54 protein-coding genes, 1 other RNA gene and 1 pseudogene (2 of these 56 running past the window's edge) are annotated in these 57,459 nt (G+C 55.1%); 24 read left to right on the top strand and 32 right to left on the bottom strand.

Annotated features, from left to right (window positions below):
• Positions 1 to 539, bottom strand: partial view of an adenine phosphoribosyltransferase gene (gene apt, locus L370_RS10005; protein ID WP_000127359.1) — the 5' portion only. It extends 13 nt beyond the left edge of the window; 539 of the gene's 552 nt are visible here — the first part of the coding sequence; its start codon is at positions 537 to 539; its stop codon lies beyond the left edge, outside the window.
• Positions 540 to 689: 150 nt separating this feature from the next.
• Positions 690 to 1,067, bottom strand: a complete 378-nt coding sequence (locus L370_RS10010; protein ID WP_023334738.1) for a DUF454 family protein — start codon at positions 1,065 to 1,067, stop codon at positions 690 to 692.
• A 50-nt stretch (positions 1,068 to 1,117) separates the two neighbouring features.
• Between L370_RS10010 and priC the strand changes: the two genes are divergently transcribed.
• Positions 1,118 to 1,645, top strand: coding sequence for a primosomal replication protein N'' (gene priC / locus L370_RS10015; protein ID WP_023334737.1), 528 nt, complete (start codon positions 1,118 to 1,120; stop codon positions 1,643 to 1,645).
• 14 nt (positions 1,646 to 1,659) lie between these two features.
• Complete coding sequence (gene rsmS, locus L370_RS10020; protein WP_023334736.1) at positions 1,660 to 1,833, top strand: pleiotropic regulatory protein RsmS; 174 nt, start codon at positions 1,660 to 1,662, stop codon at positions 1,831 to 1,833.
• 32 nt (positions 1,834 to 1,865) lie between these two features.
• Here rsmS and mscK read toward each other — a convergent pair whose 3' ends face one another.
• On the bottom strand, positions 1,866 to 5,222 hold the full coding sequence (mscK, locus tag L370_RS10025; RefSeq protein WP_023334735.1) for a mechanosensitive channel MscK: 3,357 nt from the start codon (positions 5,220 to 5,222) through the stop codon (positions 1,866 to 1,868).
• Between the two features lie 113 nt (positions 5,223 to 5,335).
• On the bottom strand, positions 5,336 to 5,989 hold the full coding sequence (gene acrR / locus L370_RS10030) for a multidrug efflux transporter transcriptional repressor AcrR (protein WP_023334734.1): 654 nt from the start codon (positions 5,987 to 5,989) through the stop codon (positions 5,336 to 5,338).
• A 140-nt stretch (positions 5,990 to 6,129) separates the two neighbouring features.
• Between acrR and acrA the strand changes: the two genes are divergently transcribed.
• From acrA to L370_RS10060, 6 genes are all read left to right on the top strand, one after another.
• Complete coding sequence (gene acrA, locus L370_RS10035) at positions 6,130 to 7,323, top strand: multidrug efflux RND transporter periplasmic adaptor subunit AcrA (RefSeq protein ID WP_023310601.1); 1,194 nt, start codon at positions 6,130 to 6,132, stop codon at positions 7,321 to 7,323.
• A gap of 22 nt (positions 7,324 to 7,345) precedes the next feature.
• Positions 7,346 to 10,492, top strand: a complete 3,147-nt coding sequence (gene acrB, locus L370_RS10040; protein WP_023334733.1) for a multidrug efflux RND transporter permease subunit AcrB — start codon at positions 7,346 to 7,348, stop codon at positions 10,490 to 10,492.
• A 510-nt stretch (positions 10,493 to 11,002) separates the two neighbouring features.
• On the top strand, positions 11,003 to 11,377 hold the full coding sequence (tomB, locus tag L370_RS10045; RefSeq protein ID WP_008499288.1) for an Hha toxicity modulator TomB: 375 nt from the start codon (positions 11,003 to 11,005) through the stop codon (positions 11,375 to 11,377).
• Positions 11,378 to 11,404: 27 nt separating this feature from the next.
• Positions 11,405 to 11,623 (top strand): HHA domain-containing protein, encoded by a 219-nt coding sequence (locus L370_RS10050; protein ID WP_010428174.1) that lies wholly within the window; start codon positions 11,405 to 11,407, stop codon positions 11,621 to 11,623.
• Positions 11,624 to 11,830: 207 nt separating this feature from the next.
• Positions 11,831 to 12,382: a maltose O-acetyltransferase gene (gene maa / locus L370_RS10055; RefSeq protein ID WP_023334732.1), complete on the top strand. Its 552-nt coding sequence runs from the start codon at positions 11,831 to 11,833 to the stop codon at positions 12,380 to 12,382.
• Between the two features lie 117 nt (positions 12,383 to 12,499).
• The gene (locus L370_RS10060) at positions 12,500 to 12,967 is read left to right on the top strand and encodes a YlaC family protein (RefSeq protein WP_023334731.1); all 468 of its coding nucleotides are present in this window, start codon (positions 12,500 to 12,502) and stop codon (positions 12,965 to 12,967) included.
• Here the strand turns inward: L370_RS10060 and L370_RS10065 are convergent.
• Positions 12,939 to 14,399 carry a MocR-like pyridoxine biosynthesis transcription factor PdxR gene (locus L370_RS10065; protein ID WP_023334730.1) on the bottom strand — a complete coding sequence of 487 codons (1,461 nt, stop codon included), beginning with the start codon at positions 14,397 to 14,399 and terminating at the stop codon, positions 12,939 to 12,941. The genes L370_RS10060 and L370_RS10065 overlap by 29 nt on opposite strands.
• 101 nt (positions 14,400 to 14,500) lie before the next feature.
• On the opposite strand from L370_RS10065, the gene L370_RS10070 reads away from it, so the two are divergent.
• A complete protein-coding gene (locus tag L370_RS10070) occupies positions 14,501 to 15,211 on the top strand; it encodes a GNAT family N-acetyltransferase (protein ID WP_023334729.1) in 711 nt (236 codons plus the stop codon).
• Here the strand turns inward: L370_RS10070 and ykgO are convergent.
• Positions 15,208 to 15,348, bottom strand: a complete 141-nt coding sequence (ykgO, locus tag L370_RS0121955) for a type B 50S ribosomal protein L36 (protein WP_005125190.1) — start codon at positions 15,346 to 15,348, stop codon at positions 15,208 to 15,210. The genes L370_RS10070 and ykgO overlap by 4 nt on opposite strands.
• Before the next feature lie 2 nt (positions 15,349 to 15,350).
• Complete coding sequence (locus L370_RS10075; protein WP_010428154.1) at positions 15,351 to 15,611, bottom strand: type B 50S ribosomal protein L31; 261 nt, start codon at positions 15,609 to 15,611, stop codon at positions 15,351 to 15,353.
• A 219-nt stretch (positions 15,612 to 15,830) separates the two neighbouring features.
• Between L370_RS10075 and L370_RS10080 the strand changes: the two genes are divergently transcribed.
• Positions 15,831 to 17,396 carry an EAL domain-containing protein gene (locus tag L370_RS10080; protein ID WP_023334728.1) on the top strand — a complete coding sequence of 522 codons (1,566 nt, stop codon included), beginning with the start codon at positions 15,831 to 15,833 and terminating at the stop codon, positions 17,394 to 17,396.
• On the opposite strand, the gene L370_RS10085 is transcribed toward L370_RS10080, so the two are convergent.
• Positions 17,389 to 17,661 (bottom strand): metal-sensing transcriptional repressor, encoded by a 273-nt coding sequence (locus tag L370_RS10085; RefSeq protein WP_023310594.1) that lies wholly within the window; start codon positions 17,659 to 17,661, stop codon positions 17,389 to 17,391. The genes L370_RS10080 and L370_RS10085 overlap by 8 nt on opposite strands.
• A 134-nt stretch (positions 17,662 to 17,795) precedes the next feature.
• On the opposite strand from L370_RS10085, the gene L370_RS10090 reads away from it, so the two are divergent.
• A complete protein-coding gene (locus tag L370_RS10090; protein WP_023334727.1) occupies positions 17,796 to 18,611 on the top strand; it encodes a nickel/cobalt efflux protein RcnA in 816 nt (271 codons plus the stop codon).
• A 38-nt stretch (positions 18,612 to 18,649) separates the two neighbouring features.
• Here the strand turns inward: L370_RS10090 and L370_RS10095 are convergent, their stop codons facing one another.
• The 3 genes from L370_RS10095 to L370_RS10105 form a co-directional block, all read right to left on the bottom strand.
• A complete protein-coding gene (locus tag L370_RS10095) occupies positions 18,650 to 21,739 on the bottom strand; it encodes a beta-galactosidase (RefSeq protein WP_023334726.1) in 3,090 nt (1,029 codons plus the stop codon).
• 102 nt (positions 21,740 to 21,841) lie between these two features.
• Positions 21,842 to 22,912 (bottom strand): LacI family DNA-binding transcriptional regulator, encoded by a 1,071-nt coding sequence (locus L370_RS10100; RefSeq protein WP_032666574.1) that lies wholly within the window; start codon positions 22,910 to 22,912, stop codon positions 21,842 to 21,844.
• A gap of 76 nt (positions 22,913 to 22,988) precedes the next feature.
• A complete protein-coding gene (locus L370_RS10105; protein WP_023334724.1) occupies positions 22,989 to 23,600 on the bottom strand; it encodes a membrane protein YczE in 612 nt (203 codons plus the stop codon).
• Between the two features lie 86 nt (positions 23,601 to 23,686).
• Here L370_RS10105 and L370_RS10110 point away from each other — a divergent pair, with 86 nt between their 5' ends.
• The gene (locus tag L370_RS10110; RefSeq protein ID WP_023334723.1) at positions 23,687 to 25,108 is read left to right on the top strand and encodes a MocR-like transcription factor YczR; all 1,422 of its coding nucleotides are present in this window, start codon (positions 23,687 to 23,689) and stop codon (positions 25,106 to 25,108) included.
• Between the two features lie 83 nt (positions 25,109 to 25,191).
• Here L370_RS10110 and L370_RS10115 read toward each other — a convergent pair whose 3' ends face one another.
• The 3 genes from L370_RS10115 to ffs form a co-directional block, all read right to left on the bottom strand.
• Positions 25,192 to 25,407 (bottom strand): hypothetical protein, encoded by a 216-nt coding sequence (locus L370_RS10115; protein WP_023334722.1) that lies wholly within the window; start codon positions 25,405 to 25,407, stop codon positions 25,192 to 25,194.
• Positions 25,404 to 25,655, bottom strand: a complete 252-nt coding sequence (locus L370_RS10120; protein WP_023310587.1) for a hypothetical protein — start codon at positions 25,653 to 25,655, stop codon at positions 25,404 to 25,406. The genes L370_RS10115 and L370_RS10120 overlap by 4 nt, the downstream gene beginning before the upstream one ends.
• Before the next feature lie 261 nt (positions 25,656 to 25,916).
• An RNA gene (gene ffs / locus L370_RS22780) (signal recognition particle sRNA small type) lies at positions 25,917 to 26,013 on the bottom strand.
• A gap of 84 nt (positions 26,014 to 26,097) precedes the next feature.
• Between ffs and L370_RS10125 the strand changes: the two are divergent.
• Positions 26,098 to 26,495: pseudogene (locus L370_RS10125) on the top strand (MGMT family protein).
• A 33-nt stretch (positions 26,496 to 26,528) separates the two neighbouring features.
• On the opposite strand, the gene L370_RS10130 reads toward L370_RS10125, so the two are convergent.
• Positions 26,529 to 27,056, bottom strand: a complete 528-nt coding sequence (locus L370_RS10130) for a YbaY family lipoprotein (RefSeq protein WP_023334720.1) — start codon at positions 27,054 to 27,056, stop codon at positions 26,529 to 26,531.
• A gap of 200 nt (positions 27,057 to 27,256) precedes the next feature.
• On the opposite strand from L370_RS10130, the gene tesB reads away from it, so the two are divergent.
• On the top strand, positions 27,257 to 28,117 hold the full coding sequence (gene tesB / locus L370_RS10135; RefSeq protein WP_023334719.1) for an acyl-CoA thioesterase II: 861 nt from the start codon (positions 27,257 to 27,259) through the stop codon (positions 28,115 to 28,117).
• Between the two features lie 95 nt (positions 28,118 to 28,212).
• Here the strand turns inward: tesB and amtB are convergent, their stop codons facing one another.
• The 5 genes from amtB to L370_RS10160 form a co-directional block, all read right to left on the bottom strand.
• Entirely contained in the window at positions 28,213 to 29,499 is a 1,287-nt protein-coding gene (gene amtB, locus L370_RS10140) for an ammonium transporter AmtB (RefSeq protein ID WP_023334718.1), read from the bottom strand.
• A gap of 35 nt (positions 29,500 to 29,534) precedes the next feature.
• The gene (gene glnK, locus L370_RS10145; protein WP_008503304.1) at positions 29,535 to 29,873 is read right to left on the bottom strand and encodes a P-II family nitrogen regulator; all 339 of its coding nucleotides are present in this window, start codon (positions 29,871 to 29,873) and stop codon (positions 29,535 to 29,537) included.
• Positions 29,874 to 30,094: 221 nt separating this feature from the next.
• Positions 30,095 to 31,876: a SmdB family multidrug efflux ABC transporter permease/ATP-binding protein gene (locus tag L370_RS10150; protein WP_023334717.1), complete on the bottom strand. Its 1,782-nt coding sequence runs from the start codon at positions 31,874 to 31,876 to the stop codon at positions 30,095 to 30,097.
• Positions 31,869 to 33,641 (bottom strand): SmdA family multidrug ABC transporter permease/ATP-binding protein, encoded by a 1,773-nt coding sequence (locus tag L370_RS10155; protein ID WP_023334716.1) that lies wholly within the window; start codon positions 33,639 to 33,641, stop codon positions 31,869 to 31,871. Before L370_RS10155 ends, L370_RS10150 begins: the two co-directional genes overlap by 8 nt.
• Positions 33,642 to 33,671: 30 nt before the next feature.
• Positions 33,672 to 34,130, bottom strand: coding sequence for an Lrp/AsnC family transcriptional regulator (locus L370_RS10160; protein ID WP_023310581.1), 459 nt, complete (start codon positions 34,128 to 34,130; stop codon positions 33,672 to 33,674).
• A gap of 115 nt (positions 34,131 to 34,245) precedes the next feature.
• On the opposite strand from L370_RS10160, the gene L370_RS10165 reads away from it, so the two are divergent.
• A complete protein-coding gene (locus L370_RS10165; protein ID WP_023334715.1) occupies positions 34,246 to 35,292 on the top strand; it encodes a PLP-dependent cysteine synthase family protein in 1,047 nt (348 codons plus the stop codon).
• Positions 35,293 to 35,333: 41 nt separating this feature from the next.
• Here the strand turns inward: L370_RS10165 and cof are convergent, their stop codons facing one another.
• On the bottom strand, positions 35,334 to 36,152 hold the full coding sequence (cof, locus tag L370_RS10170) for an HMP-PP phosphatase (RefSeq protein WP_023334714.1): 819 nt from the start codon (positions 36,150 to 36,152) through the stop codon (positions 35,334 to 35,336).
• A 101-nt stretch (positions 36,153 to 36,253) separates the two neighbouring features.
• Here cof and L370_RS10175 point away from each other — a divergent pair, with 101 nt between their 5' ends.
• Both L370_RS10175 and queC read left to right on the top strand, forming a co-directional pair.
• Positions 36,254 to 37,954: an SgrR family transcriptional regulator gene (locus tag L370_RS10175; RefSeq protein WP_023334713.1), complete on the top strand. Its 1,701-nt coding sequence runs from the start codon at positions 36,254 to 36,256 to the stop codon at positions 37,952 to 37,954.
• Between the two features lie 66 nt (positions 37,955 to 38,020).
• Positions 38,021 to 38,716: a 7-cyano-7-deazaguanine synthase QueC gene (queC, locus tag L370_RS10180; protein ID WP_023334712.1), complete on the top strand. Its 696-nt coding sequence runs from the start codon at positions 38,021 to 38,023 to the stop codon at positions 38,714 to 38,716.
• Positions 38,717 to 38,718: 2 nt separating this feature from the next.
• Here the strand turns inward: queC and L370_RS10185 are convergent, their stop codons facing one another.
• The 11 genes from L370_RS10185 to bolA form a co-directional block, all read right to left on the bottom strand.
• Positions 38,719 to 39,048, bottom strand: coding sequence for a helix-turn-helix domain-containing transcriptional regulator (locus L370_RS10185; protein WP_023334711.1), 330 nt, complete (start codon positions 39,046 to 39,048; stop codon positions 38,719 to 38,721).
• Entirely contained in the window at positions 39,035 to 39,388 is a 354-nt protein-coding gene (locus L370_RS10190; protein ID WP_023334710.1) for a type II toxin-antitoxin system RelE/ParE family toxin, read from the bottom strand. Before L370_RS10190 ends, L370_RS10185 begins: the two co-directional genes overlap by 14 nt.
• Before the next feature lie 48 nt (positions 39,389 to 39,436).
• Positions 39,437 to 39,835 (bottom strand): YbgC/FadM family acyl-CoA thioesterase, encoded by a 399-nt coding sequence (locus tag L370_RS10195; RefSeq protein WP_023334709.1) that lies wholly within the window; start codon positions 39,833 to 39,835, stop codon positions 39,437 to 39,439.
• A 99-nt stretch (positions 39,836 to 39,934) separates the two neighbouring features.
• Positions 39,935 to 40,315 carry a helix-hairpin-helix domain-containing protein gene (locus tag L370_RS10200; RefSeq protein ID WP_023334708.1) on the bottom strand — a complete coding sequence of 127 codons (381 nt, stop codon included), beginning with the start codon at positions 40,313 to 40,315 and terminating at the stop codon, positions 39,935 to 39,937.
• Between the two features lie 148 nt (positions 40,316 to 40,463).
• Complete coding sequence (gene ppiD / locus L370_RS10205; protein ID WP_023334707.1) at positions 40,464 to 42,335, bottom strand: peptidylprolyl isomerase; 1,872 nt, start codon at positions 42,333 to 42,335, stop codon at positions 40,464 to 40,466.
• A 212-nt stretch (positions 42,336 to 42,547) separates the two neighbouring features.
• Positions 42,548 to 42,820, bottom strand: a complete 273-nt coding sequence (gene hupB / locus L370_RS0121950) for a nucleoid-associated protein HU-beta (RefSeq protein ID WP_002444653.1) — start codon at positions 42,818 to 42,820, stop codon at positions 42,548 to 42,550.
• Positions 42,821 to 43,030: 210 nt separating this feature from the next.
• On the bottom strand, positions 43,031 to 45,385 hold the full coding sequence (gene lon / locus L370_RS10210; protein WP_023334706.1) for an endopeptidase La: 2,355 nt from the start codon (positions 45,383 to 45,385) through the stop codon (positions 43,031 to 43,033).
• 182 nt (positions 45,386 to 45,567) lie between these two features.
• Positions 45,568 to 46,842, bottom strand: a complete 1,275-nt coding sequence (clpX, locus tag L370_RS10215; protein WP_023334705.1) for an ATP-dependent protease ATP-binding subunit ClpX — start codon at positions 46,840 to 46,842, stop codon at positions 45,568 to 45,570.
• Positions 46,843 to 46,968: 126 nt separating this feature from the next.
• Entirely contained in the window at positions 46,969 to 47,592 is a 624-nt protein-coding gene (gene clpP / locus L370_RS10220; protein WP_010428105.1) for an ATP-dependent Clp endopeptidase proteolytic subunit ClpP, read from the bottom strand.
• Between the two features lie 260 nt (positions 47,593 to 47,852).
• Complete coding sequence (gene tig / locus L370_RS10225; protein WP_023310569.1) at positions 47,853 to 49,151, bottom strand: trigger factor; 1,299 nt, start codon at positions 49,149 to 49,151, stop codon at positions 47,853 to 47,855.
• A gap of 330 nt (positions 49,152 to 49,481) precedes the next feature.
• Positions 49,482 to 49,799 carry a transcriptional regulator BolA gene (gene bolA, locus L370_RS10230; protein ID WP_021241655.1) on the bottom strand — a complete coding sequence of 106 codons (318 nt, stop codon included), beginning with the start codon at positions 49,797 to 49,799 and terminating at the stop codon, positions 49,482 to 49,484.
• Between the two features lie 305 nt (positions 49,800 to 50,104).
• Here bolA and L370_RS10235 point away from each other — a divergent pair, with 305 nt between their 5' ends.
• From L370_RS10235 to cyoE, 7 genes are all read left to right on the top strand, one after another.
• A complete protein-coding gene (locus tag L370_RS10235) occupies positions 50,105 to 50,683 on the top strand; it encodes a lipoprotein (protein ID WP_014882772.1) in 579 nt (192 codons plus the stop codon).
• Between the two features lie 46 nt (positions 50,684 to 50,729).
• A complete protein-coding gene (ampG, locus tag L370_RS10240; RefSeq protein WP_023334704.1) occupies positions 50,730 to 52,205 on the top strand; it encodes a muropeptide MFS transporter AmpG in 1,476 nt (491 codons plus the stop codon).
• Between the two features lie 477 nt (positions 52,206 to 52,682).
• A complete protein-coding gene (gene cyoA / locus L370_RS10245) occupies positions 52,683 to 53,630 on the top strand; it encodes a cytochrome o ubiquinol oxidase subunit II (protein ID WP_014882770.1) in 948 nt (315 codons plus the stop codon).
• A gap of 16 nt (positions 53,631 to 53,646) precedes the next feature.
• Positions 53,647 to 55,638, top strand: a complete 1,992-nt coding sequence (cyoB, locus tag L370_RS10250; RefSeq protein ID WP_014168864.1) for a cytochrome o ubiquinol oxidase subunit I — start codon at positions 53,647 to 53,649, stop codon at positions 55,636 to 55,638.
• Complete coding sequence (locus L370_RS10255; protein WP_023334703.1) at positions 55,628 to 56,242, top strand: cytochrome o ubiquinol oxidase subunit III; 615 nt, start codon at positions 55,628 to 55,630, stop codon at positions 56,240 to 56,242. The genes cyoB and L370_RS10255 overlap by 11 nt, the downstream gene beginning before the upstream one ends.
• Positions 56,242 to 56,568 carry a cytochrome o ubiquinol oxidase subunit IV gene (locus L370_RS10260; protein WP_006176899.1) on the top strand — a complete coding sequence of 109 codons (327 nt, stop codon included), beginning with the start codon at positions 56,242 to 56,244 and terminating at the stop codon, positions 56,566 to 56,568. The genes L370_RS10255 and L370_RS10260 overlap by 1 nt, the downstream gene beginning before the upstream one ends.
• A gap of 11 nt (positions 56,569 to 56,579) precedes the next feature.
• Positions 56,580 to 57,459: the 5' portion of a heme o synthase gene (gene cyoE, locus L370_RS10265; protein WP_013095848.1), read on the top strand. Its footprint extends 8 nt past the window's final position; only the first 880 of its 888 coding nucleotides appear in the window; it begins with the start codon at positions 56,580 to 56,582; its stop codon lies beyond the right edge, outside the window.

Genomic DNA, 57,459 nt, shown 5'->3' with positions numbered 1-57,459 from the left:
AAAGGCACCAGGCTGTAGCTGGTAATACCCTGTTTTTCGAGGCGCTGTTCGCCGCCGAGATCGAACAGGTTGATGATGAAGGCCGCGTCGGTCACTTCCCCACCCAGACGACGGATCAGCTTCACGGTCGCTTCAATGGTACCGCCGGTTGCCAGCAGGTCGTCGACCACCAGCACCTTGTCGCCAGGCTTGATCGCATCAACGTGGATCTCCAGCTGATCGGTGCCGTACTCCAGCTCGTAGCTCTCAGCGATGGTTTCACGCGGCAGTTTGCGCGGCTTACGCACCGGCACAAAACCCACGCCCATTGCCAGCGCAACCGGTGCGCCAAACAGGAAGCCACGGGCTTCGGTACCTACTACTTTGGTGATCCCGGCGTTTTTATAACGCTCGACCAGCAGTTCAATGCTGAGCGCGTACGCTTTCGGGTCTTCCAGCAAGCTGGTGACATCACGGAAAAGAATGCCAGGCTTTGGATAGTCCTGGATGCTTTTGATGCTGTTTTTCAGATATTCAAGCTGCTGTGCAGTTGCGGTCATCGGTTTTGCCTAAATAAAACAGTGTTACTCACAGCGCGCAACGAGTCGGTCAAGGCAACAATTGTTTAACCTTTGACCAGGCGCACCTGTGCTCGAAAACGGTCGAATTTACTGGCTGTGCGTGATAATTGCAACAGCCATGATGAGGCTTCAGTGCTTTTGTTGCTTTTCATCAACCACGGGGATCCGCCACATAAAGAAAAGCAGGCAGGCCAGGATCGCCAGCAGCAGAATGCGTACCCACATCATTTTCACCAGCCATAATGAAATAGCGAAGGTGATGAGGATCACCGCGATCGCGCGCGGCTTAGCGCCGGGCGGCATGGCCCGGTGTTTTTGCCAGTACCGCAGATAGCCGCCAAACCATGAGCGATAGAGCAGCCAGTGGTGAAAACGCGGCGACGAGCGGGCGAAGCACCAGGCCGCCAGCAGGATAAACGGCGTGGTCGGCAGTAAGGGTAAAAACACACCCAGCGTGCCAAGTACTACCGCGAGCCAGCCAATGATGATTAAAATAGTACGCTTCATAATGCGAATCGTTATCAAACTGAACGGCTACTTTACCACTGGAGAGCGCCTTGAAAACAGCACTGCTTCTTGAGAGGCTGCAAAATCAGCTGATTGCTCTGCGGGAGCAGGCTACACCGCTAATGGGGCACGCCACGCTGAAGCCGCGCTTTGACCGGCAGCTTTTTCGCACCCGCAGCACCGTCATTCAGGATTACCTGGCGGAAGCGCAGACGAACCTCGACGAGCTTCGCCATGCGGTTGAGAATGAACAGCAGGAACAGGTGGCGTGGCTTGCGGAGCATCTCACTGAGCAGATCACCGCTCTGCATCGCGAAATCGCCGCCTGGCCGCTGCGCGCCTGGGACAGCGCCTCTCCGGGGCTCGGAAAATGGCAGCGCAAGCGGCTGGAGAACCAGGAGTTTGAGCGCCGGCTGTTTGAGATGAAGCGCGAACGCGAATTACGGCTGAACAACAGCGAAACGCTGGAAGAGCAGCAGCTATTGATGCGCGAGATTAGCGCACTGGAAGGACGCCTCGCCCGCTGCCGCCAGGCGCGGGATGAGATTGAGCGCGTCATTGAACGTTTGACCCGTTAACAGGAGCCACACCCATGTCACTGGAAAATGCACCCGATGAGGTCAAGCTGGCCGTCGATTTGATTATGCTGCTGGAGAATCATGAGATCCCCGCCGAGACGGTGCTTAAGGCACTGGAGATTGTGCGGCGGGATTTTGAAGGAAAATTACCCCCTCACCCTGCCCTCTCCCCTGAGGGGAGAGGGTAAAAGCAGCCCGCACCAGATTATTCCCTCTCCCTTCAAGGGAGAGGGTTAGGGTGAGGGTCATCACCCTTAATCTCGCGCTTCACTTCCGTATGCTCATCGCCTTTCTCGTTACGCAGGTGAACCTCAAGCTGGTTGAAGGCGATATTAATATCGTTTTCACGACACAGGCGATCGATAGACCGGTTAAGCTCATCCACCGTGTAGCTGCGGTCACGAAGCTCGCGCACGTATAAACGCAGCTCGTGATCCAGCGTACTCGGCCCAAAGGTGGTGAAGAAGACCGCCGGAGCCGGATCGTGCATCACTTTCGGATGTTCTGACGCCGCCTTCAGCAGCACCTCTTTCACCTTCTCCAGATCCGATCCATAGGCTACGCCCAGGCGGATCACCACGCGCGTCACCGTATCGGAAAGCGACCAGTTGATCAGACGCTCGGTCACGAACGCTTTGTTCGGGATGATCACCTCTTTGCGATCGAAGTCGGTGATGGTGGTGGCACGAATACGGATCTTGCTGACCGTACCGGAGAAGGTGCCGATGGTAACGGTATCGCCGATTCGTACCGGACGTTCGAACAGGATGATCAGGCCGGACACAAAGTTACCGAAGATCTCCTGCAGGCCAAAACCAAGACCGACCGAGAGGGCGGCCGCCAGCCACTGCAGTTTATCCCACGAGACGCCGAGCGAGCCAAAGACCGTCATCGCCCCAACAATAATGATGACGTAGTTGAGGATCGTCGTAATGGCGTAGGAAGCCCCCTGACGAAGATTCAGACGTGACAGGAGCAGCACTTCAAGCAGACCCGGCAAGTTGCGAATCAACGCCCAGGCCACCACCGACGACACCAGCGCAAACAGCAGGCTGCCCATGGTCACGCTTTTCATCACCGCAGCGCCCGCTTCGGTACCGTTGTATTGCCAGAGGGTAATACTGTCGAGATAGGCGAAAACGGTAATGAGATCGGACCAGATAGCCCAGAACATCACCGCAAACAGGGCGATCATCACCAGCATGGTGATGCGCAGCGTCTGCTGGTTAACCTGCTCCAGGGCGATGGTCGGCTCTTCCTGTGGCTCCGCGCCTTCGGCCCCCTCTTTCACCTGATGCTGACGACGCGCGATAGCACGACGATAGGCGATGCGGCGGGCCGCCACGCTCAGGCCGCGCAGCACGGTCTGATAGAGCAGATTCCAGACGATCACCAGATAGACCGTTTCAATCCAGCGCCCGGACAGGCGCAGCGTGGTATAGAAATAGCCCGTTGCCGTCAGCACCATCAGCGCCAGCGGAATGATCGCCAGCACCGTCACGGTGGCCAGACGAATATTGTGGGACTCTTTATCACGCCAGCTGTCGCGGCACATCGGCCACATCAGGATCGCAATCAGCAGCAGGTTCAGCAGGATGACCAGCTGACCCAGCACGTCATCCATCAGATGCAGCGGGGAAAGCTCAGAGACAACTGACCAGAAGTGCAGCGGCAGGAGCGCCAGGCTGATGCGCACAATCTGACGACGCCAGTGGCTGGTCAGCTGCGCAGGCATGTTGAAATGACGCACCGCCACGCCGTCTTTTTCCAGCACCTTCCAGCACACGCCAAATACCAGCCAGAACAGCGCCAGTTTTTTACTGAACGCCCACAGCAGATCGCTGACGTTGAGCTGCATGGTGAGCAGAATCAGGCCCACGGCGAGAATAATCAGGCACACCGGCAGGGCGCGAATGAGGTCGATCAGAATCGCTTTTGGCGTATGGAGCTGGCTATCGTTGCGCAGCTGCCCCACTTCGGAGGCCAGCTTCGCCTGGTATTTTTTCAGCCAGCCCAGACGCCAGCGGATCAGGCCGGCAATCAGCAGCAGCGGTAATCCCGCCAGCAAGGCAATCGTCACCGCAGGCCAGGCTTTCTCCCAGTTTACGGTGATCTTCATGCTCTTGATCTGCGTTTTCAGCGTCTCCGGGAAGGATTTAATCCAGTCCCAGTCCATCGGCTTGTTGCTGTTCACCCAGAAAATCTGCTGGGTCAGGATCTCCTGCAGACTTTTCGAGACGCTCACCAGCTGCTGCTGGTTGATCTGCAGGTTAATGGCCATCATCAGCTGGTTGCCCAGCTGTTTGTTGAGCTGGTCCAGCAGCTCGCGACGCATATCAACGACCTGGAGCAGCGCGTCGTGCACTTCCGGGTTCACGTCGCTGGAATGTCCCTCTTCAATTTTGGCGACAAAGGAATCGCTCTGGAAAAGGGCATCACGCTGCTGGTTGACGTCGAACTGTTCCAGACGTAAATCCGCGATGCGGTTGGTCATGTCCTCCAGCTCATCGGCGGAGGGGAGCGTCTGCTGCTGCTGGTAGAGAATACGCGACAGCAGGAGGCTGCCTTTCAGAACCGCGATCTGCTCTTTGATGTTGCGCTCGGCCTGCAGCGCGCGATCCAGCCAGTTCTTCACTTTGATATTTTGCTGAACCAGCGAGTTACCGTTTTCCGTCGCCAGTATCAGGCGCTGGCTAAGCTGGTGGTTGGCCTCGAGCTCCTGTTTCACCAGCGGATTCGCCTGAATGCGGGCGGTTTCGTCCGGTGATACGGCCTCCTGGGCGGTTTTTTCCGTCAGGGTCAGGCGCTTGCTGTTTACCGCCTCCTGTAACAGCTGAAGCTGGTGTTCCAGGCGATTAATATTCGCGGTGACATAATCACGCTGTTTCTGAAGCGTGTCCTGAAGCACCGTATTCCCTTCCAGGCTTTTACGCTGCTGTTCAATCTGTGCGTTGAGCAAGCTCTGCTGAACCAGCAGCAGGGTTTGCTGCGTAGGGCGCAGCGTGCCCTCTCCCACCGTCGTGCCGTTCAGGCGGTTGCGGATCTGCTGCAGCTGCTGAGACGCGGAGTACATCGCATTTTGCACGCGCTCGGGCTGGGTTTGCAGGGAGACAAGCTGGCTGTTATAGGTCGCGAGGTCGGACTGCGCGGTTTGCAGGTCGTCGAGCAGTTGCGCGACGCGCGACTCCAGCTGACGTAAAGAGAGCGTCGAGAGCGTCTTGCGCGTTTCGGTATCGTTATCGACATCGCTCAGGGCGTTCAGCGATTCCGTCGCTTTGCGCATATTTTCAGGAGCCTGCGCCACCTTCTGACGAAGCTGGGCGGTTTCTGCTTTGACGCGTTCAATTTTATCCAGCGTTTCCAGCGTTTCCGTCAGATCCTGCTGGACGAGTTTCTCCTGAGGAGAGAGCTCTTTCTGTTTGTTCAGCGTGTCGAGCTGCGACTGAACATCGCCGCGCGAGGGAATATCATTGCTGTTATCGGCGCGGGCCCAGGTCAGCGGCGCCGTGGCGAAGAAAAACAGCATCGCAAAGAGCAATGCAAATACAGGATGTTGCGAGCGATTGATGGGCAGCATAGTTGTGAATGATGTCAGAAGATGACCGAAAATAGTCCGGCGTGAAGAATATCACGCTCGCCGGGAGCAGAATAGCGCGAACGTTATCCTCTGAGATAAATCCTGGAAAGGGATCAGGCCGTTAGCGAAGGTGCTTCGCTGCGCAGCGTGGGGCAGAGCTGTAGCATTTCCAGTAAAATCGCCACGTAGCTGCGGGCTTCCTCTTTGAGGTCAAAGGATTGCGGCGCAAAAAGCCAGTTTTCCATCAGACCGGAAATGTAGCTGCGCATCAGGATTGCCGCCCGCCGGGTCAAGAGATTGGCCGGTAACAGCTTTGCCTGCATGCACAGGTTCAGGTTCTGTTCAATACGGTCATAGCTTTCCAGGCTAAGGCTGCGTTGCGCCTGCTGCACCACCGCCATTTCGCCCACGAACTCGCATTTATGAAAGATAATTTCCATCATTAATCTGCGACGTTCTTCAACTACCGTCGCTTCAAGGATATATACTAATATTTCTCTCAATACTGAGAGTGGATCGTCGGGGAATTTTGCCCGATACTCACTCTCGAGATCGCTAATGCTGGACTCTGAAAGCTCCCAGATTTCACTGAACAGATCTGACTTATCTTTAAAATGCCAGTAAATCGCTCCCCGCGTCACACCGGCAGCCTGCGCAATTTGTGCCAGCGAGGTGGATGAAACACCCTGCTGAGAGAACAAACGTATTGCCACATCCAGTATGTGTTGTCGGGTTTCCAGCGCTTGTTGTTTAGTTTTTCGTGCCATAGGTGGGTGAATTTACAGGAGTCAGATTTACATACATTTGTGAATGTATGTACCATAGCATGACGATAATATAAACGCAGCAATGGGTTTTAGACTCAGGACCCTTGATCAATTTGAAATCGGACACTCGAGGTTTACATATGAACAAAAACAGAGGGTTAACGCCTCTGGCGGTCGTTCTGATGCTCTCAGGCAGCTTAGCGCTTACAGGATGTGACGACAAACCAGCTCAACAAGGAGCTCAGCAGGCGCCAGAAGTAGGCGTCGTGACGCTCAAATCTGAACCTCTACAAATCACCACCGAATTACCAGGCCGTACAAATGCTTACCGCATTGCGGAAGTGCGTCCTCAGGTTAGCGGCATTATCCTGAAGCGTAACTTCACCGAAGGTGGTGATGTGAAAGCCGGTGAGTCTCTGTATCAGATTGATCCAGCAACCTATCAGGCATCGTATGAAAGCGCGAAAGGCGACCTGGCAAAAGCGCAAGCCGCAGCCAAAATCGCCCAACTGACGCTTAACCGTTACCAAAAACTGCTCGGTACCAAGTACATCAGCCAACAGGATTACGATACCGCCCTGGCAGATGCCCAGCAGGCTAACGCGGCCGTGGTAGCAGCCAAAGCGGCTGTCGAAACCGCGCGCATTAACCTGGCCTATACCAAAGTGACCTCCCCTATCAGCGGTCGTATTGGTAAGTCTTCCGTCACGGAAGGGGCACTGGTGCAGAACGGTCAGACCACTGCGCTGGCGACCGTACAGCAGCTTGATCCGATCTACGTTGACGTGACGCAGTCCAGCAACGATTTCCTGCGCCTGAAACAGGAGCTGGCTAACGGCACCCTGAAACAGGAAAACGGCAAAGCCAAAGTGGAGCTGATTACCAACGACGGTATCAAGTTCCCGCAGGAAGGTACGCTGGAATTCTCTGACGTGACGGTCGACCAGACCACCGGTTCCATTACCTTACGTGCGATTTTCCCGAACCCTGACAAGAATCTGCTGCCAGGGATGTTCGTTCGCGCACGTCTGGAAGAGGGAACGAATCCAACCGCACTTCTGGTTCCACAGCAAGGTGTGACCCGTACGCCACGCGGCGATGCGAGCGCGCTGGTTGTGGGGGCTGATGACAAAGTCGAAACGCGCAATATCACCGCCACCCAGGCGATTGGCGATAAATGGCTGGTGACGGAAGGTCTGAAAGATGGCGATCGCGTGATTGTTACTGGTTTGCAAAAAGTTCGTCCTGGCGCGCAGGTTAAAGCACAGGAAGTGAAATCTGACGATAAACAACAAGCTTCGGCCGCTGGCCAGTCAGAACAAACCAAGTCTTAACTTAAACAGGAGCCGTTAAGACATGCCTAATTTCTTTATCGATCGCCCCATATTTGCGTGGGTGATCGCCATTATCATCATGCTGGCCGGGGGACTTGCGATCCTGAAGCTGCCTGTCGCGCAATATCCAACGATTGCGCCACCGGCGGTGACAATTTCCGCAACCTACCCGGGGGCTGATGCGAAAACGGTGCAGGACACCGTTACCCAGGTTATCGAACAGAACATGAACGGTATCGATAACCTGATGTACATGTCCTCAAACAGTGACTCCACCGGTACAGTGCAGATCACCCTGACCTTCCAGTCAGGTACGGATGCTGACATTGCGCAGGTTCAGGTGCAGAACAAACTGCAGCTGGCTATGCCTTTGCTGCCGCAGGAAGTACAACAGCAGGGTGTGAGCGTCGAGAAATCGTCCAGTAGCTTCCTGATGGTTGTCGGCGTTATCAACACCAACGGCACCATGACGCAGGAGGATATTTCCGACTACGTGGGCGCCAACATGAAGGACGCCATCAGCCGTACTTCCGGTGTGGGTGACGTGCAGCTGTTCGGTTCCCAGTACGCGATGCGTATCTGGATGGATCCGAACAAGCTGAACAACTTCCAGCTGACGCCGGTCGACGTGATCAGCGCGATTAAAGCGCAGAACGCCCAGGTAGCGGCCGGTCAGTTAGGCGGTACACCGCCGGTGAAAGGCCAGCAGCTTAACGCCTCGATCATCGCGCAGACCCGTCTGACCTCTGCCGATGAGTTCAGCAAGATCTTGCTGAAAGTGAATCAGGACGGTTCGCAGGTTCGCCTGCGCGACGTGGCGAAAGTTGAGCTGGGCGGTGAGAACTACGACATCATCGCGAAGTTCAACGGCAAACCGGCTTCCGGTCTGGGTATCAAACTGGCGACAGGCGCTAACGCCCTGGACACCGCCACGGCGATCCGCGCAGAGCTGAAGAAGATGGAACCGTTCTTCCCGTCAGGTCTGAAAATCGTTTACCCATACGACACCACACCGTTCGTCAAAATCTCGATTCACGAAGTGGTTAAGACGCTGGTTGAGGCGATCATCCTGGTATTCCTGGTGATGTACCTGTTCCTGCAAAACTTCCGCGCGACGCTTATCCCAACGATTGCCGTGCCGGTTGTTCTGCTCGGGACCTTTGCGATCCTGTCGATATTTGGCTACTCGATAAACACCCTGACGATGTTCGGGATGGTGCTCGCCATCGGCCTGCTGGTGGATGACGCCATCGTGGTCGTGGAGAACGTCGAGCGCGTGATGGCGGAAGAAGGACTGCCGCCGAAGGAAGCGACCCGTAAATCAATGGGTCAGATCCAGGGCGCGCTGGTCGGTATCGCGATGGTGCTGTCTGCGGTATTTATCCCGATGGCCTTCTTCGGTGGCTCTACCGGTGCAATTTACCGTCAGTTCTCTATTACCATCGTTTCCGCGATGGCGCTGTCGGTGCTGGTGGCGTTGATCCTGACACCTGCCCTGTGTGCCACCATGCTGAAGCCAATTCAGAAAGGCGGTCACGGCGAGCATAAAGGGTTCTTCGGCTGGTTTAACCGCATGTTTGATAAGAGCACGCACCACTACACCGACAGCGTGGGCAACATCCTGCGCAGCACCGGTCGTTACCTGCTGCTCTATATCATCATCGTGGTGGGCATGGCCTTCCTGTTCGTTCGTCTGCCAAGCTCGTTCCTGCCAGATGAAGACCAGGGCGTGTTCCTGACGATGGCACAGCTTCCGGCGGGTGCCTCGCAAGAGCGTACCCAGAAAGTGCTGGATGAAGTGACGGACTACTACCTTACCAAAGAGAAAGCCAACGTTGAGTCCGTGTTTGCGGTTAACGGCTTTGGCTTTGCGGGTCGTGGTCAGAACACCGGTATTGCCTTCGTTTCTCTGAAAGACTGGTCTGAACGTCCGGGCGAAGAGAACAAGGTTGAAGCCATCACCGGCCGTGCTATGGGCACCTTCTCGCAGATTAAAGATGCGATGGTCTTCGCCTTTAACCTGCCAGCGATTGTTGAACTGGGTACCGCGACCGGCTTCGACTTCCAGCTGATTGATCAGGGCGGTCTGGGCCACGAGAAACTGACGCAGGCGCGTAACCAGCTGTTTGGTGAAGTGGCTAAACATCCTGACCTGCTGGTCGGCGTGCGTCCAAACGGCCTGGAAGATACGCCGCAGTACAAGATCGATATCGACCAGGAGAAAGCCCAGGCGTTGGGCGTATCCATCAGTGACATCAACACCACGCTGGGCGCAGCCTGGGGCGGTAGCTACGTTAACGACTTCATCGACCGCGGTCGCGTGAAGAAAGTGTACGTGATGTCCGAAGCGCAGTACCGTATGTTGCCAAACGATATCAACAGCTGGTTCGTGCGCGGCAGCAATGGTCAGATGGTTCCGTTCTCGGCATTCTCAACGTCACGCTGGGAATACGGTTCACCGCGTCTGGAACGCTATAACGGTCTGCCGTCTATGGAGATCCTGGGTCAGGCAGCGCCGGGCCGAAGCACCGGTGAAGCCATGAACCTGATGGAAGAGCTGGCAAGTAAACTGCCTGCAGGTATCGGCTATGACTGGACCGGTATGTCCTATCAGGAACGTCTGTCCGGTAACCAGGCTCCTGCGCTGTACGCCATTTCACTGATTGTGGTCTTCCTGTGTCTGGCGGCACTGTACGAGAGCTGGTCGATTCCGTTCTCCGTTATGCTGGTGGTTCCACTCGGGGTTATCGGTGCGCTGCTTGCGGCAACGTTCCGTGGGCTAACCAACGACGTTTACTTCCAGGTAGGCCTGCTGACAACCATTGGCCTGTCGGCGAAGAACGCGATACTTATCGTTGAATTCGCCAAAGATCTGATGGAGAAAGAGGGCAAAGGTCTTATTGAGGCGACGCTTGAGGCGGTTCGTATGCGTCTGCGCCCAATCCTGATGACGTCGCTGGCGTTTATCCTCGGCGTACTGCCGCTGGTTATCAGCTCCGGTGCGGGCTCCGGCGCGCAGAACGCAGTAGGTACAGGCGTAATGGGCGGCATGGTTACCGCGACCGTACTGGCTATCTTCTTCGTACCGGTGTTCTTCGTGGTGGTTCGCCGCCGCTTTAGCCGAAAGAATGAAGATGTTGAACACAGTCATTCGGTAGAACCTCACTGATACCGGTTTCACATGATAAAAAGGCCGCATTAGCGGCCTTTTTCATTTTCAGAAAAAATCATAAATTACGCTTATTGTGGTTCTATTTATTTTCTGTCATTTTAAATAGACATATCATAATTAACTGATAACTTAATCCGTGAATTCGGGATTTTTTTAATTTCATATCTCCGCTTAAGCCACTAGGAATATTCCTAATAAGAAGTTCTTACAAAGATAAGTCTGAATCTGAACTTTTCTCATCATTTTTGCTAACCCAATGAAACGTAAGGAAGCGATAAAACACCTTCGTTAATTTGGATAAAAAAGTGGAGCCCAGGATGACCATTTGCGTACATGCTCGCAGTCTGCGGTTTTATTTGTAATTTTTCGTAATAGCGCGATGAAATTCAGGAAGGAGTGGCTTATAGTTAGGTTATCAGGAACACAGCACTCATGTAGCTAAGTCAGTTGTACCCATCCCGACAATGATGTTCGGTGAGTAAGAAATCACTCAGAAGGGGATGCGCTATGGACGAGTACTCGCCAAAAAGGCATGATATCGCGCAGTTGAAATTTCTCTGCGAATCCTTGTACCATGACTGCCTTGCCAACCTTGATGAAAGCAACCATGGCTGGGTAAACGACCCAACGTCTGCCATCAATTTACAGTTGAATGAGCTGATAGAGCATATCGCTACCTTCGCACTTAATTATAAAATTAAGTACAATGAAGATAATAAGCTCATTGAGCAAATTGATGAATACCTGGACGACACCTTTATGTTGTTCAGCAGTTACGGCATTAACGCCCAGGATTTGCAAAAATGGCGTAAATCGGGAAACCGGCTATTCCGCTGTTTCGTCAACGTGAGCAGAGCTAACCCGGTTAGTCTTTCCTGTTAAAATTATTACAATTACTAAGGTGAATTTATGTCTGATAAACCACTCACAAAGGTCGATTATTTGATGCGCTTACGTCGCTGTCAGTCAATTGACACGCTTGAGCGCGTCATTGAAAAGAATAAATACGAGCTCTCTGATAATGAACTGGCGGTATTTTATTCAGCCGCTGACCATCGTCTTGCTGAGCTAACAATGAATAAACTGTATGACAAGATCCCTACTTCTGTATGGAAATTTGTCCGTTAATCTTTGAAGGGTGTCTGTAGAGTTCTACGCCACGTTTTAAACTTTTTTTACCTATCCCGTTATACTCCCTGCGCCCAGGCCAGGTCTCCGTGTAAACGTGTTCATCAGCAACAATGTTGTGACGCCAGTCACATCGGCTTTTCGGGAACGTTCCCCTTCTGGCCTGTTCCGATTACCCTGCGGTAATCACATCCAGCGAGGTTTCCAATGAGCTTAGAAAAACAGAAAATGATTGCCGGTGAACATTACCGCCCCGGCGATGAGACGTTACGGGCCGACCGACTGCGCGCCCGCCATCTGGTTTACCGCTATAACCACACCGCACCTGATGAAAAAACAGAACGCCAGAACATTCTGGCGGAACTTCTGGGACAAAGTGAAGGTGCTTATATAGAACCAAGCTTCCGCTGCGACTACGGGTATAACATTTATCTGGGCAAAAACTTTTACGCTAACTTCGACTGCGTAATGCTGGATGTCTGCCCTGTTCATATTGGCGATAACTGTATGCTCGCGCCGGGCGTTCATATTTATACGGCTACCCATCCCCTGGAAGCAGAGGAACGGAATAGTGGCGTGGAGTTTGGAAAACCCGTCAGCATTGGCAATAACGTCTGGATTGGTGGCCGGGCGGTCATTAACCCTGGCGTCACCATTGGTGATAATGTGGTGGTGGCCTCCGGCGCCGTCGTGACGAAAGACGTCCCGGCTAACGTCGTGGTTGGCGGCAACCCGGCAAAAATCATCAAAACGCTGTGAGGTTCCGGGGAGCCAACTGTTATGGTCTTTTAGCGCCAGACTGTTACTTTTTTCAGCCTGATGGCTCCCCTAAAATTGGCAGATCCCCTGTATTGTCAACTCTTATGAAGGCAAAAAATGACCGAGATACAGCGCCTGCTTACCGCCACCATCGACGATCTTAACCTCCGCGAAAAGCGCGACAATCGCCCGCGCTTTAGCATTAGTTTTATTCGCAAACATCCTGGCCTGTTTGTCGCCATGTATGCCGCCTGGCTGGCGACGCTTATTGTGATGCTGAAGTCCGAAACGCTGGTGGACTCCGTCTGGCTGCTGGTTGTACTGTTTGTTGTCTTTAACGCCTTTTTCTTTTTCGACGTGAACCCGCGCTACCGTTACGAAGATATCGACGTGCTCGATTTCCGGGTCTGCTACAACGGCGAATGGTACAACACGCGTTATGTGCCAGAAGAGCTGATCGAAAACATCATGCACTCTCCGGCGGTTGACGCCGGGCAAAAAGAAAAGCTGCAAAAAATGGTCTCCACCAAAGGTCAGCTCTCTTTCTATGATGTCTTTACCCTTTCCCGCCCTGCTGCTGCGTAATTAACGCCTGCAGACGCCGGATCCCCGGCGCAAACTGCGAAGCAGAGGTATTGCCGTAACCTAAAACCAGGCCGGTTTGCCCCTGCTTCGCTTCCAGGTAGTACCCGCTCAGTGCAGCGGGTGCCAGCTGAAACGCCCTCGCCTGCGCCACCAGCCTCTGGTCGTCAATATCGTCTATCGCCAGCGTCAGATGCATTCCCCCTTCACCGGCCAGAATACGGTGCGGCGTATGAAGCTCTGCGTCCAGCACCTCCCGCAGCTGGCGGTAACGTTTACGATAGAGCCGACGCATGGCGGCAAGGTGGCGGGCGTAATGACCTTCTTCAATGAACAACGCCAGGGTACGCTGTTCCGCGCGATGCCCACCGCGCAACAGCGAGCCGATGGCCGGACGCGCCGCTTTCGCCAGCGCTGGCGGTAACACCATGAACCCCATTCTGAGCGATGGAAACAGCGTTTTACTGAACGTCCCCAGATACACAACGGGCGCATTGTTGACCATTCCCAGCATCGCCGGTACGGGCTCGCCGGCATAGCGGAACTCGCTGTCGTAATCGTCTTCAATGATCCACGCGCTGTGCTGCCGGGCCAGCTCCAGCAGCGCCAGCCGCCGCCGCGCGCTGAGCACGCTCCCGTAAGGAAACTGGTGCGAAGGTGAGGTAAAAATCAGTGAGGGGGCAGGCGCATCCATCCCCTCCCAGCACATTCCCTCGTCATCAACCGGTATTCCCGTCATTGTCAGGCCGGTTTTAACAAACGCGCTCTTTGCCCCGCTATAGCCGGGGTTTTCCACCCAGGCGACATCGCCAGGCTCGCTTAACAGCATCGTGCAAAGATTGACGCCTTCAAGCGCGCCTTCGGTTATTACAATCTGGCTGGCGTCGCAGTCAATACCGCGGGACAGGGCGAGATGCCGGGCAATCGCGGCCCGCAGCGACGGCTCGCCGGCCGGGTCGCCATAGCCTAACAGAGCATTTCCCTCCTCCCGCATCACGCGATCGTACAATCGCCGCCACAGAGGCAGAGGAAAATAGTTGATGGCAGGCGTTCCCGGCGTAAAGGCCAGAACCGGCGTATCCCGGGGCACAGGCGCGGGTAGCAGCCCAACCCGTTTTGCGAGCGTGATGGCAGGGTCCGGCATTGTCCGGGTGACGGAACGGTGAGCGAGCTGTGCCACCCGCGTTCCCTGGCGATTACGCTGCAAATATCCTTCGAGGGTGAGCTGGTCCAGCGCCGCATTGACGGTATTCCGGGAAAGGGAGAGCTGCTGAGCCAGCGTTCGCGAACCGGAAAGCTGGCTGCCGGATCGTAGCCTTCCGCAAAGTATCGCCTCCCGCAAAGCCAGGTAGAGCGCACGCTGTAGCGTCTCTTCCCCGCGTGTTTTCAGCGCTGCATGGAGCAGGGTATAAAATTCATCACCCGGTATATTCATCTCGCCTCCTCGTGGCACCATCAAAACATAGCGTAGTGGTTCTTTTTAAGGAACCAGCAATTCACTAGTCTGAAGCTCTTTTCAACGTCACGGAAATGAAGATGAAGACATTCAATCAGTTCGGACAGCCGGTGGGCGAAGCGCTTACCGACTGGCAGCCCCGTCAACACCCGTCCCGGGTGGTCTTACAGGGCCACTATTGTCGGCTTGAGCCGCTGCGCGTGGAGCATGCCGACGCGCTGTTCTCAGCGTATTCCCTGGCCGAAGATACCCGCAGCTGGACGTGGCTGCTGCGTGAACCCGATGCCACCGCAGAGGAGTTTGCCGAATGGGTGGCGAGCGTAAGTGAGTTATCCGATCCCATCCACTTTACCGTTATCGATAACCGGACCCAGTCCCCCGTCGGGACGCTGTCCCTGATGCGGATCGATCCTAAAAACGGGGTCGTGGAAGTGGGGCACGTTCACTTCTCTCCTCTTTTAAGCCGCACGCCGATGTCGACAGAAGCGCAGTATCTGCTGATGCGGTACGTGTTCGATACCCTGGGCTATCGGCGTTATGAATGGAAGTGCAATAGCCTGAACGAGCCTTCCCGTAAGGCGGCACTGCGTCTGGGTTTCCAGTTTGAGGGGCGCTTTCGCCAGGCGCTGGTTATAAAAGGCCACAACCGGGATACCGACTGGTTTTCAATTCTCGACAAAGAGTGGCCAGCGCTGGCGGGCGCCTTTGAAAGCTGGCTTGCCACCGACAATTTTACTGCCGATGGCAAACAGAAAAGATCCCTGGAAAGCTGGCGAGAAACGCGCGTCTAGCGTCTTTTTTTACGTCCCTGAACCGCCTTAAAGCGCGGATTGGTTTTGCAAATCACGTATAAGCGTCCCTTGCGTTTGACTATCTGGCAATCCGGGTGACGCTGCTTTGCACTGCGTAATGAGTTAAGTACCTGCATGGTTAGCCCCGCTTCGCATTGAGAAAGCCGCCAAAACGCTTGCGGAAGCGCGCTGCGCTGCCGTCCGTGGAGAACGTTTTCTGCTTACCGGTATAGAACGGATGCGATTTTGAAGAAACCTCGATGGTGATGTACGGATATGTTTCACCGTCGAGTTCAATTTCGCGGTCGGTCTTAATGGTTGAGCCAACCTTGAAGTATTCATTCGCGCTGGTGTCGTGGAATACCACGGTGCGATAGGCTGGATGGATATCGGGTTTCATCGTAAATCCTTTATGTTTTGTTATAACATAACAAAATAATATCCAGGCCAGGTTGAAAAAACAACCCCTCTCTTCTGATGATATTTTCTGGTTTGCCTTAGATAAAATGAAAACCACGCCACCCACGTGCTATAACTATATCATTTCGCGGTAAAATCTTTCTCTTCAGGCAGGGAACTCAGCGCCCAGGAACGGGTATACGAGGAAGGACACGGCAGCATGAAAACCCGACATCTGGTCAGTCTGGTGACTGGCGTACTTATCTTTTCCGTGCTGGTCCCCATTTGCCTGAGCATCTGGCTGGCCCATCGCCAGGCGGAAGATAAATTTGTCGATGCGCTGGATAACTATGCCTCACGCGTGCTGATACGAACCGACAGGGTCGTGGATCAGGCAAAAGAAGCACTCAATCATCTGCAGACCGTTGAGGGCGTGCCGTGTAGCCCTCTGCAGCTAAGGGAGATGCGTCGCGTCGCTTTCTCGTGGCGCTATATCCAGGAAGTCATTTATATCGACAACCTTAAACCGCTCTGCTCCTCCCTGGAGCAAACCAGCCATGCGTCCCCTTTCCCGCCGCCGATGCGCATTACCGAAGATGGCTACAGCGCATGGCTGACCACGCAGAACGATCTCGGGTTTCACCGCTACATGGCCGTGCTGGGAAAAGGTCATTACCTTGTCCTGGTCGACCCTGACTCGCTGGTGGACGTGATCCCTTTCGGTGAGATAGCGATTGATGCCGCCCTGGTAGGAAGTGCAACCCACCGCATATTCGCCAGCAGCAATAAGCTCGATCCGCACATCCGCGACATGATTCAGGAGCGGGGTGTGAAAAGCGTGCAGTACAACGGTTCAATGTACGTCATGAAGTCTGTACCTGAGCTGGGGTTTACCGTCGTAGCATGGGCTACGCTCAAACCGCTGGCTGAAACCTGGCACCGGCAGCTTCTATTCTGGTTACCGTTCGGCATGTTGATGAGCCTGCTTGCCGCGCTCTTTGTCCTGCAGGTCCTGCGCCGTATACAGTCGCCGCGCAATCGCCTGCTTGATGCCATTAACAGCCGCGATTTTGTGGTTCACTATCAGCCCATCGTGGCGCTATGCAGCGGAAAAATCGTGGGTGCAGAAGCGCTGACGCGCTGGCCTCAGCCGGACGGAAGCAGTCTCTCGCCAGATATTTTCGTCCCGCTTGCCGAGCAAACGGGGCTCATCTCACAGCTCACGCAGCTCGTCATCGAAAAGGTGTTTGAAGATATGGGCCACTGGCTGCAACGCCATCCGGATCAGCATATCTCGGTTAACCTCGCCCCTGCCGATTTAACCTCCGGCATCCTGCCGCCTCTGCTGAGTCAGCTCCTGAATAAGTGGCAAATCCATCCCCGGCAGATCGCCCTTGAGCTCACCGAGCGCGGCTTTGCCGATCCCAAAATTAGCGCACCGGCTATCGCCGCATTCCGTCGCTCGGGCCACCCTGTCTATATTGATGATTTTGGCACGGGCTACTCCAGCCTGAGCTATCTGCAGGATCTGGACGTCGACACGCTAAAAATTGATAAGTCTTTCGTGGATGCGCTGGAATATAAAAACGTGACGCCACACATCATTGAAATAGCGAAGTCGCTGAAGCTGGCGATGGTGGCGGAGGGTGTCGAGACCGCAGGGCAGCTCGCCTGGCTGCACCGGCACGGCGTGCAGTACGGGCAGGGGTGGTACTACAGCAAAGCGCTGCCAAAAACCGAATTTATTCTTTGGGCAGAAAATAACCTCGGCACGCACGCTACTTGAGATAGGATTTCATCACCCGCAATACCACGCCAAGATCGGCTTCACGCTGCGCTTCTTCAGGCTCTTTCACCACGTGATCGGTTAAATGTCCTTCGATCACCTGCATCATCATGCCATTGACCGCCCCGCGGATCGCCGCCAGCTGCTGTAACACCTCGGCGCATTCGTGATCGCTGTTGAGCATTTTTTCCAGCGCGGTGCTCTGCCCCTGAATTTTCTTCAGGCGAGTCAGTAACATTTTCTTGTCGCGAACGGTATGTGACATCTCTGTATCCCTTATTTTTTGGCTTTTAAAGCATATCACGCTCTACTCCCCCTGAGTATTTTTCTACTGGGGGGTAGTATTAATCTACTGGGGGGGAGTAGTATCTCCTCACGCTTTCCACTCCGGAATTTCCCATGACCGATTTTGCTTCACTTCTTCAGCAGGGCAATGCCTGGCTGTTTGTTCCCAGCGCTATCCTGCTCGGTGCGCTACATGGCCTGGAGCCGGGCCACTCAAAAACAATGATGGCCGCCTTTATCGTGGCCATCCGCGGCACGCTGAAACAGGCGGTGCTGCTCGGTCTGGCGGCCACGCTCTCCCATACGGCGGTGGTCTGGCTCGTTGCGATGGCGGGACTGTGGTTTGGTCGGGGCTGGGATGCGCATACGTCTGAACCCTGGTTCCAGCTGATCTCCGGGGTGTTGATCGTTGCGATCGCCCTGTGGATGGCGTGGCGAACCTGGAAAGAGAGCCAGCCGCACGATCATCATCACGACCATGATCACCACCATGACCATGACCACCATCATGATCATCATCACCATGAACACATGCTGATTGACGAAGAGTGGCAGGACGCCCACCAGCGCGCGCACGCGCAGGATATTAACCGCCGCTTCAGCGGTCAAAATGTCACCACCGGACAGATCGTGATGTTTGGCCTGACCGGCGGGCTTATCCCCTGCCCGGCGTCCATCACCGTGCTGCTGATCTGCCTGCAGCTAAAGCATTTTGCCCTCGGCGCGACGCTGGTATTCAGCTTCAGTATTGGTCTGGCGTTAACGCTGGTCGCGTCCGGCGCGATTGCCGCCTTAAGCCTCAAACATGCGACAAAACGCTGGCCCGGGTTTAGCGACTTTTCCCGTAAAGCGCCGTGGATCTCCGCAGCGCTGATTACCGTGGTGGGAATTTATATGAGCCTGCATGGCCTGAACGGCATTATGGGGTAAGCGTGCGGCCACGCCCGGTGGCCGCATCTCCTGGGCAGTTAAGGCTTCTGCTGCCAGCTGAAGGTATAGCGAAGCTGGCGTGTCTGCAGGATGAATTCCGGCGAGACGCTGGGGCTCCAGGAGTCGTCGCCGCCCACGCCCATATGGAACGCATCGAGATTCAGCCAGCATCCCGGCTCTTCCCGCAGCAGATGATGATGGGTTGTCTCACGCAGCTGCTGCTGGCTATAGCGACTCACCGAGAAATGGAACGCGCCGTTCAGCTGATGCGATCCCACCACAAGTTCCCGGGTATCGCAGCGCAAACCGTTTTCCGTCGGGAAGATATACGGCGTGTGCATGTCTCCAGGAGGTAATGTCCAGCGCCCCTGCTGCGCCGCCAGCTTTCTGTCCGGGTAGTTTTCATGCGGCCCCAGCCCCAGCCAGTGAACGTTTTCCGGCGTTTCGGCAAGATGAACGCTCAGGCCAACGCGCGCAGGTTCAGGGATATTAGACGCAACATCAATCTGAATATCGCCATGCAGAACGCCCCGATCGTCCACCCGCCAGACTTTACGACTCAGGAACAGCGCGTTGTCGCGATACTCAAGAACATGCCGGGTTGCGATCACCACTTCGCCTGCGTGCTGCTCTGCGTCACAGCGCAGCACGCGCGAGGTGAGATCGTACATGCCCGCCGCTTTCCAGCGCTCAACCCACGCGTTCGGATCGATCTGCGTCGCCTCGCTCACGCCAATGTCGTTGTCCAGCGGCGCGCGGCTGACGTTATCCGTCAGAGGTGAAAGCAACGTTTCAACACCATTTCGCCACCATTGGGTCAGGTGTCCGGATGCGCGATCGAACTGCCAGCGCTGTTGACCATGGGTGACCTCCAGGGTGCGATCGCTTTGCGTTAACACCGGCGGCTCGCCCGCCGGGGGTGGCGGAGCAATAAAGAGCGGAGCCGGAAGCGACCACTGCTCCCACGCGCAGCGATGGTCCGCCGGTGACCACGGCGTTGCCCGCGGCTGGCGCACCTCAACGTTCAGCCAGACCTCACCCGGCCCGGCGTTCAGCTCCGGCAGGGCAATCTCCAGACGCTGGGCGCCTTCAGGCGCCATCGCCAGCGTCACCTCGCCCGCCGCGAGCACGTCCCCGTCCCGGGTAACCGTCCAGTTCAGCACTTCGTTATCGGTGTGGCGGAACAGGTAGCCGCTTTGCACCTCAATCACCAGCGGAGAGGTGCTGACCCGCGTAAAGGTAAAGAACTGCTGGGCGCGCTGCGCCTCGTACAGCGCCGGGTGCGGCGTGCGATCGGGGAATACCAGCCCGTTAAGACAGAACTGCCGGTCGTTCGGCTTATCGCCGAAGTCTCCGCCGTACGCCCAGAACGTATTGCCATCTTCGTCCCGTTTCGTCAGGGCCTGATCGACCCAGTCCCAGACAAAACCACCCTGCAGGCGAGGATGGCTGCGAAACGCTTCCCAGTATTTCGCAAACCCGCCGAAGCTATTTCCCATCGCGTGGGCGTATTCACAGAGGATCAGCGGGCGCGTTTCGTCCGGCATGCCGATCCATTTCTTGATTGACCATTTAGGCACTGCCGGGAAGGGCTGATCCCGATCGACCCGGGCGTACATCGGGCAGACAATATCGGTCGCCGCCGTGTTCGCGCCGCCGCCTTCGTACTGAACCGGGCGCGTCGGATCGGTGGACTTCACCCAGCGGTACAGCGCATCGTGATTCGCACCGTGGCCCGACTCATTGCCCAGCGACCAGATGATAACCGAGGGATGATTACGATCGCGCTGCACCATGCGTGTCACGCGCTCGCTCATCGCGGGCAGCCAGCGCGGATCGTCAGCAAGGCGGCTCATCGGCACCATGCCGTGCGTTTCGATATTGGCTTCGTCAACGACGTACAGCCCGTAGCGATCGCAAAGCCGGTACCACAGCGGATGGTTCGGGTAGTGCGAGCAGCGCACGGCGTTGAAGTTGTGCTGCTTCATGATTTCGATATCGCGACGCATGGTCGCTTCGTCCATCACCTGGCCGTTTTCCGGGTGATGCTCGTGACGGTTAACCCCGCGGATCAGCAGCGGTTTACCGTTAAGCTTCAGCAGGCCATTGCCGATCTCAACGCGGCGGAAGCCCACGTCGCACGCTTCAACCTCCAGCACCTCCCCCTGCGGGTTAAGAAGCGCCATCGTCAGGCGATACAGTTCTGGCGTTTCAGCACTCCAGAGTGCGGGCTGGTCGACGGGGATCGTTGCGGTTAGCCGCTCGGCCCAGCTGCCTCGCTCGTCAACAATGGCAGACCCGGGCTGTCGGGAAACGCTGGCGCATTTTTCCCCCTTGCGCCACAGGGTAAAGACCACCTCGCCGTCCGCCAAGCCAGCGCCTGCCAGCGTGACATCAACCTTGAGCACCGCGCGGTCCAGCTCCGCGTTCAGATCCGTTACGACGTGATAATCGGCTATCTGCGTCCCGGGTTTATGCAGCAAGGTCACATCGCGGAAGATGCCGCTCATGCGCCACATGTCCTGATCTTCCAGATAGCTGCCGTCGCACCAGCGCAATACCATGACCGCCAGGCGGTTCTGTCCGGGGCGTAGTGCCGCCGAGAGGTCAAATTCGGCGGGCAACCGGCTGTCCTGGGAATAGCCCATCCACTGTCCGTTGCACCACAGATGGAACGCCGAGTTCACGCCGTCAAAGATGATGCGGGTCTGCCCGCTCTGAAGCCAGGCGTTATCCACCTCAAATGTGAGCGAGTAACAACCGGCCGGGTTTTCCTGCGGTACAAAAGGCGGGTTAACGGGAATGGGATAGGTGACATTGGTATAGATGGGCGTGTCGAACCCCTGCATCTGCCAGTTAGACGGTACGGGCATCGCAACGGCATCCGCGCAATCTTCTGTTACCCATGCCTGAGGAACCTGCTCCGGCGAGCTAAAGTAGCTAAACCGCCAGAGCCCGTTGAGAGCGTGTCTGCTGATGGAGCCAGCGTCATCTCTTGCCGAGTGCTCATTGCGCCAGCTGTGTAACGGCGCGTGTGCGGCCAGACGGTTCCACTGGGTGACGCCAGGATTTTCCCAGTCCCGACGGGCCAGAATGGCGCTGAGGGTCAGCGGTGAAGTGGTGGACATAGTAACCTCTTTGCGAAGCGCTCACAATTTTGGTTAACATGCCCTGGCACTCTGCGACGGTAAAGCGTTCAATCGCGGGGTAGCGAGTCCGATCACAAAGTTTTATTTGCGGGCAAGCTGCTCGGCAAGGAGTGCCAGGCTTCTGAGCTGCTGCGCCAGCTCCTCGCGTTGGGCCTGCAACGGCGCGCGGCGCGCGCTGGAATGACGGGTAACCAGCGTCACCGGCAGTTGAGTTTGCCAGCACACATCGTCACAGGAGGGGGCCAGCAGCCACTCTACGCTGCGTTCGCCCGCCTCGCGAAACGCCTGGCGAATGGTCGTTAGCGGCGGAGAAAACCAGGCGCTGTCGGCCGTATCGTCAAACCCAACTACCGATATCTGGCCCGGAACCGCTACCCCTTTTTCCGCGCAGGCGCGCATCACCCCGAGCGCCATTTGATCGTTCGCCACCAGAATCGCGTCCGGTAATGTTGCCGCAGACAACAGCAGATGTCCCTTCTCATATCCGCTGGCCGCGCTCCAGTCACCGTAGGCCACCGCAGCGGCTTCAAGCCCCGCGAATGTCAGAGCGGTTTTCCATCCCGCCAGGCGCGCCCGTGCAGAGACCGAGCTTTCCGGCCCGCTCAGCAGGGCAATGCGCTGATGCCCCAGCGAAAGCAGATGCTCTACGCCCAGATGCGCCCCCTGCTCGGCGTTAAACACGAGGCTATGTACCTGCGCTGAGGGTGATACATCGAGGAACAGCACCGGAACAGGCGACGCCAGCGCCCTGAGCTCTTCGGCGTGCGTATCGTCAAGCGGCACATTCACCAGCAGCGCGTCCACCCGCTGTGCCAGCAGCGCCTGAAGCGCAGCCTGACACTGCCAGGGGTGCTCCACCATGGAGATAAGGACGCTCGCCCCCTGCTGCTCCGCACGGGATTTTACCGCCGACACAATTTGTGAAGGCGCGTGCAGGGCCAGGTCGGTAGTGATGAGGCCCAGCGTACGGGTGCGTTTCCCCGCCAGCTGCTGTGCCCGAAGATTGGGAACGTAGTGCAGCTCCGCCATCGCCTGCTGCACCTTTTCTCGCGTGCGGGCAGACACATGTTCCGCGTTGTTAATAACGCGGGAGACGGTCTGGTAAGAAACCCCCGCAAGGAGGGCGACATCATAGAGAGTGATAGCTTTCATGCATTCTGGCATCGCGTTTATCGTGCCCCTATTCTGGCACAGCGACGCCGTTAAAACATGTGAGCGCTTCGCAAAATTAAACAACCCGCTCCGGCTGAGGAATTTCCGCAATGCGCGGCTTCTGGCGGAACCAGGGCAGACAGAGCTGAATAAGCGGGCCAATGGTCAGGGCATACAGTACGGTTCCCACCCCAAACGTGCCGCCCAGCACGCACCCAATCAGCAGGACGGACACCTCAATTGAGGTACGCACGCTGCGAATGGACCACCCCAGACGGGCATGAATGCCGGTCATCAGGCCGTCGCGCGGGCCAGGCCCGAAACCTGCGCCGATGTACATGCTGGTCGCAATTGCGTTCATCACGATGCCCGACACCAGAAAAGCGATTCTAACGGGTAATGAATCCAGTTCCGGGATAAGCGCCATGCTGGCGTCTGCCGCCAGGCCGATACAAATCACGTTGCTGATCGTGCCAAGCCCCGGCATCTGACGCAGCGGGATCCACAGCAACAGCACCGCAGCGCCGACTAAAATAATTACTGTCCCGATAGTCATCCCCAGCTGCATCCCCACCCCAAGGTGAAATACATCCCAGGGATCGACACCCAAATCGGAGCGAATAAACATTGCGGTGGAAAGGCCATACAGTCCTAAACCGACATAGAGTTGTAGCAGACGACGTACCATTTTTATCTTCTCCAGTGAACCAGGCTTTCATCCTGACCTAAAATGGCACTATGATTAATGTCCAGTTTTCAAATAGTGGACTGCATATGTCATCACGCCGCTTCGGAAGCCAGTCTCTGGTACGCCTTTTAGGCCACTGGCAGCAAACCTCATCCCGCACCCCGCTCTGGCGACAGCTGGCCGACGCGCTGCGTCTGTTAATCCTTGATGGACGTCTGGCTTTGAATACGCGTCTACCGGGCGAGCGTGAGCTGGCCTCTGCGCTGGACGTGAGCCGGACCACCATCAGCAGCGCCCTCGCCCACCTGCGGGAAGAGGGTTATCTTGAAAGCCGCCACGGCAGCGGATCATGCGTGCTCCTCCCGGATACGCGCGCCATTCCCACCCTTTCAGCGGCAAGTGCGGCACTGGATCTCTCCACTGCCGCACTCAATGCCGGGCCGGAGATCCATCAGGCTTATGCCCATGCGCTCACGGCCATTACGCAGCACCTTTCGCTGACGGGCTACGATCAGCTTGGGCTGCCGACGCTGCGGGAGGCCATTGCTGCGCGCTATACCGCGCGGGGTCTTCCCACCCGCGCAGACGAAGTGATGGTGGTCAATGGCGCCGTCAGCGGCTTTGCGCTGGTACTGCGGATGATGACCGGGCCGGGGGATCGCGTCGTGGTCGATCATCCCACCTATCCGCTGGCGATTGCCGCCATTCAGGGAGCGCAGTGTCGACCCGTAGGCGTGTCGCTGCCGGAAACCGGCTGGGATACGGATGGCTTCGCGGCAACGCTTGCCCAGACGGCGCCGCGCCTGGCGTATCTGATGCCTGATTTTCATAACCCCACCGGGCGCTGTATGGATATCGCCACCCGTCAGGCCATCACGGATATCGCAGCCCAAACCCGCACGGCGCTGGTGGTGGATGAAACGATGGTGGATCTCTGGTTTGACGCGCCTCCCCCGCCGCCGCTGGCCGCGTTCAACCCGCAGGCCACCGTCATTACCTTAGGTTCTGCCGGAAAAAGCTTCTGGGGCGGGCTGCGTCTCGGCTGGATCCGCGCCTCCTCGCGCACCATCGCCACGCTTGCCCAGACGCGGGACACCCTCGATTTAGGCTCTCCGCTGCTGGAACAGCTGGCGATGGAGTGGCTCATTAACAATAGCGAGACGTTTCTGCCCGCTCGCCGCAAGATGCTTGCGGAACGACGCGATCGATGCGGTGAACTGTTGCGCGAACATTTCCCGGACTGGAAATTCCATGAAGCGGAAGGCGGGCTCTCTTACTGGATAGAGCTCCCGGGCATGCTGGCGACACAGCTTGCCGCGCGGGCTGAGATTCTGGGGATCAATCTGGGGACCGGTACACGGTTTGGTTTATCCGGCGCGTTTGACCGCTATTTGCGGATGCCCTTCTCGCTCGAATCGACAGAGCTTGAGCAGGCGTTGCTGAGGATAAAACCGCTATGGCTCGCCCTGAATAAAAACGTGCCATCATTGAAACGCAGCGTGATCTAATATTAAAATTTTTGAAGCCGATCATAAAAAATAAAAACTGCTGACTGTCACGGAGGCAGTCAGCAGTTTTCACCGGTCAGGAGTTAGTGCTGAGCAGGAATAGGAAAACCTTTCAGTGAAATAACGAAGCTTTCACCGTCTTTCTTTATTTTCGCACCGGTATCACACCAGTCAGACGCAATACGAAAGAACTCATCACTTCCGACATTCCAGCCAAGACGTACGTGCTTCACATAGCCTGAACGCAACAGATCGCAGGCCTCTTTGTAGTCACTGGCAGTTGACAGTTGTTGTTTCATTTTCTCTTCTTCAGAAGTTTACGTAGAGCTTTGATTTCTTTAGGAGTAAAAGGAGAAACACTCTCTTCTTCCGTATGCTGATTATCAATATCCTCTTCCGATACTCCCGCCTCTTCTACTGCTTCGAACGCCAGCAGCAGCAGTTTCTCTGTCGTCACGCTTAAATTCTCGTTATTCACTTCCGCATAGTGGCGAAGTCTTTCTTTCAGCGCATCATCAATCTTAACGTTTAATACCGCTGTAGCCATGTTTGTCACTTCCCTTCGGAATAAGTACTTTATTTAATACACGAAGTTAACAATGTTATCCAGATATATATTTTTTTGAGTTATGGAAGAAAATAACCATCCAATTATAAAATGACAGTCTATTATTACAGGTTTATGACAATAATATTTCAGTACAATGAAATATATATTACACGATATAGGCGCAGTATTATTGTGGGATAGCGATTTAAGGGGAGAGGTAAAGCTGAAGAATCTTATGAGGCCGCAAATGGGTGGGGGCCCTGCCAGCTACATCCCGGCACACACGTCGTCTGCCCTGGCTGCTTCCTTCCGGACCTGACCTGGTGAACAGAGTAGCGTTGCGGGAGAACCAACAGAGCCCCCATTGAGAGCGTTGATAACCAACGCGCTGGCGCATTATCCCTGTGCTAAGGCCCAATTGCAAGCGACCAGGAACCGGATGCTGGTTTCTTGCGCAAACAGGCGCAGCAATCATGAAGATCTTCGTTTACCATAGCTTTCCAGAAACTCCCCACAGGTGAAGGTATGGACGCACACGACTCCTTTCCACAGCGCGTATGGCAAATTGTGGCCTCAATCCCGGAAGGCTACGTCACCACCTATGGTGATGTCGCACGCCTGGCCGGTTCCCCGCGCGCGGCGCGACAGGTTGGCGGCGTCCTGAAACGGCTGCCGGAAGGCAGTACGCTGCCCTGGCATCGGGTGGTGAATCGTCATGGCGCCATTTCGCTCACCGGGCCGGATCTCCAGCGTCAGCGTCAGGCGTTACTTTCAGAGGGTGTGCAGGTGTCAGGGTCGGGTCAAATCGATTTGCAGAAATTTCGCTGGGTATATTGACCCCTCTCCCGGAGGAGAGGGGCAATGCAGACATTACATCTGAGTTGGTGGGGTTGGCAGGGACGGCTGATTGGTCTGCGGTGCGACCGGCACTTCGGTCTGCTGCACCGGCACCAGGTTCAGGTCGACTTTGGTTCCGCCGTTATTAATCGCTTCCTGGACCGTATCGGTGATAAAGACCAGCTTACCGTTGATGGTTACCGCTGCGCTCAGCAGGATACGGGCGTTAGGCTGCACGTCCGACGGGTTATACGGCAACACGAAGCTAAACGGCGCCTGCTTGCCTTCGGTACGGACGGCGCGCTGAGCCACGACTTTCGACGGCGCGTCCGCCAGAGAAGCATCAGACAGCGTCACCGTTAATACCGCATCCGGCGGCAGAGCGACTCTCTGTTTAATCCAGATGGTACCGGAAACGTTAGGCTGCTGAATGGATTGCTGCGAAAGGGTGTTAATCCCGTTCGGGTCTGCTGCTGGTACCGGCACCTGGGCGCTCTTACCGGCACAGGCGGACAACGCCACCGCAATAGCTACACCACTTAGCATGGGCACGAGTTTCATTGAAGTCTCCTTATCAATGCACCAGCGGGATCGATCCCATCCGATGTCGTTTCAATCACATAACGTATTCAAGTGTGGCACAGATCACCGATTTATGCCTGAAAACGTGCCGATATTCAGATTATTCTACCCATCGGACCACTTTCATTTCTGCGTTATACTCTGCCTATCTTTCGCTACGGCGTTTATTGAGGACAACTATGAGTCAGGCACTGAACAATCTGCTGACATTACTGAATCTGGAAAAAATTGAGGAAGGACTCTTTCGCGGACAGAGCGAAGATCTCGGCTTACGCCAGGTCTTCGGGGGGCAAGTCGTCGGACAAGCACTGTACGCAGCAAAGGAGACTGTCCCGGCAGACCGTCTGGTGCATTCATTCCACAGCTACTTCTTACGCCCTGGCGATAGCGCGAAACCGATAGTCTATGACGTTGAAGTCCTGCGAGACGGCAACAGCTTCAGCGCACGCCGCGTAGCGGCCATTCAGAACGGTAAACCGATCTTTTATATGACCGCCTCTTTCCAGGCGCCGGAACCCGGCTACGAGCATCAAAAAGTGATGCCCCCGGCTCCGTCACCCGACTCTTTAAAATCAGAGACGGATATCGCCCGCGCGCTGGCGCATTTGCTTCCGCCGCAGGTCAAAGAGAAGTTTCTCTGCGATAAGCCGCTGGAGATCCGCCCGGTTGAATTCCATAACCCGATGAAAGGCCATACCGCCGAGCCAAAACGCCAGGTCTGGATCCGTGCCAACGGGACCGTGCCGGAAGATTTCCGCGTGCATCAGTATCTGCTGGGCTATGCGTCAGATTTCAACTTCCTGCCGGTGGCGCTGCAGCCGCACGGCGTTGGTTTTCTGGAAAAAGGGATGCAGGTCGCAACGATCGATCACTCCATGTGGTTCCACCGTCCGTTCAACATGAATGAGTGGCTGCTTTATAGCGTGGAGAGTACGTCAGCGTCGAGCGCGCGCGGGTTTGTGCGCGGGGAGTTTTATACGCAGGACGGCGTGCTTGTCGCTTCTACGGTGCAGGAAGGGGTGATGCGTAACAGAGGTTGATGTAAAAAGCCCGGTGGCGCTACGCTTACCGGGCCTACGGATTGTGCAGTTGTAGGCCGGGTAAGGCGAAGCTGCCACCCGGCAAATCGCTCAGATCAGGCGTTATACGCATTCTCGCCGTGGCTGTTGACGTCCAGACCTTCGCGTTCCTGCTCTTCCGGTACGCGCAGACCGACCGTCATGTCCGCCAGTTTGTAGCCAATGAAAGCGACAACGGCAGACCAGACAACGGTGATAGCAATACTTTCCAGCTGTACCAGCAGCTGATGAACCATGGTGACGCCTTCTGCGTAGCCCACGCCACCGAGTGATTTCGCGGCGAAGATACCGGTCATGATACAACCCACGATGCCGCACACGCCGTGGACACCAAACACATCGCATGGGTCGTCAACGCGCAGCACGCGTTTCAGTGCGGTAACGCCCCACAGACCCGCCAGACCAGACACCAGACCGACCAGCAGCGCACCGCCTACGCCGACATAACCACACGCCGGGGTGATGCCAACCAGACCGGCAATGGCACCCGAACAGGCACCCAGCAGAGAGGGTTTACCGCGTACCGCCCACTCGCCAAACACCCAGGAGAGGATTGCACCCGCCGTGGCCACAACGGTGTTCACGAAGGCCAGCGCGGCGATTTCGTTCGCGGCACTTGCTGAGCCGGCGTTGAAGCCAAACCAGCCAAAGTAGAGGATAGCCGTACCGGTAAACACCATCGGCAGGTTGTGCGGTTTGAACGCTTCTTTACCGAAGCCCACGCGTTTGCCAATCAGGTAGGCACCCACCAGACCCGCTACCGCGGCGTTGATGTGTACAACGGTACCGCCAGCGAAGTCCAGCGCACCGTGCGTTGCCAGCAGACCGCCACCCCAGACCATATGCGCAATTGGCACATAGGAGAGCGTCAGCCAGACCACCACGAAGATCAGGACGGCAGAGAAACGAATACGCTCGGCGAGCGCGCCCACAATCAGCCCGACGGTAATACAAGCGAAAGAGCCCTGGAACGCAACGTGGATGTACTGATAGAAACTGCCCATCAGCGCGGTCAGCTCAATATTTTTCAGCATCACCCAGTCGAAGTTACCAAAGAACGCGTTGCCCGTGCCGAACGCCAGCGAGTAACCGTAAACCACCCACAGCACGCAGACCAGTGCGAACGTCACGGCAACCTGCGTCAGCATGGAGAGAACGTTTTTGCCACGGATCAGGCCGCCGTAGAACAGCGCAATGCCTGGAATTGACATGAATAGCACCAGCGCGGTGCTGATCATCATAAAGGCGTTATCGGCTTTGTCGACCACCGCAGGAGCAGCCAGCGCCAGGCCCGGCAGCAGTGCCAGCGAACCCAGACCCGTTTTGAGTGTTGCTATCTTCATTTTCTCGATCCCTATCACTGTGTGCCAGGAGTTACTTACAGAGCCGCTTCGTCAGATTCGCCGGTACGGATGCGAATGACGCGCTGCAGTTCGGCAACGAAAATTTTGCCGTCGCCAATTTTGCCGGTATAGGCCGCTTTGCTAATGACATCAATGACCTCATCAAGCTGATCGTCAGCAATCGCGACATCAATTTTTACTTTTGGCAGAAAGTTAACGCTGTATTCCGCCCCGCGATAAAGCTCGGCATGCCCCTTCTGACGACCAAAGCCTTTCACTTCGGTGACAGTCAGTCCCTGAATACCCATTGAAGACAACGCTTCGCGAACGTCTTCGAGTTTGAATGGTTTGATTACAACCGTAACCAGCTTCATAGATCCCCTCCAGTCAGAATTCGGTAATGGCCGCAGCTTACGCAGAAGGTATTGCAAGGGGTGTGCCAGAAATGAAAACGAGGGGGAACAACGGTGCGATGAGCGTTACACGGTACTGTTAAACGGCCTGGTGAAAAAAAAACGCACCATGCCGGTGCAGGGTGCGTTTCAGTTTTGCACCAACAGGAATGACTGTTAGCGCGTCGCCTCATTTTAGTGCATCAGGCGCTAAGCGACTCTTCATCGCGCACGCTGGCCGCCAGCTCTTCGCCCGCCAGCTGCAGCTGGTACATCTGCCAGTAGCGCCCTTTTGCTTCCAGCAGTTCGCGGTGCGTACCGCGCTCAACGGCCTGTCCGCGATTTAGCACCAGAATGGTATCCGCGTCGACGATGGTGGAAAGACGGTGGGCAATCACCACCAGCGTCGTATGATCGCGTACCGCATCCAGCGCCTGCTGGATGGCCTGCTCGGTGCCGGAGTCAATACTGGCCGTCGCTTCATCCAGAATCAGTATCTGCGGCGTTTCAATCAGCACCCGCGCCAGCGCCAGGAGCTGCTTTTGCCCAACGGAGAGATTGTTCCCCTGCTCGCCCAGTTTGGTATTGATTCCATCGCTAAACCCGCGCGCCAGCTCTGCCAGCTGCACTTTTTCCAGCACGTCCCAGACCTGCTCCTGGGTGTAGTCTCGGCCCAGGGTCACGTTGGCGTAGAAGGTATCGGCCAGCACGACCGGATCCTGCTGCACCATCGCAACGCCTTTGCGTAACACGGTGTGGCTGAGAGACGCGAGCGGGCGCCCGTCGAGGCGGATTTCACCTTGCGTGACCGGGTAATAGCCCATCAACAGGCTGGCAAGCGTGCTCTTACCGCTGCCGGTATGCCCCACCAGCGCCACGAAACCGCGTGATGGAACGTCAAGCCTGATGTCCTGCAACACCAGCCGGTCTTCGCGATAGGCAAACGAAACGTTATCAAAGGCGATAGTCCCACTTTGCAGAGGCCGCTCGTCATTGCCATAGGCCTGGCGCGGCCTGTCCATCAGCTCAAACACGCGCTCACCGGCGACAACCGCCTGTTGCAGCATTGATTGCTGGGTGGTGAGCTCGATCAACGGCTCGTTAAGGCGTCCCAGATAGCTGATAAAGGCGTACAGCACGCCCACTTCAATCGTACCGTTTGAGCTCAGGCCAAAGAGCATCAGCAGCCCACAAAGCACCAGCGCAGAGAAAAGGCTAAGCAGCGGACGCAGCAGGAAACCGTCGAGGCGCAGCGTCTGCATACGCGCCATGTAGTGCGAACGGCTGGCTTCGCCCATGCGCTCGCCAAAACGCGCCTGCTGGCGGAACTGCTGGATGACGCTCATGCCGTTGATCACTTCGTTGAAGCCATCATTGATGTCGGCCAGGTAAGCACGCACCCGACGCACGATTGGCGTGCTGTAGCGCTGGTAAATGACCATGACAATCAGCACCGCCGGGAAGATGGTTATTGCCACCAGCGCCATCCGCCAGTCAAGGCTGAACATCGCGACCAGCATCGCGCCAATCAGCGCTGCGCTGCGCAATACGGTTGCCACCACGGTGACGTACAGATCGCGGATCACCTCGGTATCGTTGGTCACGCGCGAAATCACCTGTCCGACCGGTTGGGTATCAAACTCGCTGAGCGGCTGGCGAAGCGCCGCGTCCATCACATCCGTACGCAGCTGCTGAACGACGCCCACGGCTGCACGGTTAAACAGCAGCGACTGAGCATAGTGCAACCCTGCTGCCGTGAGCTGTAAGCCAACGTAGGCCACGCCTAAGCCCGCCACCAGCCCCAGCGGCAGATAGCCTTTGGCGACCATGTTGTCGATAAAATAGCTGATGAGCAGTGGACCGCTCACCTCAGCAACCGCCGCTATCCAGAGTAAAAGCACGGCCACGGAGAGCGGTTTACGCCACGGCGAGCCGTAGGCCAGCAGACGTTTGAGCGTCGGCCACATCGTTCCGAGCTTACGCATTGGCGGCCTCCTCATTCTGCTCCGGCGCATCGTCCAGCGCCGCCTCAAGCTGCTGATAGCGGTACATATCGCGATACCAGCCCGGCTGCTCGGCAAGCGTTTCATGCTGTCCGCGCTGGGCAATGTGTCCGTGCTGCAATACCAGAATCTCGCTGGCCTCAGTAAGCGCTGACAAACGGTGGGCGCTGATAATCACCGTGCGTCCGTCGCCCCACTGGCGCAGGTTATGCAGAATTTGATGCTCGGTACGGCCGTCCACGGCGGAAAGTGCATCGTCCAGTATCAGGATTTCAGCATTCAGCAGCAGCGCGCGAGCAATGGAGATACGCTGCTTTTGTCCCCCGGACAGCATGACGCCCCGCTCCCCAACCTCCGTGTCGTAGCCCTGCGGCAGACGCAAAATATCATCATGTACGCTGGCCAAACGCGCCACATGCTCAATCTCTTCCTGCGTCGCCCCGGGGCGTCCCAGGGCAATATTGTTCGCCACCGTGTCAGAAAATAAAAACGGCGTCTGGCTGACGACCGCCAGGCGGCCACGCCACTCGTCCAGCAGCAGGTTCGTCAGGGGGATATCGTGGAAGCGAATATCGCCCTCGGTGACGTCAAAGTGGCGCTGAAGCAGAGAGAGCACGCTACTTTTGCCGGAACCCGTCGGGCCGCAGATGCCGAGCATCTGCCCTGGCTGCAGGGTGAAGCTGACGTTTTCCAGCACCGGATGCTCGGTATGCGGGTAGACAAACCTCCGGACGTCGACGGTCATGACGCCGCGCCCTTCCGGTACGGTTTCGCTACCGTCAATGACCACCGGCGCTTCGGCCAGCATGGCGCGAATGCGGCTGTAGGCGGCGCTGCCGCGCTCCACGATGTTAAACATCCAGGCCAGCGCCAGCATCGGCCAGATCATCAGCCCCAGATACATCGCGAAGCTGGTCAATTGCCCCAGGGTTAACGCGCCCTGCACCACCATCCAGCTCCCGCCGCCAATTGCGAGCATATTTGCCATTCCGATTGCGATATAAATCGTCGGGTCAAAGCGGGCGTCGATACGCGCGACGCGCATGTTTTTTGCCCCCGTGTCTGCCGCATCGGCGGCAAACAGCGCGGACTGTCTGTCTTCCAGGCCAAACGCTTTGATCATGCGGATGCTGGTCATGCTCTCCTGGGTGCGATCGTTCAGAGATGAAAACGCCGCCTGGGCCAGCTTAAAGCGCTCGTGCAGCTGTTCCCCATAGCGATTGATCGCCAGCGCCATAATCGGCATTGGCAGCAGGGCAAGCAGGGTCAACTGCCAGCTGATCTGCGTGGACATGACGATCAGCACCGCACACCCCATCACCAGCGAGTCCACCAGCGTCAGCACCCCTTCCCCGGCGGCAAAGACCACGCGATCGACGTCGTTCGTCGCCCGGGCGATGAGATCCCCGGTGCGATGGCGCAGATAAAATTCGGGATGCTGTCGGCTTAGCTGGCGGTAAAAATCTTCACGCAGCTCAACGGCCAGCTGATAGGACGCACCAAACAGCAGCACGCGCCAGACGTAGCGCAGCAGATAAACAATGACCGCCGTCAGCACCAGCGTGCCGACCCACATCAACACCCGTGCGGTGGTGTAATGCTGTTCGGTGACGCCATCCACGACGTACCCCACCACTTTCGGCGGGATCAGCTGCAGGATGGCAATGATAATAAGCAGGCATACTGCGCCGAGGTAGCGTTGCCACTCCCGACGAAAGTACCAGCTTAGTTGGGCAAATAATCGCACGCGGTTTGTTCCTGAAGGTATTTAACGAAGTTATTCAATAGGTAATGCTGTGGTGTATTTAATCTGTTCCATGGCGAAGCTTGAGGTGACGTCCGACAAACCCGGTACGCTGTTCACCAGCCGCTTGTAGAAATCATCATAGCGCTTCATGTCGGCCACCTGGACGCGCATCAGGTAATCGTATTCTCCGGCCATACGCCAGAAACCGAGCACCTCGGGCATCTCCGACACCTGGGTGACGAAGCGGCAATACCACTCGCTGCTGTGATGCTGGGTTTTTATCAGCACAAATGCCGTCAGCCCAAGGCCCAGCTTTTCGGGATCTAACAGCGCAACGCGCCCCAGAAGAATGCCGTCATCTTCCAGCTTCTTAAGACGCTTCCAGCACGGGGTGGTGGTCAGATTAACGGCATCCGCCAGCGCCTGCAAAGAGAGGGTACAGTCATTTTGCAGCAATGAAAGGAGCTTGCGGTCAATTTTATCTAGCATACCCACCTCACAGAGAAAAATTTTCTCCCTTCATTCTATTTTAAAGGCCAGATAGCAACAATTTTTTCTGTGCTTTTCGCTATGCTAGGCACAAAATGACAAACGGATAACGACGATGAATAGCACCTGGGTTAAACATGCGATCAGCGAAATCAATGCCGACTATCAGCGCTCGGCGGATACGCATCTGATTCGCCTTTCCCTGCCGGGATTTGACGGCATTCAGCTCTATCTGAAAGACGAAAGCACCCATCCTACCGGTAGCCTGAAGCATCGCCTGGCGCGCTCGCTGTTTTTATACGGTTTGTGTAACGGCTGGATTAAAGAAGGCACCACCATCATAGAATCTTCATCCGGTTCAACGGCGGTGTCCGAAGCCTATTTCGCCCGCCTGCTGGGCCTGCCTTTTATCGCGGTGATGCCGTCCTGCACCGCAAAACGCAAAATCGAACAGATCGAATTTTACGGCGGTCGCTGCCACTTTGTGGAAAGCGCCTGCGAAATCTACGCCGCCTCCGAAATGCTGGCCCGTGAGCTGAACGGCCACTATATGGATCAGTTCACCTTCGCCGAGCGCGCAACGGACTGGCGCGGCAATAACAACATTGCCGACAGTATTTTCCGCCAGATGACCCACGAACCGCATCCGGTTCCATCCTATATCGTCATGAGCGCCGGTACCGGCGGCACGTCAGCCACGATTGGACGCTATATCCGCTGTCAGGGCTACGATACCCAGTTGATGGTGGTTGACCCGCAGAACTCCGTGTTCCTCGACTACTGGCAAAACCGCGATGCCGGTCTGCGCAGCCCTGTGGGCAGTAAAATTGAAGGGATTGGCCGCCCGCGCGTAGAGCCCTCTTTCATCCCCGACGTTGTGGATGAGATGATGCGCGTGCCGGATGCCGCCAGCGTGGCCACCGCACACTGGCTGGAAACGCAGCTGGGGCGCAAAGTGGGCGCATCGACGGGCACCAATATGTGGGGCGCACTGCAGCTTGCCGCACGTATGCGCGAAGAAGGCCGCACCGGTTCCATCGTCACGCTGCTGTGCGACAGCGGCGAGCGTTATCTTGAGACCTATTACAACGCGGAGTGGGTGCAGGCCAACATCGGCGATATCGCCCCGTGGAAAGCGCAGATTGCACAGCTTGTGAAATAAAAAAAAGCCAGACCGAAGTCTGGCTTGCTGGAAGGGTCTCACTATTCGGGGGAATACGGGAGGTTGTTGTTGTCCAGCCAATGCGTCAAAAAATGGGACACTGCTTCATTGCGGCAGTGACCAATAACCGGCAGATGGGGAAGTTCTGCTTTTAGCTGCGCCATCGCATTCCCCATGATCAGACCGCGACCTACGCTGCCCAGCATTTCGCGGTCGTTCATGGCGTCACCAAACGCCATACACTCCTGCAGCGTTAAGCCCAGGTGGTCGCTCAGCACCGCCAGCGCGGAACCTTTATTACAGCCTACCGGCAGCACTTCCAGACAATCCACCGCCGAGAAGGTCAGGTGCGCCCGGTCGCCCAGCGCCTCATTCAGCTGAATCCGTAAGCGGCATAGATCGTCATGATCGCCGCAGAAGCAGATCTTGGTTACCGCATGGGCAGGGATCCGACGCAGATCGATAAGCTGGTATTTGAAGCCGCTGTATACATGCGCGTGCAATAATTCCGGGATTTCGCTTCCGGTAAACCAGCCGCGATCGTTAAAGACGTGGACGCTGGCCTGCGTGTCCCAGGTGCTGTGCAGCACGATCTCCGCCACTTCCGGGCTAAGATCCTGCCGGTGCAGCACATCGCCTTCTACGGAATGAATTCGCGTCCCGTTGCCGGTGATCAGAAAAGCGTCGAGGGAAAATGCCCCCAGCAAATGGCGCATTTCCAGCACATGACGCCCGGTGGCAAACGTCAGGGTGACATTACGCTCGTGCAGGCGCTTCAGCGTGTTAAGGGTTTTCTCCCCTAAACGGTGATCCGGCATCAATAGCGTACCGTCCATATCAAATGCAGCGAGCCGAGCCATGATTACTCCCGAAATGTGATGCGGTTAACTTGTGCATCAGTATCGCGTGAGATATACGGAAGTAATAGTGAATAGATGATAATTATTGTTCCGGGTTTCTTATGCGCCAGCTCAATCGACTTAATCAGTATCACCGCCTGTGGCAGCCTTCCCTGGGGGCAACACAACAGGTCACCATCGGCGAACTGGCCGCCCGCTGTTTTTGTAGCGAGCGGCATGTGCGAACGCTGCTGCGTCAGGCCCAGGAGGCGGGCTGGCTGAGCTGGCGAGCGCAGTCTGGCCGCGGTAAGCGGGGCGAGCTGACGTTCCATGTCGCGCCGGAGTCACTGCGCAATGCAATGATGGAGGAGGCGCTGAAAAGCGGGCAGCAGCATAACGCGCTGGAACTGGCCCAGCTTGCGCCCGCAGAATTACGATCGTTGCTGCATCCGTTTTTGGGCGGGCAGTGGCAAAACGACGCGCCGACGCTGCGCATCCCCTATTACCGCTCGCTGGATCCGCTTCAGCCGGGGTTTTTACCTGGCCGGGCGGAGCAGCATCTGGCAGGACAGGTATTCTCAGGTTTGACGCGATTTCACGGCAACAGCAGTGAACCCGCGGGCGATCTTGCTCATCACTGGGAGGTGTCGAAGGACGGTTTGCGCTGGCATTTCTACATTCGTTCCACGCTGCACTGGCATAACGGCGATAAAATCGAAACCGGACAGCTTCAGCAAAGCCTGGATGCGCTTTTCGCCTTGCCTGCCCTGCGTAAACTGTTCCAGAGCGTCTTACGCGTTGACGTTACCCATCCTCAGTGTCTGACGTTTACGCTGCACCAGCCGGACTACTGGCTGGCGCATCGCCTGGCCACCTACTGTAGTCGGCTTGCACATCCCGAACAGCCCATGACGGGCAGCGGCCCCTTCAGAGTCAGCGTGTATGAACCGGATCTGGTTCGTCTGGAAAGCCATGAGCAGTACCATCTCAGCCATCCGCTGCTTAAGGCTATCGAGTACTGGATCACACCGTCGCTGTTTGACTATGGGTTAGGCACCAGCTGTCGCCATCCGGTGCAGATCGCCATTGGCGAGCCGGATGAACTGGAGAGCCTGCGCCTGGTGACGAACAGCACTAGCCTGGGCTTTTGTTATCTCACCCTGAAGCAAAGCCCGCGCCTGAGCGAAATGCAGGCTCGACGACTCATCAACGTCATTCATCTCTCAACGCTTCTGCATACGCTTCCGCTCAATGAAGGGCTGATTACCCCGACAGAGGAGTTACTCCCCGGCTGGGCAATCCCTGAGTGGCCGGATTTAACACATGTCTCTCTGCCCAAGAAATTAACCCTGATTTATCATTTACCGGTTGAGTTACACACGATGGCGCGCCAGCTAAAACAGTACCTTGCACAACACGGCTGCGAGCTTACGGCGATCTTTTACGATGCGAAAACCTGGGACGGGTGCCAGCAACTGGCAGATGCGGACATCATGATGGGTGACAGGCTGATTGGCGAAGCGCCGGAATATACGCTTGAACAGTGGCTACGCTGTGATGCCCTCTGGCCACACGTGCTTAGCGCACCGCAATATGCTCATCTGCAGGCCACCCTGGATGCCGTACAGACCCAGGCCGACGAACAGGCCAGACATGCCGGGCTCAGGGCCATTTTCTCCCGCCTCATGGAAAAGGCGGTGATAACGCCCCTGTTCAATTATCAATACCAGATCAGCGCCCCGCCGGGGGTTAACGGTATACGTCTTAACACCCGCGGGTGGTTTGATTTTACCGAAGCCTGGCTGCCCGCCCCGAAATCGTGAAGAAGCTGGTCGCCGTCGTGGTCAGACGGTAACATAACGTTTTTACCGTAACAGTCGAGATGATTTATGAAACGTGCCGTCGTCGTATTCAGCGGAGGACAAGACTCTACTACCTGCCTGGTCCAGGCCCTTCATCAGTACGATGAAGTTCACTGTGTCACTTTCGATTATGGTCAGCGTCACCGCGCTGAAATCGACGTTGCCCGTGAACTTGCCCTGAAACTGGGCGCACGCGCGCACAAGGTACTGGACGTTACGCTGTTAAATGAACTGGCCGTGAGCAGCCTCACCCGGGACAGTATTCCCGTCCCGGACTACGAACCCGATGCCAGCGGCATTCCGAATACCTTCGTGCCGGGCCGTAATATCCTCTTCCTGACCCTGACGGCGATCTACGCTTACCAGGTAAAAGCCGAAGCGGTGATCACGGGCGTGTGCGAGACCGACTTCTCCGGCTACCCGGACTGTCGTGATGAGTTCGTGAAAGCGTTAAACCACGCCGTCAATGTGGGGATGGCGAAAGAGACGCGCTTTGAAACCCCGCTCATGTGGCTGGATAAAGCCGAAACCTGGGCGCTGGCGGACTACTGGGGCAAGCTGGACCTTGTTCGCAGCGAAACCCTCACCTGCTATAACGGCATCAAAGGCGACGGTTGCGGCCAGTGCGCGGCCTGTAACCTACGCGCTAACGGGCTGAACCACTATCTTGCCGATAAAGTCGGCGTGATGGCCGCGATGCAAAAAAAAACCGGGCTTAAATAGGGTTATTTGACCGTGCTGTCGAACAGTTTTACGCCGGCAGCACGCGTGACTTTCATTAACGTCGTCAGCGTTGGGTTGCCGTTATCAGACAAGGTTCGGTATAGCTGCTGACGGGAAAGACCCGATTTAGCAGCAATTTCACCTATGCCGCCGCGGGATTCGATGACCTGACGGAGTGTAATGAGATAGGCAGGGATCCCCTGATCTTCATAAATTTCTTCCAGTGCTATTTGCAGGTAAAGTTGAGCATAGGAAGGGTTCTCACGAAGCATTTTCACAACCGCATCGTGATGACTGACAGAACTTGAATATTGTCGTTTAGAGGTGCTCATCTGTTTTTCCTTTCGATAGATGATCTTTCAAGTAATCTACCGCCTGTTTAACATCTTCTCTTTGACTCTTCTTGTCACCCCCGATGAGTAACAACAAGACCCTCTGATGCTCTACGGCAAAATAGATCCTGTAACCGGGACCACTATCAATTCGCATCTCCCAAACACCTTCTCTAAGGTATTTGTAATCGCCAAAATTACGTTTTATTGCGCGGTTAATACGCATAAGGATCCGTAAAACGGTCTCCGGATCCTTACGCCTCATCCTTGCTACCCACTCCTCGAACGGAATTTTTCCGTCACGGGTCCGGTAACGTTCAACAACGTAGTCCCTGTTCATTATTCTATCCCTGAAAAATCCTTTTGTCTTTTATAAAAGACAAGTTTTCTAAGCGATCATCAGCTCCAGCTTTTCTCTCAATTCCCCTTCCAGCGGCAGCGCTTTCTGCGTTTTCAGATCGATACAGACAAACGTAATCATCGCATCAGCGACTACCTGCCCTTCCGGGTCGAGCGTCACCACCTGGCTTAACACCCCGCTTTTGCCATTGATCTGTTGCACCTGGCTGGTCACCGTCAGTACATCGCCCAGCACGGCCGGACGGCGGTAGTTGATGTTGATATTGACGACCACGAACGCGATGTTGTGCGCGGTCAGCCACTGAAAGCTTTCGCTGTTTTCCAGCCCGTCCCAGCGCGCTTCTTCAAGAAACTCAAGATAGCGAGCGTTGTTCACATGCTGGTAAACGTCGAGATGAAAACCGCGTACTTTGATTTTTGTCTGCATAGCGCAATAGCCTTTACTGTTATTGTAGGATGTGAGGTCATAACTGGTATGACCTCTTTATCCTGGCAAAATTTTGCCGCAGTGCAAGAAATTGCGTAATTACAACGTCAGGTGTGAGAGGTTGCGCTCAACCAGCGCGCTACCCATGCCCGGCACCTGTTTGAGATCGTCGACCGTCTTGAAAGGACCATACTCTTCGCGGTAGCTGACGATGGCCTGCGCTTTTTTCAAGCCCACGCCATTCAACGCACGGGCGAGATCTTCCGCTGAGGCCGAATTGATGCTGACCCGCGTACCGTCATCATCCGCATTTTTGCCGGCTTCTGTCGCTTTGGTTTGCCCTTGCACCGGCGCTGCCGCGTCGGACTTGCTCTGGGTAGTTTGTGTTTTGGCGGCGGGAGCCGACGCCATAGCACCCGCGCTCATCCCGGTGGTGGCAATAGCCAGCGTAATTAACAGTGCTTTGATTCCACATTTCATGCTGTTATCTCCTTGTTTGTTGACAGCCACGTCACGATAGCCGCCAGATAAAACCGGCACAAACAGCAGATTGCAGAAATGGAAAAGGCCGCGAAAGCGGCCTTTAGTTTTTGCAGAGCGTTACGAAAATCTGCGAGCAGACACGTAATTACTGCTGCTGAGTCATCACATCACCCAGCTTGATTTTGGCGTCTTTGCGCAGGTTGCTCATCATCGCTTCGAAGGCAATCTGAGCATTGTTCTGGGTAATCCCCTGAACCATCGCTTTCTTCTGCGCTTCTGGCAGGGTCCCGGCTTTCACTTCATCCAGCGCCAGCAGAACAACGTTACCCTGAGTATCGGTGGTGGTACCGAAGCTTGGCTTGTCCTTCGCAGGCAGAGTCAGACCAAACGCGGCCTGGCTGATCGGATCCTGACCGGTACGGCTCAGCGTTTTCGCTTCACCGAAGCTCAGGCCAGCCGCTTTCAGCGCATCCTCTTTACCCGCTTTCAGGTCAGACAGAATCTTCTCAGCATCCAGTTTCGCCTGCTGTTCCGCTTTGTTGTGCTTAACCTGAGCAACAACCTGATCCTTCACTTCCGACAGCGGTTTGACCGCTTCTGGCTTGTGCTCGCTGACGCGCAACACAAACGCACGATCGCCGTCGACGGTAATGATGTCAGAGTTACTGCCCGGCGTGCCGTTCTCGCCCACCAGACCACCGTTGAAGATGGCATCAGAAACCGGTTTGAAGTTCAGTTCTTCCGGCAGGTTGTCACGGCCAAACCAGCCCGTCTCAACCGCTTTCACGCCCGCCGCCTGCTCTGCACCAGCCAGAGATTCATTGTCGTTGCTGGCAGCATCGCTCACCTTCTGCTGCAGCGCGTAGTAGGCATCCAGCGCTTTTTCCTGTTTCACTTTCGCCGCGATATCTTCGCGAACGTCAGCCAGTGGCTTGGTTTTCGCCGCGGTGATGTCGTCCAGACGGACAACCAAGAAACCAACGGAAGACTTAATAACGCCTGAAAGCTGGCCTTTCTCTTTCAGACCGGCATTTTTCAGCTCGTCAGGCGTGGTCGCGTCTTCCAGCCAGCCCATATCACCGCCGTTTTTCGCGGAGATAATGTCGGTGGATTTCGCTTTCGCAACGGTCGCGAAATCAGCGCCTTTGTTCAGCTCTTCCAGTACCGCTTTGGCATCAGCCTCGGTCTTCGTCTGAATCACGCTGTAGCGGTTACGCTGCGGCTGAGTGAATTGATCCTGATGCTGGTCATAGTAAGACTGGATTTCCGCATCAGACGCGGTTTCCTGCAGCGCGGCCGCATCCAGCTTGATGTAGCTCACACGGTACTGCTCTGGAGAAACAAAGGAATTCTTGTTCTGCTCGTACCAGGCGTTAACGTCTGCATCGCTGACCTGCTGTTTCGCCGCCAGGGCGTTCACATCAATAGTCGCTTCGCGAACAACACGCTGCTGCGCCACCAGCGCGGCCAGTTCGTCCGTTTCACCTTTAAGCATGAAATCGGTGCCTACGACGGCATTGATGAGCTGCTGGGTGGTCAGTTGGTTACGCAGTGCCTGAGCGTACTGATCGGCCGTCATCCCCATCTGGTTGACGATACTGTTGTAACGCGCGTTGTCGAATTTACCGTTAGACTGGAAGGCCTGGGTGGAGAAGATGGCTTTTTTCACCTGCTCATCACTGATGCCAAGGCCCAGTTTTTTGGCGTACTGATCAAGCAGCGCTTCGTCGATAAGACGGTTCAGTGTCTGTTGGCGCAGGGTCTTCATGTACCCTTCGTTCGCCGCCAGTTCAGAGAATTGGTCGCCCAGCTGTTGCTGCATACGGTTACGTTCACCGGCAAAAGCATTCTCGAACTGACCACGGCTGATTTCCTGGCCATTCACTTTTGCGGCATAGTTTGCGCCACCGCCAATAAGGTAACTGCTCACGCCGGTCAATATGAACGACACGATAATGATACCGAAAATAATCTTGAGCACGAGACTGTTAGCAGCCGTGCGTAAGCTGTCCATCATGGTGTAACAACACTCCGCTGTAGGTGACTGGTTACCTGACGCTGACGGAAAATCCTGCCCGTCGCGCGTGAAGACGTATTGTGACAAGAAAACGGGGCGATTGTCAGCCCACAACTCGCATAAACTCGCACAAATCAGGTCTGGACAAACAAAAAAGGCACATCAAATGATGCGCCCTTGTACTTTCCGGCTTCCCTGAAACGGGAGAGCAATCAGTTTACTGCGTCTTTCAGCGCTTTACCTGCACGGAAACCCGGCACTTTAGCAGCAGCAATGGTGATCTCTTTACCGGTCTGAGGGTTGCGGCCAGTACGGGCAGCACGCTCTTTAACAGCAAAAGTACCGAAGCCTACCAGTGCAACGTCGTCTCCAGCCTGCAGAGATTCAGTAACAGAAGCAATTAATGCATCTAACGCACGTCCAGCTGCAGCTTTAGAAATATCAGCACCAGCAGCAATTTTGTCAATCAGTTGAGATTTATTCACTGTTCTCTTCCTCTCTTTATAATTTATATCGCGCCTGAATCCTTCACAACGCGACCGCGCAGCAGTTATATCAGGCCTGCCATGACCTTACAACACCCGTTGTTGATGGCTGACCTAATCAGCAATCTAAATTAGCTATACAAAAAAAGGCTGGCAAGTGCGAAATGACTTACCAGCCTTGTTTTTATTGACGCTCTTTGCGCGAGGTCACTATTTTGCGGTTACAACCTGCATTCCGGAGGGTTCATTCTGCAATGCGAGACTGAGAACTTCCTCAATTCGCTTCACAGGATGGATCTGCAGATCGGCAATCACGTTGTCCGGAATCTCTTCCAGATCGCGTTTATTTTCGTAAGGGATCAATACGGTTTTGATCCCACCGCGGTGTGCCGCCAGCAGTTTTTCTTTTAAACCACCAATCGGCAGAACCTGACCACGCAGCGTGATTTCACCGGTCATTGCCACATCGGCACGCACCGGGTTCCCTGTCAGGCAGGAAACCAGAGCGGTACACATGGCAATACCCGCGCTTGGGCCATCTTTCGGCGTCGCCCCTTCCGGAACGTGCACGTGGATGTCGCGTTTTTCGTAGAAATCAGGGTTGATACCCAGTTTCTCCGCGCGCGCGCGCACCACGGTCAGCGCCGCCTGGATGGACTCCTGCATCACTTCACCCAGCGAGCCGGTGTAGGTCAGTTTGCCTTTGCCCGGCACACAGGCGGTTTCGATGGTCAGCAGATCGCCGCCGACTTCCGTCCATGCCAGGCCGGTGACCTGACCAACGCGGTTTTCGTTGTCCGCGCGACCGTAGTCGAAGCGCTGAACGCCCAGGTACGCATGCAGATTGTCGCCGTTAATCACAATGTGTTTCAGGCTCTTATCCAGCAGCAGCTGTTTCACCGCCTTACGACACAGTTTGGAGATTTCACGCTCAAGGCTACGCACGCCCGCTTCACGGGTGTAGTAGCGAATGATGCCGATAATCGCGCTGTCCTCGACGGTCAGCTCGTTGGCTTTCAGCGCGTTACGCTCAATCTGTTTCGGCAGCAGGTGCTGCTTAGCGATGTTCAGCTTCTCATCTTCGGTATAACCGGAGAGACGGATCACTTCCATACGGTCCAGCAGCGGGGCCGGAATGTTCATGGAGTTAGAGGTCGCCACGAACATCACGTCGCTCAGGTCGTAGTCCACTTCCAGGTAGTGATCGCTGAACGCCACGTTCTGTTCTGGATCAAGCACTTCCAGCAGTGCAGACGCAGGGTCGCCACGCATGTCCGACGACATCTTGTCGATCTCATCGAGCAGGAACAGCGGGTTTTTAACCCCCACTTTCGCCATCTTCTGGATCAGTTTACCCGGCATAGAACCGATGTAGGTACGGCGGTGACCGCGGATTTCCGCTTCATCGCGTACGCCACCCAGCGCCATACGGATATACTTACGTCCGGTCGCTTTGGCGATGGACTGACCCAAAGAGGTTTTACCCACCCCCGGCGGTCCTACCAAACACAGAATTGGGCCTTTAATTTTGTTAACACGGCTTTGTACCGCGAGGTACTCAAGAATGCGGTCTTTCACGCGCTCCAGGCCGTAGTGGTCGGTATCCAGGATTTCCTGCGCCTGACGCAGGTCTTTTTTGACCTTGCTGCGGGCGTTCCACGGAACCTGCACCATCCACTCAATGTAGCCGCGAACAACGGTCGCTTCAGCCGACATTGGAGACATCATTTTCAGCTTCTGCAGTTCTGCTTCGGCTTTCTCTTTTGCCTCTTTCGGCATTTTCGCCGCGTCGATCTTACGCTTCAGCGCTTCGTTTTCGTCCGGCGCGTCGTCCATCTCGCCCAGTTCTTTCTGAATGGCCTTCATTTGCTCATTCAGATAGTACTCACGCTGAGATTTCTCCATCTGCTTTTTCACGCGGTTGCGAATACGCTTCTCAACCTGCAGCAGATCGATTTCAGACTCCATCATCGCCATCAGGTATTCCAGACGTTCGTTAACGTCGGACATTTCCAGCACGGACTGTTTGTCAGCCAGCTTCAGCGGCATATGGGCAGCGATGGTGTCCGCCAGACGCGCAGGATCGTCGATGCTGTTCAGCGACGTCAGCACTTCTGGTGGGATTTTCTTGTTCAGCTTGATATAGCCTTCAAACTGGCTAATCGCGGTGCGTACCAGCACTTCCTGCTCGCGCTCATCAAGCTCAGGCGAATCAAGGTACTCTGCCTTCGCAGAGAAGTGCTCGCCGTCATCTGACAGAGTGGTAATACGCGCACGCTGCAGGCCTTCTACCAGCACCTTCACGGTGCCGTCAGGCAGCTTCAGCATCTGCAAAATAGAGGCCACGGTCCCGACGGTGAAAAGATCGTTTACACCCGGCTCATCCGTTGATGCTTCTTTCTGCGCCACCAGCATGATTTTTTTATCATGATCCATGGCGGCTTCGAGGCAACGGATAGATTTTTCCCGCCCTACAAATAAGGGTATGACCATGTGCGGATAAACCACCACATCGCGCAACGGCAATACGGGGATTTCAATGCGTTCAGAACGCTCAGGATTCATAGAGCTCTCTCTTAGTTAGTGTCCGCCAGGTAAACTGGTCATGTCGCTGTGCTTCACATAACCATTAACATGTATCCAGTATATGGGGATGTTTGCCACACATTCAACGCTATGAATACGGAAAAAGTAAAGGGGAGATAAAATCCCCCCTTTTTGATTAACTGCTTGTATGATTTGGTGAATTATTCGCCAGATGCCTGCTGCGCTTCCGGTTTGCCGTAAATCAGCAGCGGCTTGGTTTGGCCGCTGATGACGGACTCGTCAATCACCACTTTCTCAACGTCTTCCATCGACGGCAGATCGTACATGGTGTCGAGCAGTGCCGCTTCAACAATGGAACGCAGACCACGGGCACCGGTTTTACGGATCATCGCTTTCTTGGCAATAGCATCCAGCGCTTCGTCGCGGAATTCCAGATCAACGCCTTCCAGATTGAACAGCGCCTGATACTGTTTAGTCAGCGCATTTTTCGGCTCTTTCAGAATCTGGATCAGCGCGTCTTCGCTCAGTTCATTCAGCGTTGCCACAACCGGCAGACGGCCAATGAATTCAGGGATCAGACCGAATTTGATCAGATCTTCCGGTTCAACCTGAGACAGAAGCTCGCCTTCGTTCGGTTTTTCGGACGTTGCTTTCACCGTTGCGCCAAAACCAATACCGGAGCCGGTTTCAACACGGTGGGAGATGACTTTATCCAGACCGGCAAACGCACCACCACAGATGAACAGGATCTTGGAGGTATCAACCTGCAGGAACTCCTGCTGCGGATGTTTACGACCTCCCTGCGGCGGAACGGCGGCAACCGTACCTTCGATCAGCTTCAGCAGTGCCTGCTGTACGCCTTCACCCGATACGTCACGGGTGATGGACGGGTTGTCTGATTTACGGGAGATCTTGTCGATCTCATCGATGTAAACAATCCCGCGCTGGGCTTTCTGTACGTCGTAATCGCACTTCTGCAGCAGTTTCTGGATGATGTTTTCGACGTCCTCACCCACATAACCGGCCTCGGTCAGGGTGGTGGCATCCGCCATAGTGAACGGAACATCAAGCAGGCGCGCCAGGGTTTCAGCCAGCAGCGTTTTACCGGAACCGGTTGGGCCGATAAGCAGAATGTTACTTTTACCCAGTTCCACACCATTGCTGGTGTCGCCGTTACGCAGACGTTTGTAGTGGTTATAGACCGCTACCGCCAACACTTTCTTGGCCTGCTCCTGTCCGATGACGTAGTCGTCAAGGTGATGACGAATTTCATGCGGCGTTGGCAGCGCGCTGCGCTCACGGTGCGGTGCGACTTCTTTAATCTCTTCGCGGATGATGTCGTTACATAAATCGACACATTCGTCGCAGATATACACGGACGGCCCGGCAATCAGTTTACGCACTTCATGCTGGCTTTTGCCGCAAAAAGAGCAGTACAGCAGTTTGCCCGAACCATCTTTGCGTTTATCTGTCATGAGTCCAAACCTCTTTTTAAGTTCTTTGTGCCGCACATGACGACGCAAATGCCATTCTAAGACGCAAGCTGCAATCAGCAGCGTGCCGCCCTACCTTAGTATAGCGGCACACTCGCGTCACGGGCATCAATTACGATGGGTCAACACGGAGTCGACTAAGCCGTACTCAACTGCCTCTGGAGCAGAGAGGAAGCGATCGCGCTCGGTATCGCGCTCGATCTGCTCGAGTGGTTGACCCGTATGCTGCGCCATAAGTTCATTCATGCGCGCTTTTACTTTCAGAATTTCGCGGGCGTGGATTTCGATATCCGTCGCCTGCCCCTGGTAACCGCCCAGCGGCTGGTGAATCATCACGCGGGAATTTGGCAAGCAGAAACGCTTACCTTTCGCCCCTGCTGTTAACAGGAATGCGCCCATCGATGCAGCCTGACCCATACAGATAGTGCTTACATCAGGCTTGATGAATTGCATGGTGTCATAAATGGACATACCTGCTGTAATCACGCCACCCGGGGAGTTAATGTACAGGTAAATGTCTTTTTCCGGGTTTTCCGCTTCCAGAAACAGCATCTGCGCCACGATCAGGTTAGCCATGTGGTCTTCCACCTGGCCGGTCAGAAAGATAACGCGTTCCTTGAGCAGACGGGAATAGATATCAAAAGAACGCTCACCACGTGAGGTCTGTTCAATAACCATTGGCACCAGAGCCATATGGGGTGCAAAGTTATCTCGTTCGCCACTGTATGACATTTCCGTCTCCTGGATCAAAATTGAAAACACCTGCTGTACTGATTGTAACCTTACGGACGGATTATCAGCCAGTCTCATTCATCATGATTACGTACTTATGGGGTTCACAGTGCCCTATTTCAAGCATAACAACCTTTTGTTGTTACGCTAACACCGAAAGGGCGTTTTAGCACTCTTCCTGGGCTATCGCTGCGATAAAAAAAACCCGCTGCCGCAAGGCAACGGGTTTTCTGTTCAAACTTTAAACCTTTGGGGCGAAATTACGCCTGCTGGTTCATCAGTTCGTTGAAAGAGGTCGCTTTTTCGGTCACTTTCGCTTTCGCCAGTACCGCTTCAACAGCCTGCTCTTCCAGGGCAACGTTGCGCATGTTGTCCATCAGCTCTTTGTTCTTACCGTAGAACTCGATCACTTCTGATGGATCTTCGTATGCAGAAGCCATCTCTTCGATCAGGCCTTTCACACGCTCTTCGTCAGCTTTCAGCTCGTGGGTACGAATCACTTCGCCCAGCAGCAGGCCAACAACAACGCGGCGCTTAGCTTGCTCTTCGAACAGCTCGCGCGGCAGTTCCATCGCTTGCTGCTGGTTGCCACCGAAACGCTGTGCAGCCTGACGGCGCAGAACGTCGATTTCGCTGTCGATCAGGGCAGCTGGAACGTCGATTTCGTTGGCTTTCACCAGACCTTCGATCGCCTGAGATTTCACACGGTTACGCACCGCACCGTTCAGTTCGCGTTCCATGTTCTTACGCACTTCGGTACGCAGACCCGCTACGGAACCATCTTCCACGCCGAAACGCTTGATGAATTCTTCAGTCAGTTCTGGCAGTTCGCGCTCTTCAACTTTCTTCAGGTTGATAGCGAACTTCGCTGCTTTCCCTTTCAGGTTTTCAGCGTGGTATTCTTCAGGGAAGGTCACGTCGATGGTGAACTCTTCGCCAGCCTTGTGGCCTTTGATACCGTCTTCGAAGCCTGGGATCATACGACCCTGGCCCATTGCCAGTACGAAGTCAGACGCTTTACCGCCTTCGAACTCTTCGCCGTCAACAGAACCAGTGAAGTCGATGGTGACACGGTCTTCAGCGTCAACAGCGCCTTCTTTCTCTTTCCAGTTCGCCTGCTGCTTGCGCAGGGTATCCAGCATGCCGTCAACGTCTTCGTCAGTCACGGAAACAACGGGTTTTTCAACTTCGATAGATTCCAGACCTTTCAGCTCAACTTCCGGGTACACTTCGAACTCTACGGAGTAGGTGAAGTCTTCGCCCAGTTTGTATTCGCCTGGGACGTAGTTTGGCGCGCCGGCCGGATTGATTTTTTCTTTGATGATCGCATCAATAAAGTTACGGCTCATCAGTTCACCCAGCACATCCTGACGCACGGAAGCGCCATAACGCTGAGCAACAACATTCATTGGTACTTTGCCCTTGCGGAAGCCGTCAATACGTACTTTTTTTGCTACGTTGACCAGCTCGCTTTTCACAGCAGTTTCGATGCTGTCAGCAGCGATAGTAATCGTTACACGGCGGCCAAGGCCTTGAGTGGTTTCAACTGAAACTTGCATCTTGTTACCTCAAAAAAATCACAGTGCTCGGTCAACTCTGAATCTGTCTGTTATACCGGGATGCTCTCTTAGTGCAGATTCACATTCCCTGTCGCCAGAATCATCCCGAAGACATTCAATAAGACGCGGCATTATAGCGGCATCACTTAGGTGAGTCGAGAACGGTTGGGGCATGTTGCTGCGGCTTTTTTCACACTTTAAGGCTATTTTTAGCCTTAAAATCGCACCATCCGCTCAAAACTCAGACAAAACAAAACGGCCCGGAGGCCGTTTTGAGGAAATCTGTAAGCAACATACTGGAAAAGCTCCAGCCGTTGCAAATCCGATTTATCAGGCGATAGTGCCTGCACCGCGACAGGGCGGCGATGCGAAAACCGTATCCTGCAAGCCTTCCCATTCCTTAATGGTGTAGGTATGCAGTGCCAGCGCATGCACGGTCGTGGAGAGTTCTTCCGTCAAGGTGCTGTAGATCAAGCGGTGTCGATTCAGGAAACGTTCTCCCGTGAAGCGATCGCTAACCAGAACCACTTTAAAGTGGCTTTCAGAACCTGCCGGTACGTTATGACGATAGCTTTCGTCGACGACTTCGAGGAACACAGGGTTGAACGCTGCCCTTAATTTATCTTCTATATGCTCACGTATCATCATGAAATTACTCCTCCGACAACGCCAGGATGTCACCCATCCCTTTAAATGTTAGCCGCTTTTACCGTTTCCATTACACCTTGACAACAAATATTTAGCTTTCGTCTGATTTTCTCATTCAAACGAATGAAGTTCACTGTGAGACTCATGCGTTTTGTCATACACGGATTGGGAAAAACGGTGAATTGGTCAGTTTTCGGACAAGGCGATGAATTTACATGCGTTGACCACTTCCCCTCGCCGTTGGCGATGTTATGATGGCGACAATTTTTCTCTTTATATGCTTACGATTCGTTGAGAACCCGAAAATGTTAAAAAAACTCTTCTTTCCGTTGGTAGCCCTATTTATGCTGGCAGGCTGCGCTACCCCGCCAACCACTATTGATGTCTCACCAAAAATCACCCTGCCTCAGCAGGACCCAAGCCTGATGGGCGTTACTGTGAGCATTAACGGTGCCGATCAGCGTCAGGACCAGGCGCTGGCAAAAGTGACCCGCGATAACCAGCAGGTTACCCTCACCGCGTCCCGCGACCTGCGCTTCCTGCTCCAGGAAGTGCTGGAGAAACAGATGACCGCTCGCGGCTACATGATTGGCCCAAGCGGCGCGGTCGATCTGCAGATCATCGTGAACAACCTGTACGCTGACGTGTCTCAGGGCAACGTGCGCTACAACATCGCGACTAAAGCGGATATCGCCATCATTGCCACCGCGAAGAATGGCAACAAGATGACCAAAAACTACCGCGCCAGCTACTCTGTTGAGGGTGCGTTCCAGGCATCGAATAAAAATATTGCTGATGCGGTTAACAGCGTGCTGACGGATACCATTTCCGACATGGCGCAGGACACCAGCATTCACGACTTCATCAAACAGAACGCGCGTTAATCCCGCTCTCTGACCCGGTGTATCACCGGGTCAGTTTTATAAAAACATGTCCAGCCATTACTTACGCATTTTCCAGCAACCGAAATCAGCGATTCTGCTGATCCTCGGCTTCGCCTCGGGTTTACCCCTCGCACTCACTTCCGGCACGCTTCAGGCGTGGATGACGGTTGAGAACATCGATCTTAAAACCATCGGTTTCTTCTCGCTTGTGGGCCAGGCCTATGTCTTTAAGTTCCTGTGGTCTCCGGTCATGGATCGCTATACGCCGCCTTTCCTCGGGCGTCGGCGCGGCTGGTTAGTGATGACGCAGATCCTGCTGCTACTGGCCATTGCGGCGATGGGTTTTCTTGAGCCCGCCACGCAGCTACGCTGGATGGCCGCGCTTGCGGTGGTGATAGCCTTCTGCTCCGCCTCTCAGGATATCGTATTCGACGCCTGGAAGACGGATGTGTTACCTGCGGAAGAGCGTGGCGCCGGTGCGGCAATCAGCGTGCTGGGCTACCGCCTCGGGATGCTGGTTTCCGGCGGGCTGGCGCTGTGGCTCGCCGACCGTTACCTCGGCTGGCAGGGCATGTACTGGCTGATGGCCGCCCTGCTGATCCCCTGCATTATCGCGACGCTGTTCGCGCCCGAACCGAGTGATGTCATCCCGGTTCCCCGCTCGCTGGAGCAGGCGGTCGCCGAACCGCTACGCGACTTTTTTGGCCGCAACAACGCCTGGCTGATCCTGTTGCTCATCGTCCTTTATAAGCTGGGCGATGCCTTTGCCATGAGCCTGACCACCACCTTCCTGATCCGGGGTGTCGGTTTTGACGCCGGTGAAGTGGGCGTGGTGAATAAAACGCTGGGGCTGTTTGCGACCATCGTCGGCGCACTGTATGGCGGCGTGCTGATGCAGCGTCTGACGCTGTTTCGCGCGCTGCTGATTTTCGGCATCCTTCAGGGCGCCTCTAACGCAGGCTACTGGCTGCTGTCGATTACCGACAAACATACGATCAGCATGGCCGCGGCGGTGTTCTTCGAAAACCTCTGCGGCGGTATGGGCACCGCGGCGTTTGTCGCTCTGCTGATGACCCTGTGCAACAAATCATTTTCTGCTACCCAGTTCGCGCTGCTCTCGGCGCTCTCCGCCGTTGGCCGCGTGTACGTGGGCCCAATTGCCGGCTGGTTCGTGGAAGCCCACGGCTGGCCAACATTTTATCTCTTTTCAGTCGTGGCTGCCGTGCCGGGAATTTTATTGCTGCTGGTCTGCCGTCAGACGCTGGAATATACCCAGCGGACCGAACACTTTATGCCGCGAACCGAATATCACCGCGCCTACCGTTTTGCGTTACGTCTGTTAATGGTGGGCTGCGCTGCTCTGGCACTCTGGCTTGTGGTGCTTATTCTTAATGCCAGCACGTCACTCGCACTTCCCATAGAAGCCCTGCTGCTGGACGTCGGAGCCCTGCTGGCTATCGCCGGGATCCTGACAGGGGGTCTGCTCGATTTCATGGCGTTGCGTAAAACGCAGATGACCTGAAGAAAAATGCGAAAGGTTATTTCCCGTTGTAATCACCAAGCGAAATTATAACGGCGAAATAGCCACCACCCGCTAAAAAAATATTTGTTGTTTTGTGCGGGATAGGATTTGGAAATTATTGGCTCCCATTCCAAAACGCTATTTTTCATTAAACGATTCAGCATACGAGAGTTTGATTTTTCGTTTTTTAGATGTCTTTTTATTGATAATTAATTGTTAATTTTTTGTTTATTTTTAACAATGGTTATACCAATTGCCCCTTTTAGGGTATGCTTGGGGGTCCTTTCGTTATAAAGCCCGCGCCATGCGGCTTCGGTCATAAAAACCGACATAATTTGCAACACTTGTGACACGTGCGGCAGAACCCGGTAACACCTTCCTGACACAGGCCTAATGATGTTTACAGTAATGTAACCTTCCCGTAAAATGCCCGCACACTTTAAACGCCACCAGACTCCGTGGAATTGAGGTCGTTAAATGAGACTCGGGAAATACAATAAAAGTTTGGGATGGTTGTCATTATTCGCGGGCACTGTATTACTCAGTGGCTGCGATTCTGCACTACTAGACCCCAAAGGACAGATTGGACTGGAACAACGTTCACTGATATTGACGGCTTTTGGCCTGATGTTGATTGTGGTTATTCCTGCCATTTTGATGGCTGTTGGTTTCGCCTGGAAGTATCGTGCGAGCAATAAAGATGCGAAGTATAGCCCTAACTGGTCACACTCCAATAAAGTGGAAGCTGTGGTCTGGACGGTACCTATTCTGATCATCCTGTTCCTTGCCGTACTGACCTGGAAAACCACTCACGCACTTGAGCCAAGCAAACCGCTGGTTCACGATGAGAAACCTATTACCATTGAAGTGGTCTCCATGGACTGGAAATGGTTCTTCATCTATCCAGAGCAGGGTATTGCTACCGTGAATGAAATCGCCTTCCCGGCGAACACTCCGGTTCAGTTCAAAGTGACCTCCAACTCCGTAATGAACTCCTTCTTCATCCCACGTCTGGGTAGCCAGATTTACGCGATGGCCGGAATGCAGACCAACCTGCACCTGATCGCGAATGAAGCAGGCACCTATGATGGTATCTCCGCCAGCTATAGCGGCCCGGGCTTCTCAGGTATGAAGTTCAAAGCTATTGCGACGCCAGACCGTGCCGCTTTCGACCAGTGGGTTGAAAAAGCGAAGCAGTCTCCAAACACCATGTCTGACATGGCGGCGTTCGAAAAAGTGGCTGCACCAAGCGAATACAACAAGGTGGAGTACTTCTCTAATGTGAAACCAGATTTGTTCAAAGACGTTATTGGCAAATTTATGGATCACGGCAAGAGCATGGACATGACCCAGCCTGAAGGCGAGCACAGCGCGCACGAAGGTATGGAAGGCATGGACATGAGCCACGCGGAAACCGCTCACTAAGGGGCCGAGGAAGAAAATGTTCGGAAAATTGACACTGGATGCAGTGCCCTACCATGAACCGATTATCGTGGTTACGGTGGCTGCAATTATCATTGGTGGCGCGGCCTTACTGGCCCTGATCACTTACTTCGGTAAGTGGAGCTACCTGTGGAACGAGTGGCTGACTTCGGTTGACCACAAAAAACTCGGTATCATGTACTGCATCGTCGGTATCGTCATGTTAATTCGTGGCTTTGCGGATGCGATCATGATGCGTAGCCAGCAGGCGCTCGCTTCTGCGGGTGAAGCCGGCTTCCTGCCGCCGCACCACTACGATCAGATCTTTACCGCCCACGGCGTTATCATGATCTTCTTCGTGGCGATGCCGCTGGTTATCGGTCTGATGAACGTTGTCGTTCCGCTGCAAATCGGCGCGCGCGACGTGGCGTTCCCGTTCCTGAACAACCTGAGCTTCTGGTTCACGGTTGTCGGCGTTATCCTGGTTAACCTGTCACTGGGTGTGGGCGAATTCGCGCAGACCGGCTGGCTGGCTTACCCGCCGCTGTCAGGAATTGAGTACAGTCCGGGCGTTGGCGTCGACTACTGGATTTGGGCGCTTCAGCTCTCCGGTGTCGGTACTACCCTGACCGGTATCAACTTCTTCGTGACCATTATCAAGATGCGTGCCCCTGGCATGACCATGTTCAAGATGCCGGTATTTACCTGGGCATCTCTGTGCGCCAACATCCTGATTATTGCCTCCTTCCCAATTCTGACCGTCACCATCGCGCTGCTGACCCTGGACCGCTATCTGGGCACCCATTTCTTCACGAATGATATGGGTGGCAACATGATGATGTACATCAACCTGATTTGGGCCTGGGGTCACCCGGAAGTGTACATTCTGGTTCTGCCTGTCTTCGGTGTGTTCTCCGAAATCGCGGCAACCTTCTCGCGTAAACGTCTGTTTGGTTACACCTCTCTGGTGTGGGCAACCGTGTGTATTACCGTTCTGTCGTTCATCGTTTGGCTGCACCACTTCTTCACCATGGGTGCGGGCGCGAACGTAAACGCCTTCTTCGGTATTACCACCATGATTATCGCAATCCCTACCGGGGTGAAGATCTTCAACTGGCTGTTCACCATGTATCAGGGCCGTATCGTGTTCCACTCAGCAATGCTGTGGACCATCGGCTTCATCGTGACCTTCTCCGTAGGTGGGATGACCGGCGTACTGCTGGCGGTACCGGGTGCTGACTTCGTTCTGCACAACAGTCTGTTCCTGATTGCGCACTTCCATAACGTTATCATCGGTGGCGTGGTCTTCGGCTGCTTCGCTGGCGTAACCTACTGGTGGCCAAAAGCGTTCGGCTTCACGCTGAACGAGAAATGGGGTAAACGCGCGTTCTGGTTCTGGATCATCGGCTTCTTCGTGGCATTTATGCCGCTGTACGTGCTGGGCTTCATGGGTATGACCCGTCGTCTGAGCCAGCAGATCGATCCGCAGTTCCACCCAATGCTGATGGTTGCAGCGGGCGGCGCCGTGCTGATTGCCTGTGGTATCGCGTCTCAGCTGATTCAGTTCTACGTGTCTATTCGCGACCGCGACCAGAACCGTGACCTGACTGGTGACCCATGGGGTGGCCGTACGCTGGAGTGGGCAACCTCTTCTCCACCTCCTTTCTATAACTTTGCCATCGTGCCGCAGGTTCATGAACGCGACGCATTCTGGGAAATGAAAGAGAAAGGTGAAGCGTACAAGCAACCAGCTCATTACGAAGAAATCCACATGCCGAAAAACAGCGGTGCGGGCATTGTCATTGCCGCCTTCGCAACGGTATTTGGTTTCGCAATGATCTGGCACATCTGGTGGATGGCGATTGTTGGCTTCGCCGGCATCGTGATCAGCTGGATTGTGAAGAGCTTTGACGAGGACGTGGACTACTACGTACCAGTCCGTGAAGTTGAGAAGCTGGAAAATCAGCATTTCGACGAGATTTCTAAAGCGGGGCTGAAAAATGGCAACTGATACTCTGGCGCACTCAACTGCCCACGCGCATGAGCATGCGCACCACGATACAGGACCGACCAAAGTCTTCGGTTTCTGGATCTACCTGATGAGCGACTGCATTCTGTTCTGCTGTCTGTTCGCGACCTATGCCGTTCTGGTGAACGGCACGGCGGGCGGCCCGGCTGGCAAGGACATCTTTGAACTGCCGTTCGTTCTGGTTGAAACCGCACTGCTGTTATTCAGCTCCATCACCTACGGCATGGCGGCTATCGCCATGTACAAAAACAACAAGAGCCAGGTTGTTTCCTGGCTGGCGTTGACCTGGCTGTTTGGTGCTGGATTTATCGGGATGGAAATCTATGAATTCCATCACCTGATTCTGGAAGGTTTCGGTCCGGATCGCAGTGGCTTCCTGTCCGCGTTCTTCGCGCTGGTCGGTACCCACGGTCTGCACGTCACCTCTGGTCTGATCTGGATGGCGGTACTGATGTTCCAGGTATCCCGTCGCGGCCTGACCAGCACTAACCGTACCCGTATCATGTGCCTGAGCCTGTTCTGGCACTTCCTGGACGTGGTGTGGATCTGTGTGTTCTCTGTTGTATATCTGATGGGGGCGATGTAATGAGTCATTCAAACGATCATGGCGCTTCCCACGGTAGCGTAAAAACCTACATGACAGGTTTCATCCTGTCGATCATCCTGACGGTGATCCCGTTCTGGATGGTGATGAGCGGTTCTGCGTCTAAACCGGTTATTCTGGGTGCAATCCTGGTGACCGCGGTGATTCAGATTCTGGTGCATCTGGTTTGCTTCCTGCACATGAACACCAAGTCCGATGAAGGCTGGAATATGACCGCCTTTATCTTTACCGTGATTATCATCGCTATCCTGGTAGTCGGTTCCATCTGGATTATGTGGAACCTCAACTACAACATGATGGTTCACTAAGAGCGGCGAGTATGTTTAAGCAATACCTGCAAGTAACGAAACCAGGCATCATCTTTGGCAACCTGATCTCCGTGATCGGAGGGTTCCTGCTGGCCTCTAAGGGCAGCATTGATTACACCCTCTTTATCTACACGCTGGTCGGTGTGTCACTGGTTGTTGCGTCCGGTTGTGTATTTAACAACTACATCGACATGGATATCGACAAGAAGATGGAAAGGACCAAAAATCGGGTGCTGGTGAAAGGCCTGATCGCCCCTTCCGTCTCGCTGGTGTACGCCACCTTGCTGGGTATTGCTGGCTTTATGCTGCTGTGGTTTGGTGCTAACCCGCTGGCCTGCTGGCTGGGGGTGATGGGGTTCGTGGTCTATGTGGGCGTCTACAGCCTGTATATGAAACGCCACTCCGTCTACGGCACGCTGATTGGTTCTCTCTCCGGCGCTGCGCCGCCGGTGATTGGCTACTGCGCGGTCACGAACGAGTTCGACAGCGGTGCGCTGATCCTGCTGGCTATCTTTAGCCTGTGGCAGATGCCGCACTCCTATGCCATCGCGATTTTCCGCTTTAAGGATTATCAGGCAGCGAACATTCCGGTTCTGCCGGTCGTGAAGGGCATTTCGGTTGCCAAGAACCACATCACGCTGTACATCATCGCCTTTGCCGTGGCAACGCTGATGCTCTCTCTGGGCGGTTACGCTGGATACAAATATCTGGCGGTAGCCGCTGCGGTGAGCGTCTGGTGGCTCGGTATGGCGCTGCGCGGTTACAAAGTGGAAGATGACAAAGTCTGGGCGCGCAAACTGTTTGTGTTCTCGATTGTGGCCATCACCTCGCTGTCCGTGATGATGTCCGTGGACTTCATGGTGCCAGATTCACACAACCTGCTGACTTACG

The organism is Enterobacter sp. MGH 24 (assembly GCF_000493015.1).
In the GTDB taxonomy this organism is placed as follows: domain Bacteria; phylum Pseudomonadota; class Gammaproteobacteria; order Enterobacterales; family Enterobacteriaceae; genus Enterobacter.
The sequence above is the reverse complement of the archived record's forward strand: the minus strand, read 5'-3'. Positions and strand labels throughout refer to the sequence as shown.

Coding starts and splice junctions, on each gene's coding strand:
- L370_RS10115 (WP_023334722.1), bottom strand. CDS start 25,407: ATGAAACAACAACTGTCAACTGCCAGTGACTACAAAGAGGCCTGCGAT.
- L370_RS10105 (WP_023334724.1), bottom strand. CDS start 23,600: ATGGTACGTCGTCTGCTACAACTCTATGTCGGTTTAGGACTGTATGGC.
- L370_RS10060 (WP_023334731.1), top strand. CDS start 12,500: ATGACCGAGATACAGCGCCTGCTTACCGCCACCATCGACGATCTTAAC.
- queC (WP_023334712.1), top strand. CDS start 38,021: ATGAAACGTGCCGTCGTCGTATTCAGCGGAGGACAAGACTCTACTACC.
- bolA (WP_021241655.1), bottom strand. CDS start 49,799: ATGATGATACGTGAGCATATAGAAGATAAATTAAGGGCAGCGTTCAAC.
- clpP (WP_010428105.1), bottom strand. CDS start 47,592: ATGTCATACAGTGGCGAACGAGATAACTTTGCACCCCATATGGCTCTG.
- cyoA (WP_014882770.1), top strand. CDS start 52,683: ATGAGACTCGGGAAATACAATAAAAGTTTGGGATGGTTGTCATTATTC.
- L370_RS10185 (WP_023334711.1), bottom strand. CDS start 39,048: ATGAGCACCTCTAAACGACAATATTCAAGTTCTGTCAGTCATCACGAT.
- L370_RS10160 (WP_023310581.1), bottom strand. CDS start 34,130: ATGCTAGATAAAATTGACCGCAAGCTCCTTTCATTGCTGCAAAATGAC.
- L370_RS10090 (WP_023334727.1), top strand. CDS start 17,796: ATGACCGATTTTGCTTCACTTCTTCAGCAGGGCAATGCCTGGCTGTTT.
- cyoB (WP_014168864.1), top strand. CDS start 53,647: ATGTTCGGAAAATTGACACTGGATGCAGTGCCCTACCATGAACCGATT.
- L370_RS10065 (WP_023334730.1), bottom strand. CDS start 14,399: ATGAATATACCGGGTGATGAATTTTATACCCTGCTCCATGCAGCGCTG.
- mscK (WP_023334735.1), bottom strand. CDS start 5,222: ATGCTGCCCATCAATCGCTCGCAACATCCTGTATTTGCATTGCTCTTT.
- L370_RS10075 (WP_010428154.1), bottom strand. CDS start 15,611: ATGAAACCCGATATCCATCCAGCCTATCGCACCGTGGTATTCCACGAC.
- L370_RS10190 (WP_023334710.1), bottom strand. CDS start 39,388: ATGAACAGGGACTACGTTGTTGAACGTTACCGGACCCGTGACGGAAAA.
- ykgO (WP_005125190.1), bottom strand. CDS start 15,348: ATGCAGGTACTTAACTCATTACGCAGTGCAAAGCAGCGTCACCCGGAT.
- L370_RS10150 (WP_023334717.1), bottom strand. CDS start 31,876: ATGCGTAAGCTCGGAACGATGTGGCCGACGCTCAAACGTCTGCTGGCC.
- acrR (WP_023334734.1), bottom strand. CDS start 5,989: ATGGCACGAAAAACTAAACAACAAGCGCTGGAAACCCGACAACACATA.
- tomB (WP_008499288.1), top strand. CDS start 11,003: ATGGACGAGTACTCGCCAAAAAGGCATGATATCGCGCAGTTGAAATTT.
- L370_RS10195 (WP_023334709.1), bottom strand. CDS start 39,835: ATGCAGACAAAAATCAAAGTACGCGGTTTTCATCTCGACGTTTACCAG.
- L370_RS10080 (WP_023334728.1), top strand. CDS start 15,831: ATGAAAACCCGACATCTGGTCAGTCTGGTGACTGGCGTACTTATCTTT.
- L370_RS10165 (WP_023334715.1), top strand. CDS start 34,246: ATGAATAGCACCTGGGTTAAACATGCGATCAGCGAAATCAATGCCGAC.
- cof (WP_023334714.1), bottom strand. CDS start 36,152: ATGGCTCGGCTCGCTGCATTTGATATGGACGGTACGCTATTGATGCCG.
- amtB (WP_023334718.1), bottom strand. CDS start 29,499: ATGAAGATAGCAACACTCAAAACGGGTCTGGGTTCGCTGGCACTGCTG.
- L370_RS10260 (WP_006176899.1), top strand. CDS start 56,242: ATGAGTCATTCAAACGATCATGGCGCTTCCCACGGTAGCGTAAAAACC.
- L370_RS10070 (WP_023334729.1), top strand. CDS start 14,501: ATGAAGACATTCAATCAGTTCGGACAGCCGGTGGGCGAAGCGCTTACC.
- L370_RS10175 (WP_023334713.1), top strand. CDS start 36,254: ATGCGCCAGCTCAATCGACTTAATCAGTATCACCGCCTGTGGCAGCCT.
- ampG (WP_023334704.1), top strand. CDS start 50,730: ATGTCCAGCCATTACTTACGCATTTTCCAGCAACCGAAATCAGCGATT.
- tesB (WP_023334719.1), top strand. CDS start 27,257: ATGAGTCAGGCACTGAACAATCTGCTGACATTACTGAATCTGGAAAAA.
- L370_RS10235 (WP_014882772.1), top strand. CDS start 50,105: ATGTTAAAAAAACTCTTCTTTCCGTTGGTAGCCCTATTTATGCTGGCA.
- L370_RS10085 (WP_023310594.1), bottom strand. CDS start 17,661: ATGTCACATACCGTTCGCGACAAGAAAATGTTACTGACTCGCCTGAAG.
- rsmS (WP_023334736.1), top strand. CDS start 1,660: ATGTCACTGGAAAATGCACCCGATGAGGTCAAGCTGGCCGTCGATTTG.
- maa (WP_023334732.1), top strand. CDS start 11,831: ATGAGCTTAGAAAAACAGAAAATGATTGCCGGTGAACATTACCGCCCC.
- lon (WP_023334706.1), bottom strand. CDS start 45,385: ATGAATCCTGAGCGTTCTGAACGCATTGAAATCCCCGTATTGCCGTTG.
- L370_RS10095 (WP_023334726.1), bottom strand. CDS start 21,739: ATGTCCACCACTTCACCGCTGACCCTCAGCGCCATTCTGGCCCGTCGG.
- L370_RS10050 (WP_010428174.1), top strand. CDS start 11,405: ATGTCTGATAAACCACTCACAAAGGTCGATTATTTGATGCGCTTACGT.
- L370_RS10120 (WP_023310587.1), bottom strand. CDS start 25,655: ATGGCTACAGCGGTATTAAACGTTAAGATTGATGATGCGCTGAAAGAA.
- L370_RS10200 (WP_023334708.1), bottom strand. CDS start 40,315: ATGAAATGTGGAATCAAAGCACTGTTAATTACGCTGGCTATTGCCACC.
- glnK (WP_008503304.1), bottom strand. CDS start 29,873: ATGAAGCTGGTTACGGTTGTAATCAAACCATTCAAACTCGAAGACGTT.
- L370_RS10100 (WP_032666574.1), bottom strand. CDS start 22,912: ATGAAAGCTATCACTCTCTATGATGTCGCCCTCCTTGCGGGGGTTTCT.
- tig (WP_023310569.1), bottom strand. CDS start 49,151: ATGCAAGTTTCAGTTGAAACCACTCAAGGCCTTGGCCGCCGTGTAACG.
- L370_RS10255 (WP_023334703.1), top strand. CDS start 55,628: ATGGCAACTGATACTCTGGCGCACTCAACTGCCCACGCGCATGAGCAT.
- acrA (WP_023310601.1), top strand. CDS start 6,130: ATGAACAAAAACAGAGGGTTAACGCCTCTGGCGGTCGTTCTGATGCTC.
- ppiD (WP_023334707.1), bottom strand. CDS start 42,335: ATGATGGACAGCTTACGCACGGCTGCTAACAGTCTCGTGCTCAAGATT.
- clpX (WP_023334705.1), bottom strand. CDS start 46,842: ATGACAGATAAACGCAAAGATGGTTCGGGCAAACTGCTGTACTGCTCT.
- acrB (WP_023334733.1), top strand. CDS start 7,346: ATGCCTAATTTCTTTATCGATCGCCCCATATTTGCGTGGGTGATCGCC.
- L370_RS10130 (WP_023334720.1), bottom strand. CDS start 27,056: ATGAAACTCGTGCCCATGCTAAGTGGTGTAGCTATTGCGGTGGCGTTG.
- L370_RS10110 (WP_023334723.1), top strand. CDS start 23,687: ATGTCATCACGCCGCTTCGGAAGCCAGTCTCTGGTACGCCTTTTAGGC.
- L370_RS10010 (WP_023334738.1), bottom strand. CDS start 1,067: ATGAAGCGTACTATTTTAATCATCATTGGCTGGCTCGCGGTAGTACTT.